The sequence below is a fragment of the Acinetobacter sp. NIPH 284 genome (assembly GCF_000369425.1).
Lineage (GTDB): Bacteria > Pseudomonadota > Gammaproteobacteria > Pseudomonadales > Moraxellaceae > Acinetobacter.
In genome coordinates this window covers 402,768-459,580 of the sequence record NZ_KB850010.1, presented here as the reverse complement: position 1 = coordinate 459,580, position 56,813 = coordinate 402,768, and the positions used below count along the sequence as shown (strand labels likewise).

Annotated in this window: 47 protein-coding genes and 3 pseudogenes; 35 read left to right on the top strand and 15 right to left on the bottom strand. The window is 39.4% G+C overall.

The window, feature by feature from the left end:
* A pseudogene (locus F908_RS05300) lies at nucleotides 1–225 on the top strand (IS4 family transposase); the annotation flags it as partial.
* Nucleotides 226–553: 328 nt separating this feature from the next.
* Nucleotides 554–1,603 (top strand): hypothetical protein, encoded by a 1,050-nt coding sequence (locus F908_RS05295; RefSeq protein WP_005158570.1) that lies wholly within the window; start codon nucleotides 554–556, stop codon nucleotides 1,601–1,603.
* Here the strand turns inward: F908_RS05295 and F908_RS05290 are convergent.
* Together F908_RS05290 and metG are read right to left on the bottom strand one after the other, a co-directional pair.
* The gene (locus F908_RS05290) at nucleotides 1,594–2,562 is read right to left on the bottom strand and encodes an IS30 family transposase (RefSeq protein WP_228761473.1); all 969 of its coding nucleotides are present in this window, start codon (nucleotides 2,560–2,562) and stop codon (nucleotides 1,594–1,596) included. The two genes, F908_RS05295 and F908_RS05290, sit on opposite strands and share 10 nt — an antisense overlap.
* Before the next feature lie 295 nt (nucleotides 2,563–2,857).
* Nucleotides 2,858–4,915 (bottom strand): methionine--tRNA ligase, encoded by a 2,058-nt coding sequence (gene metG / locus F908_RS05285; RefSeq protein ID WP_005158569.1) that lies wholly within the window; start codon nucleotides 4,913–4,915, stop codon nucleotides 2,858–2,860.
* 200 nt (nucleotides 4,916–5,115) lie between these two features.
* Between metG and F908_RS05280 the strand changes: the two genes are divergently transcribed.
* Nucleotides 5,116–5,577, top strand: a complete 462-nt coding sequence (locus F908_RS05280; RefSeq protein WP_005158568.1) for a hypothetical protein — start codon at nucleotides 5,116–5,118, stop codon at nucleotides 5,575–5,577.
* A gap of 26 nt (nucleotides 5,578–5,603) precedes the next feature.
* Here F908_RS05280 and F908_RS05275 read toward each other — a convergent pair whose 3' ends face one another.
* Complete coding sequence (locus F908_RS05275; RefSeq protein WP_034602660.1) at nucleotides 5,604–6,101, bottom strand: hypothetical protein; 498 nt, start codon at nucleotides 6,099–6,101, stop codon at nucleotides 5,604–5,606.
* 107 nt (nucleotides 6,102–6,208) lie between these two features.
* Between F908_RS05275 and F908_RS05270 the strand changes: the two genes are divergently transcribed.
* The 3 genes from F908_RS05270 (at nucleotide 6,209) to apbC (ending at nucleotide 8,865) form a co-directional block, all read left to right on the top strand.
* The gene (locus F908_RS05270; RefSeq protein ID WP_005158561.1) at nucleotides 6,209–6,745 is read left to right on the top strand and encodes a GNAT family N-acetyltransferase; all 537 of its coding nucleotides are present in this window, start codon (nucleotides 6,209–6,211) and stop codon (nucleotides 6,743–6,745) included.
* 193 nt (nucleotides 6,746–6,938) lie between these two features.
* Nucleotides 6,939–7,475, top strand: coding sequence for a hypothetical protein (locus tag F908_RS05265; protein WP_005158556.1), 537 nt, complete (start codon nucleotides 6,939–6,941; stop codon nucleotides 7,473–7,475).
* A gap of 160 nt (nucleotides 7,476–7,635) precedes the next feature.
* Nucleotides 7,636–8,865: an iron-sulfur cluster carrier protein ApbC gene (gene apbC / locus F908_RS05260; protein ID WP_005158554.1), complete on the top strand. Its 1,230-nt coding sequence runs from the start codon at nucleotides 7,636–7,638 to the stop codon at nucleotides 8,863–8,865.
* Between the two features lie 18 nt (nucleotides 8,866–8,883).
* Here apbC and F908_RS05255 read toward each other — a convergent pair whose 3' ends face one another.
* A complete protein-coding gene (locus F908_RS05255) occupies nucleotides 8,884–9,456 on the bottom strand; it encodes a DUF2062 domain-containing protein (RefSeq protein WP_005158550.1) in 573 nt (190 codons plus the stop codon).
* A gap of 312 nt (nucleotides 9,457–9,768) precedes the next feature.
* Between F908_RS05255 and F908_RS05250 the strand changes: the two genes are divergently transcribed.
* The 8 genes from F908_RS05250 (at nucleotide 9,769) to F908_RS05215 (ending at nucleotide 19,904) form a co-directional block, all read left to right on the top strand.
* Complete coding sequence (locus F908_RS05250) at nucleotides 9,769–10,362, top strand: LysE family translocator (protein ID WP_004663686.1); 594 nt, start codon at nucleotides 9,769–9,771, stop codon at nucleotides 10,360–10,362.
* A 114-nt stretch (nucleotides 10,363–10,476) separates the two neighbouring features.
* The gene (gene dcd, locus F908_RS05245) at nucleotides 10,477–11,046 is read left to right on the top strand and encodes a dCTP deaminase (protein WP_003653416.1); all 570 of its coding nucleotides are present in this window, start codon (nucleotides 10,477–10,479) and stop codon (nucleotides 11,044–11,046) included.
* A 347-nt stretch (nucleotides 11,047–11,393) separates the two neighbouring features.
* Nucleotides 11,394–13,760: a hypothetical protein gene (locus F908_RS05240; RefSeq protein WP_005158548.1), complete on the top strand. Its 2,367-nt coding sequence runs from the start codon at nucleotides 11,394–11,396 to the stop codon at nucleotides 13,758–13,760.
* A gap of 10 nt (nucleotides 13,761–13,770) precedes the next feature.
* Nucleotides 13,771–14,457, top strand: coding sequence for a hypothetical protein (locus F908_RS05235; protein WP_005158547.1), 687 nt, complete (start codon nucleotides 13,771–13,773; stop codon nucleotides 14,455–14,457).
* A gap of 23 nt (nucleotides 14,458–14,480) precedes the next feature.
* Nucleotides 14,481–16,838: a DUF6160 family protein gene (locus F908_RS05230; protein WP_005158546.1), complete on the top strand. Its 2,358-nt coding sequence runs from the start codon at nucleotides 14,481–14,483 to the stop codon at nucleotides 16,836–16,838.
* A gap of 20 nt (nucleotides 16,839–16,858) precedes the next feature.
* Nucleotides 16,859–17,971 carry a hypothetical protein gene (locus tag F908_RS05225; RefSeq protein WP_005158545.1) on the top strand — a complete coding sequence of 371 codons (1,113 nt, stop codon included), beginning with the start codon at nucleotides 16,859–16,861 and terminating at the stop codon, nucleotides 17,969–17,971.
* Between the two features lie 206 nt (nucleotides 17,972–18,177).
* A complete protein-coding gene (locus F908_RS05220; protein ID WP_005158544.1) occupies nucleotides 18,178–19,212 on the top strand; it encodes a DUF6160 family protein in 1,035 nt (344 codons plus the stop codon).
* Nucleotides 19,213–19,313: 101 nt separating this feature from the next.
* Nucleotides 19,314–19,904 carry a Uma2 family endonuclease gene (locus F908_RS05215; protein ID WP_005158541.1) on the top strand — a complete coding sequence of 197 codons (591 nt, stop codon included), beginning with the start codon at nucleotides 19,314–19,316 and terminating at the stop codon, nucleotides 19,902–19,904.
* A gap of 14 nt (nucleotides 19,905–19,918) precedes the next feature.
* On the opposite strand, the gene F908_RS05210 is transcribed toward F908_RS05215, so the two are convergent.
* Complete coding sequence (locus F908_RS05210; RefSeq protein WP_005158539.1) at nucleotides 19,919–20,845, bottom strand: tRNA dihydrouridine synthase; 927 nt, start codon at nucleotides 20,843–20,845, stop codon at nucleotides 19,919–19,921.
* A gap of 80 nt (nucleotides 20,846–20,925) precedes the next feature.
* A complete protein-coding gene (locus F908_RS05205) occupies nucleotides 20,926–21,735 on the bottom strand; it encodes a cytochrome C assembly family protein (protein ID WP_005158537.1) in 810 nt (269 codons plus the stop codon).
* Nucleotides 21,736–21,882: 147 nt separating this feature from the next.
* Between F908_RS05205 and ffh the strand changes: the two genes are divergently transcribed.
* On the top strand, nucleotides 21,883–23,289 hold the full coding sequence (ffh, locus tag F908_RS05200) for a signal recognition particle protein (RefSeq protein WP_005158535.1): 1,407 nt from the start codon (nucleotides 21,883–21,885) through the stop codon (nucleotides 23,287–23,289).
* Nucleotides 23,290–23,418: 129 nt separating this feature from the next.
* On the opposite strand, the gene F908_RS05195 is transcribed toward ffh, so the two are convergent.
* Together F908_RS05195 and F908_RS05190 are read right to left on the bottom strand one after the other, a co-directional pair.
* Nucleotides 23,419–24,162 carry a pantothenate kinase gene (locus tag F908_RS05195; RefSeq protein ID WP_005158532.1) on the bottom strand — a complete coding sequence of 248 codons (744 nt, stop codon included), beginning with the start codon at nucleotides 24,160–24,162 and terminating at the stop codon, nucleotides 23,419–23,421.
* 14 nt (nucleotides 24,163–24,176) lie between these two features.
* Entirely contained in the window at nucleotides 24,177–24,929 is a 753-nt protein-coding gene (locus tag F908_RS05190) for a biotin--[acetyl-CoA-carboxylase] ligase (protein WP_005158529.1), read from the bottom strand.
* A gap of 29 nt (nucleotides 24,930–24,958) precedes the next feature.
* Here F908_RS05190 and F908_RS05185 point away from each other — a divergent pair, with 29 nt between their 5' ends.
* The gene (locus F908_RS05185) at nucleotides 24,959–25,759 is read left to right on the top strand and encodes a sulfite exporter TauE/SafE family protein (RefSeq protein WP_034602638.1); all 801 of its coding nucleotides are present in this window, start codon (nucleotides 24,959–24,961) and stop codon (nucleotides 25,757–25,759) included.
* Here F908_RS05185 and F908_RS05180 read toward each other — a convergent pair.
* Entirely contained in the window at nucleotides 25,756–26,298 is a 543-nt protein-coding gene (locus F908_RS05180; protein ID WP_005158504.1) for a GTP-binding protein, read from the bottom strand. The two genes, F908_RS05185 and F908_RS05180, sit on opposite strands and share 4 nt — an antisense overlap.
* Before the next feature lie 14 nt (nucleotides 26,299–26,312).
* A complete protein-coding gene (locus F908_RS05175) occupies nucleotides 26,313–27,278 on the bottom strand; it encodes a hypothetical protein (RefSeq protein WP_005158501.1) in 966 nt (321 codons plus the stop codon).
* Between the two features lie 347 nt (nucleotides 27,279–27,625).
* Here F908_RS05175 and F908_RS05170 point away from each other — a divergent pair, with 347 nt between their 5' ends.
* From F908_RS05170 to ligA, 4 genes are all read left to right on the top strand, one after another.
* A complete protein-coding gene (locus F908_RS05170) occupies nucleotides 27,626–28,321 on the top strand; it encodes a GntR family transcriptional regulator (protein WP_005158499.1) in 696 nt (231 codons plus the stop codon).
* Between the two features lie 10 nt (nucleotides 28,322–28,331).
* Entirely contained in the window at nucleotides 28,332–31,781 is a 3,450-nt protein-coding gene (gene smc / locus F908_RS05165) for a chromosome segregation protein SMC (protein ID WP_005158496.1), read from the top strand.
* 1 nt (nucleotide 31,782) lies between these two features.
* Nucleotides 31,783–32,772 carry a cell division protein ZipA C-terminal FtsZ-binding domain-containing protein gene (locus F908_RS05160; protein ID WP_005158494.1) on the top strand — a complete coding sequence of 330 codons (990 nt, stop codon included), beginning with the start codon at nucleotides 31,783–31,785 and terminating at the stop codon, nucleotides 32,770–32,772.
* A 71-nt stretch (nucleotides 32,773–32,843) separates the two neighbouring features.
* Nucleotides 32,844–34,871, top strand: a complete 2,028-nt coding sequence (gene ligA, locus F908_RS05155) for an NAD-dependent DNA ligase LigA (RefSeq protein ID WP_005158491.1) — start codon at nucleotides 32,844–32,846, stop codon at nucleotides 34,869–34,871.
* Nucleotides 34,872–34,949: 78 nt separating this feature from the next.
* Here the strand turns inward: ligA and F908_RS05150 are convergent, their stop codons facing one another.
* A complete protein-coding gene (locus F908_RS05150; protein WP_005158489.1) occupies nucleotides 34,950–36,005 on the bottom strand; it encodes an SDR family oxidoreductase in 1,056 nt (351 codons plus the stop codon).
* A 351-nt stretch (nucleotides 36,006–36,356) separates the two neighbouring features.
* Here F908_RS05150 and ftn point away from each other — a divergent pair, with 351 nt between their 5' ends.
* Complete coding sequence (gene ftn / locus F908_RS05145; protein WP_005158484.1) at nucleotides 36,357–36,821, top strand: heteropolymeric bacterioferritin subunit Ftn; 465 nt, start codon at nucleotides 36,357–36,359, stop codon at nucleotides 36,819–36,821.
* Nucleotides 36,822–36,872: 51 nt separating this feature from the next.
* On the opposite strand, the gene F908_RS05140 is transcribed toward ftn, so the two are convergent.
* Nucleotides 36,873–37,451, bottom strand: a complete 579-nt coding sequence (locus F908_RS05140; protein ID WP_005158474.1) for a peroxiredoxin — start codon at nucleotides 37,449–37,451, stop codon at nucleotides 36,873–36,875.
* Nucleotides 37,452–37,646: 195 nt separating this feature from the next.
* On the opposite strand from F908_RS05140, the gene F908_RS05135 reads away from it, so the two are divergent.
* From F908_RS05135 to F908_RS05070, 14 genes and pseudogenes are all read left to right on the top strand, one after another.
* Nucleotides 37,647–38,360 carry an alpha/beta hydrolase family protein gene (locus F908_RS05135; protein WP_005158473.1) on the top strand — a complete coding sequence of 238 codons (714 nt, stop codon included), beginning with the start codon at nucleotides 37,647–37,649 and terminating at the stop codon, nucleotides 38,358–38,360.
* Between the two features lie 311 nt (nucleotides 38,361–38,671).
* Nucleotides 38,672–39,967, top strand: a complete 1,296-nt coding sequence (bioA, locus tag F908_RS05130) for an adenosylmethionine--8-amino-7-oxononanoate transaminase (protein ID WP_005158472.1) — start codon at nucleotides 38,672–38,674, stop codon at nucleotides 39,965–39,967.
* Nucleotides 39,954–41,108, top strand: a complete 1,155-nt coding sequence (locus tag F908_RS05125; RefSeq protein ID WP_005158471.1) for an 8-amino-7-oxononanoate synthase — start codon at nucleotides 39,954–39,956, stop codon at nucleotides 41,106–41,108. Before bioA ends, F908_RS05125 begins: the two co-directional genes overlap by 14 nt.
* Nucleotides 41,105–41,857, top strand: coding sequence for a malonyl-ACP O-methyltransferase BioC (gene bioC, locus F908_RS05120; protein WP_005158470.1), 753 nt, complete (start codon nucleotides 41,105–41,107; stop codon nucleotides 41,855–41,857). The genes F908_RS05125 and bioC overlap by 4 nt, the downstream gene beginning before the upstream one ends.
* Complete coding sequence (gene bioD / locus F908_RS05115) at nucleotides 41,854–42,498, top strand: dethiobiotin synthase (protein ID WP_005158468.1); 645 nt, start codon at nucleotides 41,854–41,856, stop codon at nucleotides 42,496–42,498. Before bioC ends, bioD begins: the two co-directional genes overlap by 4 nt.
* A gap of 249 nt (nucleotides 42,499–42,747) precedes the next feature.
* Nucleotides 42,748–43,413 carry a hypothetical protein gene (locus F908_RS05110; RefSeq protein ID WP_005158464.1) on the top strand — a complete coding sequence of 222 codons (666 nt, stop codon included), beginning with the start codon at nucleotides 42,748–42,750 and terminating at the stop codon, nucleotides 43,411–43,413.
* 161 nt (nucleotides 43,414–43,574) lie between these two features.
* Nucleotides 43,575–44,135 (top strand): annotated as a pseudogene (locus tag F908_RS05105) (ABC transporter substrate-binding protein); the annotation flags it as partial.
* A gap of 112 nt (nucleotides 44,136–44,247) precedes the next feature.
* Nucleotides 44,248–45,216, top strand: coding sequence for an IS30 family transposase (locus F908_RS05100; RefSeq protein ID WP_228761473.1), 969 nt, complete (start codon nucleotides 44,248–44,250; stop codon nucleotides 45,214–45,216).
* Nucleotides 45,217–45,219: 3 nt separating this feature from the next.
* A pseudogene (locus tag F908_RS05095) lies at nucleotides 45,220–46,449 on the top strand (ABC transporter substrate-binding protein); the annotation flags it as partial.
* Nucleotides 46,450–46,463: 14 nt separating this feature from the next.
* Nucleotides 46,464–48,278, top strand: coding sequence for an ABC transporter substrate-binding protein (locus F908_RS05090; protein WP_034602637.1), 1,815 nt, complete (start codon nucleotides 46,464–46,466; stop codon nucleotides 48,276–48,278).
* 58 nt (nucleotides 48,279–48,336) lie between these two features.
* Nucleotides 48,337–50,355 (top strand): M3 family metallopeptidase, encoded by a 2,019-nt coding sequence (locus F908_RS05085; protein WP_005158442.1) that lies wholly within the window; start codon nucleotides 48,337–48,339, stop codon nucleotides 50,353–50,355.
* Nucleotides 50,356–50,367: 12 nt separating this feature from the next.
* A complete protein-coding gene (locus F908_RS05080; RefSeq protein ID WP_005158439.1) occupies nucleotides 50,368–51,306 on the top strand; it encodes an ABC transporter permease in 939 nt (312 codons plus the stop codon).
* Nucleotides 51,307–51,316: 10 nt separating this feature from the next.
* Nucleotides 51,317–52,459, top strand: coding sequence for an ABC transporter permease (locus tag F908_RS05075; RefSeq protein WP_005158438.1), 1,143 nt, complete (start codon nucleotides 51,317–51,319; stop codon nucleotides 52,457–52,459).
* A 12-nt stretch (nucleotides 52,460–52,471) separates the two neighbouring features.
* The gene (locus F908_RS05070; RefSeq protein ID WP_005158437.1) at nucleotides 52,472–54,205 is read left to right on the top strand and encodes an ABC transporter ATP-binding protein; all 1,734 of its coding nucleotides are present in this window, start codon (nucleotides 52,472–52,474) and stop codon (nucleotides 54,203–54,205) included.
* 56 nt (nucleotides 54,206–54,261) lie between these two features.
* Here F908_RS05070 and rluB read toward each other — a convergent pair whose 3' ends face one another.
* From rluB to F908_RS05055, 3 genes are read right to left on the bottom strand one after another with little or no spacing between them, the layout of a single operon-like run.
* Entirely contained in the window at nucleotides 54,262–55,197 is a 936-nt protein-coding gene (gene rluB, locus F908_RS05065; RefSeq protein WP_005158435.1) for a 23S rRNA pseudouridine(2605) synthase RluB, read from the bottom strand.
* A gap of 40 nt (nucleotides 55,198–55,237) precedes the next feature.
* Nucleotides 55,238–55,837, bottom strand: coding sequence for an SMC-Scp complex subunit ScpB (gene scpB, locus F908_RS05060; protein ID WP_004663573.1), 600 nt, complete (start codon nucleotides 55,835–55,837; stop codon nucleotides 55,238–55,240).
* Nucleotides 55,834–56,628: a segregation and condensation protein A gene (locus F908_RS05055; RefSeq protein ID WP_005158433.1), complete on the bottom strand. Its 795-nt coding sequence runs from the start codon at nucleotides 56,626–56,628 to the stop codon at nucleotides 55,834–55,836. The genes scpB and F908_RS05055 overlap by 4 nt, the downstream gene beginning before the upstream one ends.
* Nucleotides 56,629–56,813 lie beyond the last annotated feature (185 nt).

The following is a 56,813-nucleotide window of genomic DNA, read 5'->3' as shown; positions in this document are numbered from 1 at the left end:
ATCGGTTTCTGTTGGTGCTATTTAACAGGTGAATGGCAACATGATCGAAAAAAAGCGATAAAAATAAAGAAGCATGGACGACTTTCAGTCAGTTTATTTCGATACGGTTTAGACTATGTTCAGATGGCTATTCTACGTTTGATTGGTTTTGGAAAAAAAGAAGAATTTAAGAAAGTGCTCGCAATTTTAAGAAAGAAAAAGCCTGATAGGACAAGGGCTCTATGAAATTTGTCGTGTACAGAGAAAAAAAGAATTTAGTTGGCTATTAATAGTAAACCCGCACAGAAAACTATTCTTAAATGGAGTTGAAGTACCTATCTTAGAAAACTCTTGCTTTGAAAAAGATGTACAGATCGAGAATATTAATTTTAAAATAAAGGCTATAAGATGGCATGAAAAGTTAAGTCATGATAAATCATGTAACTATTTATTAGATTCTAATCAAAAGATAATTTTTAAAGAATTAAGTAAGGCTAATAATAAGATAGATTTTTTTACAAGTTGTTATGCTTTATCTGAATGGAATGATACCTATAATAAAAATGAATTAGAAATGGATTCTAAGTTTGAGCAACAACAAAAAATATTAAGAAAAATTAATTCAGAAATGAGTTCTTTTCTGAAAGAAATATATGAAGACTATTTAAGAGATTATGTTGATGCCAAAATAGAAAGTTATGATGAAAAAGGATATTTCCCATCTTACCTTGGCTATGAGCACAATTATGCATTATGGCGAAAGAAAAATACAAAAGATGCTGTGAGAAGTATTTATTTAGCTGATCCCAAAGTTTTTACAAATCTTAATACAAAGCCCTTAAAAATTATTATTAGAATGCTAGATAAGCTTTTGGTATCTAAAGAAAATGATGCAATATTTGATGTTTTAGATGATGTCCTAGACTTAAATGATACTCAGGTTAATTTGCTAGCAAAGCAACTTAAATCAACTACGTTAGAAAATATAATTAGTACGATTGAAATTCTACAGAAAAGAGAGTTAGCTGTAGCCAAACTTAAAGAGTTAATGGATAAGCATTATGAATCGGTATTAGAAACGCCAGATTTACAAAAAATTATTGAGGCAAATACATGGCTTTTTGGTTCACAATATGAGCTTTTGGGGGCAGAAGAAGATACGTTTACAAAAATTGCTCAGAAATTAAGAAAAGAAATTAAGGGAGTCAATGAAATAGGGTTAGATGATTTAGATTCTGATGATCATACAGAAGTAGTCATTCAAGGACTTAATAGGCAAGTTGATTTGTTTCTTGCAAGAAAACAATATACATTCGATGCCCTAGGTAAACCTATTTACAAGTGTATTATCGTTGAAATAAAAAAACCAAGTATCTCTTTGAATAAAAAACATTTACAACAATTAAACGACTATGCAGAGATTATTGCTAAATACCCTGGTTTTAATAGTGGAAAATTAGTTTTTGAATTAATCTTGATTGGTAGGAAAATTTCAAAAGATGATTTTTCGATTAAGGCACAACTACAAAGCCATAAAGATAAAGGGGAGCTTGGTTTAGTTCTACAAGCTGAAAAAATAAAATGTTATGTTAAAGATTGGTATACTAGGCGAATTCAAACATGAGGTGCGACAGTTTCAAAAGCCTTATGATAATCAACAAGCTGAGCAAACTTCTCTAATGGTGTAAGCCAATCTAACGCTTTTCTAGGACGAGTATTCAGTGACATGGCAACTTGATTTAAATAATGCTGATCTGCCTGATTTAAATCAATTCCTTTAGGTAAATATTGCCTAATTAAACCATTCATATTTTCGCATGTGCCTTTTTGCCATGGTGAATGTGGGTCACAGAAATATACATCTATGCCTAAATCTTCTTCGAGTATTTTATGTTCTGACATCTCACGTCCACGGTCATAGGTCAACGTTTTACGCAGTTCTGCAGGTAAATATTTCAGAGCTTCAGTTAAAGCCTTGCGCACTGATTCTGCCTTTGCATCAGGTAATGTTGCCAAGATACAGAGCCGTGTATTTCGTTCAATAAGTGTTGCTATCGAACTTTTATTGTCTTTACCTTTAATTAAATCGGCCTCCCAATGACCCGGTATTTTTCTTTCTTGAACTTCGGCTGGGCGCTCATGAATAGTTTTAATATCCTGTAATATAGAATCTTTTTTAGGTTCACCGTTAGCTTTTCGCTTTTTATTTTCATGACGCAGACAGGATAATAAGTCTTTTTTCAACTCACCCTTTGGTAATGCTCGTATAGTTGAGTAAATCGTTGTATGGCTTACATTCATTGTTTGATCCAAATCAGGAAATGTCTTTAAACGCTTCGATATTTGCTGAGGAGACCATAAACAACGGATCGCTTCAACAATAAATCTCCAGAGAATTGAGTCGATTTTGAGTTTTCTGTGACCACGTCTACGTCTAGCGAAGGTGTTATCAGAAGCATATCGAGCTTGATAAACGTCATTGATGCTATTTCTTTTAAGTTCACGATAGATCGTACTAGGATGTCTTTTAATAAGTTCAGCAAATTTTCTGGGTGAAAAGCCTTCTTTTCTTGACTCAAGCATTAATGCAGTACGATCTTCAAAGTTAAGATGATGGTATGACAATTTTATATACTCCATAAACCCTTTAAATTAATTAGGTGGTTTATGTCGCACTTCAAGTTTTACTCTGCCCTATTTTTGACGAATTTAGTCTATCTAATAATTTCTTACTAGAAAATTTAAAGTCTAAATATGATGATTTATCTGATGAAAGTAAAATTTCTCTTGTAAATGATTTGCAAGGACAAAAAGTTAGCTAACAAACAAAAAAGCCCCTACATTAGTAGAGGCTTTCCATCATCTTAAATTTAAAGACTTAAGACACTTTATCACCCGGTTTTGCACCAGATTCAGGTGAAATCACCCAAACACCTTCGCCATTACCTGCTGCAAGTACCATACCGTTAGAAATACCAAAACGCATTTTACGAGGTGCAAGGTTAGCGACCATGACCACCAATTTGCCTTTTAAGTCTTCGGGCTGATAGAACTCACGAATGCCACTAAACACATTGCGTGGTTCAGCTTCACCAACATTTAAAGTGAGTTGAAGTAATTTATCAGAACCTTCTACCGTTGCAGCTTCTAAAACTTCTGCTACACGGAGGTCAACTTTCATAAAGTCTTCAATACCAATGATTTCAGCTTCACCCACTTTAGGTTCAGGCTTCTTCTCGGCTTTCTTCTCTTTTTTCTTTTCCACTTTTGGTGCTTCTGCCGCAGCAGCTAAAGAGTCTTTAGATGCATCAACCATTGCAGCAACTGCTTTAGGATCAACACGCTGCATAAGTGGTTGGAATTGCGCAATTTCATGTGCAAGCAAGATATGCTGACGTGATGCAAAGTCAAAGCTTTCAAGCTGTAAGAAGGCTTGAACTTGTGCAGCAAGCGTTGGAAGCACAGGAGCCAAATAAATAGCAAGTTGACGGAACAAGTTGATACCCACAGAGCAGACATCATGTACTTGTTGTTCCTGACCTTCTTGTTTGGCAAGCGCCCACGGTTTTTTCTCATCGATATATTGATTGGCACGGTCAGCCAACGCCATGATTTCACGGATTGCTGCGGAGAATTCACGTGCTTCATAGGCTTGGGCAATTGAATCACCAGCGTCAATAAAGCTTTGAACTAGTTCAGGTTCAGCGCATGTATTCGACAAAGTATTATTGAAGTTGCTGTTAATAAATTTTGCACAACGGCTGGCAATATTCACCACTTTACCAACAAGGTCAGAATTCACTTTCTGTACGAAGTCATCCAAATTCAAATCCGAATCTTCAACTTTGTCAGAAAGCTTAGAAGCAAAGTAATAGCGTAAATATTCTGGGTTCAAATGCTCTAAATAGGTTTCAGCTTTGATGAATGTGCCGCGAGATTTTGACATCTTCTGACCATTCACCGTCAGGAAACCATTGACGAATAAACCAGATGGCGTGCGGTAGTTAGCACCTTCAAGCATTGCAGGCCAGAACAGTGCATGGAAGTAAACGATGTCTTTACCAATGAAGTGATAGACTTCTTTGTCAGAGTCTTTCTTCCAAAAGTCATCAAAACTTAAATCTGGACGTTTAGTCTTGATGTAGTTTTCAAAACTCGACATATAACCAATCGGAGCGTCTACCCAAACATAGAAATATTTGTTTGGTGCATCTGGAATTTCAAAACCGAAATAAGGCGCATCACGCGAAATATCCCAATCTGATAAACCCGATTCAAACCATTCATCTAGTTTGTTGGCAATAGACAATGGTAAACGACCTTGATCACGTGTCCATTTCTGTAAGTATTCTGAGAAATTCGGTAGTTTAAAGAAATAGTGATCTGATGATTTCTCAACTGGCGTTGCACCACTCAATGTTGAGCGTGGGTTTAATAACTCGGTCGCGTTATAGGTTGTACCGCAGACTTCACATGAGTCGCCGTATTGATCTTCCGCTTTACATTTCGGGCACGTGCCTTTAATGAAACGATCAGACAAGAACATGCCTTTTTCAGGATCAAATAATTGTGTGACAGGGCGAACAGCGATATTGCCTGCTTCACGGTTTTTGATGTAAATCTCAGATGCACGTGCTTTGTTTGCATCGCTATGAGTTGAATCATAATGATCGAAATGCACACCAAAACCATCAAAATCACGAATGTGTTCTTTCTGAACATTGGCAATTTGCGCTTCAGGGCTGATGCCATTCGCTTCAGCACGTAACATGATCGCTGTACCATGAGCATCATCCGCACATACGTAAGTCACGTCATGACCCATTGCACGCATCGCACGAACCCAAATATCTGCTTGGATATAACCGAGTAAGTGACCCATATGGATAGGACCATTGGCATAAGGAAGGGCATTGGTGACTAAAATTTTACGCACGGATATTGTTCTCTCATTCGTATTTACAAGGTGGATGATTTTACATGACTTAAGAGCGACTTGCACAAGGGAATCGGTGAAATCTTTTTAGCCTGAAGGGAATCTTATTTTGAAACTTCATACAAGCTTCACTTTGGCTTCAATCAAAGTTCATCTGTTTGATCGAGAATAATCACAATATCAAAGAGAGGAAAATAAAAATGAGGTCTTGGTCATTAGTTTTTTCATCAGTCTCAGCCAGTTTAGTTTCTGTTTTTAGTTTTGTGATTCCATTTTGTTTGTTCTTAAATTATCGAAAGAATCATCTGCTTCATGTAGTCAGTGATGGCATGGAAGTTATGATGTATTTGACCCCAATACTCATCGTTTTGGCTTTTATCTTTTATTTGATTGTTTTTGCGGTATTGAAATTACCCACTCAGATTTTTGATTTATTGCAATTTTTAAAAATAAGTTTTGTGATCTTAATTGCTTGGGCTTTACTGGTCTTAATGATCCTGTTCGAAGATCAAGTGAACCAAATTGATTTCTCAGCTTTAAAGATCGGTATTTTGATGTATTTTATGATGCTGCCGATTTTGGCTTTGGGTTGTATGGGGGCGAACAGTTGTTACTTTGTGATGAATAAAGTAAATCAAAAGAAGAACATGATCTTATTTTGATTTAAAAAAGTATGTATCCCAAAGGATTACATACTTTGCATCTGCTTAACGGTCACACTTTGCTTAGAGTTCTTTCTTAAAGAGATGATTTTCCCTTTAGATAAGAAATGGATGTGATAGCTTTTTAAACTATTGGTTTTTGGATCAACTGTAATTTCGGCAAAGAGTGGCGTTTGCCAAAGTTCATCACTTCCTAAAGTACCTAACCAAGCCTGAGCTTTAATTACAGCGGTAAATTCATCTTTAACTTGTAGATCGCTGATACTTAATTCACTGCACCAATGAACAGTCTTTGGAAATTCAACTTTTGAAAATTTCCAACAAATTGAAAGTGCCAAACTTGTTGCGATTCCCGCATAATCATTGCTTTCATTATGAATGACAGGAAGTAATTGTTCTGCCAAATCACCTTCAAAAGAATCAATCATGCTTTGGATTCTTCTTTTACTCGAAAGAATATAGTTCAGGCGCTTTTGTTGAGCTTGCAGTTCATTTTGAATTTCTAGAAGTTCATTTTCATTCATATATAAAGCTTTATAAGTCAGGTTAATTTCACGATAGCGCAAAAGTATATCTGATCTTATTCCCTATATTGTGAATAGTTTTTAATACAAATTTAATGGTTCTAAAAATGATCGAAACACCAAGACTGATTTTACGCCAATGGCGAGACACGGATTATTTACCTTTTGCAGAGATGAGTGCTAATCCAGAGGTTATGCGGTATTTTCCAAAAGTTTTAACGCGCGCTGAAAGCGATGTATATATAGATAAATTAAAGGCAATTATTGAAAAACAGGGGTGGGGTTTTTGGGCAGTAGAATTAAAACAGACTCAACAATTGATAGGCTTGGTAGGATTACATGATCAACCCACACAGTTTTCATTTTCACCCTGTGTTGAAATTGGCTGGCGCTTAGATCAACCATTTTGGGGCAAAGGTTATGCAAAAGAAGCAGCAAATGCCGCCTTAGAATTTGCTTTTAATCATTTGCAGCTTGAAACAGTTGTGTCTTTTACCACTTTAGAAAATCTGCGATCAGAAGCGCTTATGCAAAGCTTAGGGATGAGGAAATTAGCAGAATTTCAACATCCTGCTCTAGCTCAAGATCATCCATTAAGTTGGCATGTATTGTATGAGATTCAGCAGTCTGCTCGTATCAAGTAATTTAGTTGTGTTATGCATTTATATGATTTTTATATATGAAAATTCAAATGGTTATTAATCAGCAATAAATTTGAATCATCCTGTATCCCATTTGTTTCAATTTGCAGCAATTCCTCTAAATATCCGCAGAATCTTGTATAACTATAAATGAAAGCAACAGTAATTTATTACGATATAACAAGAGGAACAAGACATGAGTAATGACAAAATTGATCAGTTAAAAGAGTTCGCATCAAAAGATTTGGAGCAAACTAAAACAGATTTACAGCAAGTCAAAGATAAAGTCAGCGAACTTGGAAATGACATCAAGCAAAAAGGTCAAGAAACTGTCGAAGACGTTAAAAACTTTGCAGCTAAAGATCTTGATCAAACGAAAACTGATCTGCAACAAGCAAAAGATAAAGCCAATGAGTTGAAGCAAAAGGGTAAGCAAACTTTAGATGATTTAAAAACAAATGCAACGGATCAGTATGGTGAGGGCAAAGCTGCTTTATCTGCTAAAGCAGATGAGCTGAAAGAAAAATTGGCAGATACTCAGCATGCAGCCAAAGAGAAATTAGATCATTTAAAACAAGAAGCAAGCCATAAGTTAGAAGATGCCAAAGCAAAAGCTGCTGAACTAAAAGATGAAGCTGCTGCTAAGCTTGAAGATCTAAAAGCTCAAGCGAGCCATAAACTGGATGATTTAAAGAAAGCTGCAACAGATACATTAAATAAATTCAAAGGTTAATCTTTTGATGACTATTTAAGATCATGCTTATACTCAGAGAAGAAAACACGTTCATAAAAAATGAGCAATTATCTTCTCTGATATGAGCGTCCAATCTTCAATACTGCTAAACTAGCCAAACTCAGTGATATATTGATCGTCTGTTTTTGGAGTAAACAAAATGTCGTGGCTTTCTTCCTTAAAATCTGTTTTTTCACCAGCACAAGAAGTGAAGGAAGATGAAATTCAAACTGTTTTACAAAATTATGTGCTGCCACATTCTGAAAATGCATTAAAAGATCGTATCAGCCAAGTGAATGTACAAGGTCGAATTTTACAACTCACGATTAATACTTTTCCTCAAGAAAAAGATCACTTACAACAGATTCACGATGAACTCGCTGAAGCTCTGGAAAAATGCGGTATCCAAGAGTTAAATTTACATATTATTCAACAAAAACATGCATCGCATAGTGAAGCAGGTCATAGCTGCTCATCGAAGCCAAAAGCAGAAAATAGCAATTTACCACCTGTAATGGATGCTTCTCCTAAAGCGGAAGTCGATCCCAATAATCCACCGATTCAAAAAGCTGCACCGCAACAACGCGATGTGGCTGCACATCCACGTATTCAAAATGTAATATTGGTATCGTCAGGAAAAGGTGGGGTCGGTAAATCAACCACGACAGTGAATCTGGCGCTTGCATTGCAACAACTCGGTCTAAAAGTCGGTGTCTTGGATGCAGATATCTATGGTCCAAGTATTCCAACCATGTTGGGGAATGCGGGACGTACTCCACAAATTGAAAATGAAAATTTTGTGCCTTTAGATGCGTATGGTATGGCTGTGCTTTCAATCGGACATTTGATTGGTGCACACAATACACCTGTGGCTTGGCGTGGTCCTAAAGCGACTGGTGCATTGATGCAACTTTTTAACCAAACACTTTGGCCAGATTTAGATGTGTTAGTGATTGATATGCCACCTGGTACAGGTGATATTCAATTGACTTTGGCACAACGTATTCCTGTAACAGGCGCGGTGATTGTCACGACTCCTCAAAATGTTGCACTTATGGATGCGGTAAAAGGAATCGAACTTTTTAACAGAGTAAATATCCCTGTACTCGGTGTTATTGAAAATATGTCGACACATATTTGCTCTAATTGCGGACATGAAGAACAGATCTTTGGGATAGGCGGAGGAGATCAATTGTCTGAGCAATATGATATTCCTTTATTAGGACGTTTACCTTTAGACGCAAAAATTCGTGAACATGCAGATAATGGTAAACCAAGTGTGATTGCTCAGGATGCAGCGGCAGAGAGCTACCTCAATATCGCACAAGCTGTATTAAAACAAATGGATAAATTGCCAAAACGTCAGCGTGATGAAAATCGTATTTTCTAAATTTGAAAAGCCTCTAATTTAGAGGCTTTTATTAATTTCATTATTTGATTGCAGTGCTTGTTTTCTTTTTTTCCAAGCATTCACTACGCTCCAACGCCAAAGTAAATGTGTAATTAAATAAAAACTAATCGCAAATAAAATTGCTTCAATCACAAGCCCTGATACGAGAATCTTCGCAAGGCTGAAATCAATATGACCATGACCAAAATTCTTAAGCCAATTCAAAATTTGGTGTAAAACCCCTAAAAGCATATCGCTATTGATCATGTGCACATGATAAATTTTAGTTCCAAACCAAAAACCTAAATACAGAATTGGAACGACAGTGAGCGGATTGGTTAACCAAGCCATACATAGGCCAATAGGCAAGTTCACTTCAAACCATAACACAGTCAAAATAATGAATAGGCTATGAAAAGGGACAGGTAATATTCCCCAAAATGTTCCAATAAACATGGCTTTCGCGATAGAACGACGGTTCACATACCAAAGTAGAGGATTTAAGGTGCGTTCACCAAAAATTCTCATAAATTTTAGACTAGCAACTTTCTCTGATGAAGGCAGCCACTTGTTAAAAAACTTCTTAGGCATAAGCGAGGGAACACATTTAAAGAGAAAAGTGAACGAATGTATATAAAATAACATTATTTACTTATTGAAAACTTAAAATAGCACCAAAGTTTATCTTGTTAAAAAATAAGAATACTTAGAATACGTTATATGTGTTGTATTTTAGCCTGTGTTTTTACTCATGTGACTCTTGAGTAGAGTGTACTTGTAATTAATAAAATATAGATAAAACATTTATTTAAATAGGCTCTCGTCATAAGTGCTTACAGTTAAAATTTTGCTATCAACTGGCAATTATATTAATCTGAATTTATCTTTTAGTGAGGTCATTCAATGATTTCATGGTTTTTTATTGGTTTAGTGATAACCATTTTGCTCACTCCTGGCCCAACCAATACTTTACTTGCATCCTCTGGTATTCAGGTAGGATTGCGTAAATCTCTATTGCTGATTCCTGCGGAGGCAATTGGTTATATTATTGCGATCAGTGCATGGGGAATGTTGATTGGTAAAGTCTCAGCGACATTACCTTTATTACCAACATTTTTAAAACTATTAAGTGCAGGGTATATTATTTTCCTTGCGATTAAATTATGGCGTACAGCAAATCAAGAAGTGATTTTAAATCAACCTACAATTCGACCTAGAGAATTGTTATGTGCGACATTATTAAACCCTAAAGCTTTATTATTTGCTTCTGCAATTTTCCCAACAACAGCATGGCAAACGCAAGAAATCTATGTTGCGCATATGAGTAGCTTTGTCGCACTCATTCTTCCAATTGCACTATTTTGGATTTCAGTTGGTGCTGTGTTGGCAACCAATAAAGTAAAATGGTTATCTCAATCTAAGTTACAGCGTACAGCATCAGTTGTACTGATCAGCTTTGCCATTCCTATTAGCTATTCAGCTCTAATTAATCTCTAATTCTATTTTTCTGCTGCCTTGAACCATCTAGGTAGCAGGGTTCTGTTGTTTTCATTAATGTCGTTTTAAGTTAAAGTACTCTCCAATCATTAACTTAGATTTTGGATAAAAGTCATGGCAATAAAATCTGATCGTTGGATTCGTGAAATGAGCGAAAAACACGGCATGATTGAACCTTATGCAGAGAATCAAGTCCGTTTCGATGAAAACGGAGAAAAATTGATTTCTTATGGGGTGTCTAGCTATGGCTATGACGTCCGTTGCGCACGTGAATTTAAAGTTTTTACCAATGTTCACTCTGCAATTGTTGATCCGAAAAATTTTGATGACAAAAGTTTTATCGATATCGAATCAGATGTTTGTATTATTCCACCGAACTCATTTGCTCTCGCACGTACGATTGAATATTTCCGTATTCCACGAAATGTCCTAACAGTATGTTTAGGTAAATCGACTTATGCTCGTTGCGGTATTATCGTGAATGTAACGCCACTAGAGCCTGAGTGGGAAGGTCACGTTACGCTTGAGTTTTCAAATACAACGAATCTCCCAGCACGTATTTATGCGGGTGAAGGCGTGGCACAAATGCTGTTTTTTGAAAGTGATGAGGTGTGTGAAACATCTTATAAAGACCGTGGTGGTAAATACCAAGGTCAAACAGGTGTAACTTTACCGAAAACATGATTTGTAAATTACATTTTGCAACAATCATAAAGTTTTTTGGTTGTTGCAATATAAACCTTATATTTAAAGAATAAAAATATAATATTCAGACATATATTTAAAAGAAATTATTTAAAAACAATAATTCATTCATCGGAAAATAGAACGTTTACCTAATATATTTTGCATTTGTGTAAATTATCGGCATAATGAGAGGTGAGATTGCATAGGCAGAATTTGCCTGTATTTGAGTGATGCTAGGAAGCACGTCTTTGACTCTAAAATTGAGGGTAGATGAAAGAAATCACTCAAGAGGGACTTAAGAAAAATAACGCTGATGCGGAGCATCGTGTAACAGGAAGGTCAAGATGACTACATTTCATACGGTATCATTTCAGAAAACTGTTTTAGCGAGTTTGATTGGTTTGTGTTTAAGCCAGTCAGTTTTTGCACTTGAAAATCTTGAACCTTTAGACGATTCCGCACTTGCTGACACGACAGGTGAGGGTATTGCGATGTTACCTGAAAACTTTAGAATGGTTTTTCAAGGTGCAAATGATAATACGACACAACAACTGACCGATTATACCAATCGTGCAAAAGATACCGGGTATATACGTTACATTCCTGTTGGACCATTAACTCCTGAAGCAACAGCAGGTGGAGCGCAAAAAGCAGACATTTTCCTATATGGTTTAGCTGTTTCGCGTGCCGATTCCAATATTAATAATCGTTACAATAGTTCTAGTACAGGTCAAATAAAATCATGGGGAAGTGCAGATAACCCTTGGTTATTGAAAGTCCAATCTGCCACGATTCCTGATTTTGCGGGAGTAGATCGCTCGCTTTCTTATCTTAGTTATGAGGCCCCGACTTACGATATTGCTGGGTTTTCTGATGTAAATAAAGATGATTATCACTTAAAGCTTGGTTTATGGGCGGATATCTTTATGCGGAATCCGACCGTAGCTGCGCCAGATAATAATCCAGCGGGTTGGGGTGTTGGGCTATCTAATCGTTTGCGTTTACAGGCAATTTGGAATGATTTTAGTATCAATGGTAGCTCACTTAACCTGTTTCAAACTTTGGGCGGGGCGACCAATGCTGGAGGCTTAAGTACCTCTTATAATAATACATTGGGTTTGTCAGGAACCTTAAGATTTAATAGCGGCAATAGTGATTCATCAACATTAAGAGCGAATGTTACGGCGGATAGCTCTAGCCGAACCTACAATCCTACTACTGGTTGGAATGCGGCCACAACACCAACTGCGCCGAGTGGTGGGTGTGATAACAACTTTAGCTCGCTCGATTGTCAGTATCGCTTTAGAAACAGGACGGTCACCGACACTCAAACCAATGTGCGATGGTCTCTAGATCCTGCGCTTGCAGCGAAAGCCTTGCGCTTTAGTACCAGAGGGGTGACAGGGGAGAATGCAAGTACGCCTGCAATCGATGCTGCTGCTACGGCACCTACTTTTGATGCTACGGAAGGTTTGTTTTTCTATGGTGCTAATTTTAATTTGACGCTAGGTTCTCTTTATCAACCGCTCGTCATTGGCGTTGCTGATGATAATCGAAACCTGACTATGGAAATTACGCGTATACCTAATCAGGCTAATGTTTATCAAAAAATTTATACCGATTATGCTAACCCAACTTCGACTACTTACCTTGGTTCGACCTGTAATGTATACCAATGTGGCCGTACCGTGGATGGGGTGTTCAATCCTGCTACGCACAGTAGTATTAGTGTAGGGTCAACAATTTATGATAATACTGGAAGCAGAAGCCAGCTAAGTGCTTACCAGCAAGCAGATGCGATTGGTATTTCTTTTGGTGCCTTACCTGCAACTTATAATCAAAATGGTACATTTACTAAGTCATATAATGAAGTCCAGTACCAACAACGTGCGGTACAGACAGCCAGTTATGTAGTAACAGATCGCTATCGTTTGTATAGTTTGGGGGGTACACAAAATGATCCATATGGTCTTGGACGCCATGATGCTTCTGGTATCATAGGGGATGCTTCTAGTAACTATGATTTTCGTTGGTACAATATTGCAGCAGCACATAACTATTGGGGGTATGTGACAGGTTATGATGTCAATGGTAAGCCGATTTTTGGAGATACTGCGGGTCGAAACCTGATTGCGGGGACTTATACAGTAAATGGGGTAACCTTGCATGACACATGCACCACAGCTTATACGTGTTTGGGTGGGGTTGCTGTTTCAGGGGCGGGTGGATATAAGGATCAAAATGGCAATTGGGTCGGTGGTGTGCATAGCACGCTCACTCAAGAACGAACAAATGATTGGACGGCAGGTTGGCGTGATTCTGGGGCAATGAATTCTGCTTTGACGGCTTTAGGATTTATTGCTGGTATAGAAGACTGTTGGACGGGACAAAGTGGAACTGATTGTCAAGGTGATGGGGGGCCTACAGAAGGGGTGCGGGGGTTAAGTCGTATAACTGATGGTTATTATAATATGTCACCAACCACGGCAGCGAATGCCAGTTGGACCAATACAAGCCGTACAGCGGGATGGTTTAATGCCAGTAATGACCGAACTGCAACAAGCGTCTATAACAGTATGGGAACGCTAAAAGCAGATTTCGTCCCAACACAGACCACAGCAGTCAATCCATCTCCACTCAATAATTTAGGTTCTGCTGTCATAGATGGTTTATTGATCCAGCATATGAAATTGACCACTAAAGGGTTATAAGGAGCAAATCATGAAAAAAACAATGCTATTTGCTTCGCTTTTGGTTTTGCTATTTCAAACAACTCACGCAGAGCTTAAACCTCTTGAAAATAAAGAGTTGCAAGCTGTGGAGGCACAAAGTGCGGCAACCATTAATTGGTCATTGAGTTTAAACCAAACCAGTCCTGGTGTTTTTGCGAATGCGACAGGACAATACTGTAATGGAACAGACGTAAAGTTTTGTCGTCTTGCAATGTCGTTTAACAATCGCACCACTTCAGATGGCAAAAAACAATGGTTGGTTCTAAAAGGTATTCAAGGCACCATAGGTTTGAATAATGTCGATATTGATGGTGTTGATTTGCTGTACAGCTCAGATAGCAATATGACGGCTGTTCCAGACCAAATTAAGGCTGCATTACAATTGAGTATTAAGGAGACTTCTCCGATTCTTATCCGTAATTTTGGATTTAATGCCATGTCAATTGAAACGGATACAGTGGCAAATGAAAGTTCAGGAAATATTCCAGGTTATTTGGCAATGGGTGCAGGTGGTAGTGGAGTTTCGGCTTATGCCAATGGTGTGTATACCGATACAACCAATCAATTTGACCAAGGTCGTGAAACGGGTTTCACAGGGATGATGATGAATGGCAATTTGGCGTTACAAGGCACATTAAAGGTGTTTAGTTGTGATGCCTCAATGAAACGTTGCTAATTCATTTTTTCATGGAGGAAAGTATGTCGTCAGATAACAAAAAAAATGGACACCGCCCGATGATGCGTATGACTGTGCTGGCAATGAGTTTATGTGCGGTGCACAGTTCGGTTTATGCCATGCAGGCCATGAATGAGCAGGAATTACGTGCAACCAATGCTCAAGATGGAATTATGCTAGACACTTCGTATGACAGTATTAATATCGACCGCCTCTATTGGGAAGATAAAGTCGGTATGGTGAATGGTAGTGATACTGCATTACGTGCTTATGCGGATGGTGTCTCTATTACAGGTAATAATCTAGGCACAACCTACAAAGTAAATGCAGGATCGGATGCTGCTACAGGTAAAGCGGGCGTAGACCTTAGTATTGTGTCACGTTATGGTACCATTAGTGCAAAAGAATTTAAAATTTGTGATGGTGCAGGGAATAACTGTGGTGATAGTCCAGGTGGTTTAACAGTCCAGTCTCATGAAAATGCCACCTTGCATTTTATTACCAAAGATGGTTTGTTCAGCCCGACAAGCCTGTCAAGTGCTGAAATTTCATTGAAACGGGTTAATATTTTTTTAAGCCAGATGGAAGATAGTAATCTACCGCTGAGCACTAAAATTAACCAGCTTATTTTAAAGGACTTCAACTTTAATTTTAAAGGTGAGGGCTATATGTATGTTGATGCTGCCAAAGGGTTAATATTAGAAACGGGTGCCAACGGCTATGTCGATTTAAATCGGGTTTGTATTCTTGATGCGACTGCCTGTGCGGCTTCTGGTTTGGTACTGGATTCTTCCAACTCGAAACCAGGTCTAAATATTGATTTTGTAATTAAAAAAGATACAGGCAATACGTATGATGCAACAACAGGAACAAAGGGGCTGATACGAGTCGGTGCGTCTGGACATCTAAAAAATGCCAGCTTAACTTTTCGTGGAACCGATGGTCGAAGTGGTTCAGGTAACGCTATTTTAGGCAAGGCATTTGCTGCGGGAAATACCACGGCTACAGCCGATACAGGTTCTGCCAATATCATGGGAAGTACAGGCCTGGCAATGCGGATGAAAGCCGATTTTACCAATACAGGTGCGAATCCAACCACACTGGAGCTTGCACATGGTGGCAGCAATGCCTATGGTCTGCAATTTAGCAACTTATCACCACTTATCACCACTTATAACGGTAGTGGTCAGGAAAATACTGGGGCGGGGCATTTCGATTCTGGAAATGTCTATGTCAACCTTGCCAATACCAAACGAATGGCATTACCTCAAAATGCCGTATTAAACGCTGCTCGATTTTTAACCACTAAACTCACAGAGCCAGATGATTACCAACTGTTAGTGAGTAAGGCTGCGACTGACACCACCACGCCAAACCCAAATGCGGTGATTGTGGCAGTACGTGATGCAGAGTTTCAGGCGATTTCCCGTAAAACCAGTTTTATTGCCAGTTCAGATTTGGCCCAACCCAATAATGCTGGAGGGACCTGGGGGGTAGGCTTGCCCATTTATGGGCTGGATGCGAATCTTGCGATTTACGGAACCAAGTTTACAGGTACGCCTTATGGTGGAACAGCAGTGACTAATGCGCAACGTTTGGGTTTTGGTTTTGGTTTGTCCACCAAAGGGATTAACTACGATTATAGCCTAAGCGCGGCAGCGAATGCAGCTTTGGGTAATGATGGTAGCAAAACTACTTCGATTCTATTGATTGATGGTAAAAAGTATCATAAAGACACCAGAGTGGCCTATGTAAGTGGTGCTGAAACGGACTATAACCCAATTAACTATTATGTGGGTTTGCGTAATATCGACATGCTGATGTCTGGTTATGGCAGTATTGGTCTGGAAAATGGTCAACTCAATTTGTACATTCCTGAATTTATGCTTGCTGCCTCTGGACAGTTGGCGGTGGGCTACTTGCCTGGTTCGCAATATAAAACTGCTAACAAGGGATATGCGCCAGTCAATGGTTTAATAAGTAAAGCAGACGTTTTGTTTGGGCTGCGCTTGCGTATGGCGGGTAGTGTTGATATGACGATGGTACCTGGAGGGAATACGGCAGCAACCAATTTTATTAGTTTTGATGGAAATCTGAATCTGACCAGTGGTGCAATACAAATTGTAGAACCCATCGATGATTCAATTGTTGGGCTTGATAATATTACGGGTAAGCTAGGTTTTAGTAATCAAATTAAAATCAATAATGGAAATATTGATTTTAATACAGCATTGACAATTAATCCAAATAAACAAGCTGCAGATGTGTTCCGTATTAAAGATTTGAATTTTTATCCCACAGGTGGTAGTGCGCAACGTTTAGGTGAAATTGCATTGACTGGTGGAATGCTGAACAGTAAGTTTAATATTACACCACATTAAGTTGGCATAGGAGAGAAGAGATGAAAGGATTGAGTTATTTGGCTCTGATTGTGCTAGCGACAATGGGCGGACATGCTTTTGCGATGCAAGAAGAAGGGTTAATCCCATTAACGGATACCGAATTGTCTGCTGAAACAGGGCAAGCACTATTTAATATGTCTTATATTGCGCCAAGTGCTTCGGGTAATCCACAAAATGATATTGGTTTTTATAAAGTAAGCATGGAAGCTCAATTGGATTTAAATGCCAATATTCGCAAATTTCAATTGGGTTGTGGTGGTTTTAAGGGTGTAGGATGTGATATTGATATTGATAATGTCAGTTTCACAGGTATTGTCCCAACGCGTGAAAAGGCCGGTGGTACAGATGCGGGACCAGTTTCCGATTTTACTTTAATTAATCCTTTTTATGATATTGCTATTAAAAATCCAACCAATATGGCAACACGTGAAGTAGTCGGTTTTCGTATTGGAGCAGACTCAGTGTGGGGCATGTTGTCATTAGGTGATCCAGGTTCAGATCCAGACTCAGTTTCAAGCCATACGGGTATTAATTCTATTACGGGGCATCTGCCGACTTATATTGATAATGGTAACATTCCTGTAAAATTGTGTATTTTGGGCGCAAATGCAACCAATACTGCGTGTACTGCAGGAAATGGGATCGATTTGGGCAACGCGACAATTAAACGAAATACTCCGAACCAAGGGGATAACTTTTTTGATTTGACACTTAACCGTGCAAGCCGTGCTTATTTGGAAGGAATTCGAGTTCGAACACAGTTGCTTGGTTTCAATGTAGATTTGACTTCAAACCTTGATCAAAGCCTTAAATTTATTCATAATATTACTGCTGGCTCTGATCCGAATAATAACGGTAAATATGATCCAGGTGAAAGTGTTAAAAACTTTGGTATTTCATTTCAAGGTCAAGATGTAAGATGGAATACGAATGGACAATGGTTGAATGCACAAAAGGGCTGGTGGATGGAATTGCCTGAAGGTAAAATCGGCGATTTTACTACTCGTACAGTCTATGCTGGATTGGATGCACTTACAGGTTTGACATTGAGTGACTTGAACCAAAACCAATATCCTGTAGATAACTGTTTTGGTAATTTAACATTCTGTTAGATTCTATTTCTGATCTTTTTCAAAGCAGCTACACGTGAGCTGCTTTTTTCGTTTAATTTAATATGATCAGCTACCGTTAAAAGATCAATTGTATATAGAATATCATGCTGAATTATTAAAGCCTTTTATCTTTTTAGGGTTGTTATCGATTTCAACTATGCTAGACTACAGATCATATTTTAAACATTTGTCTACGGATTAGGGCAATGGGAAAAAACAAAAAATTAGGATGTTTATCGCTGTTGTTGTTCACTCCTATGGCGATGGCAATGCAACCCCTTGACGATCAAAGTCTTTCTGCTATGACAGGTCAAGACGGTCTGACCGTAAGTGTAAATATTTCTAAGATTGACTTTAAACAAGCTGCAATTATAGATACTGATGGCTTTACCAATAGTTCTGCAACTTTACCCGGAAAAGCTGCTTTGGTGATGGCTACTAGTCCAGGTGGGCCTGCTAATATTGGTGTTGATTTTGTGCAAACATTTAATGCAAATGGTTCCATTCAAAATAGTTCGTCTGAATTATTTAAAGCCGTCATAGACTCTGATGCAGGCACAGGCACAAATGGTGCATTTGCCAATATTGCCTTAAGTTTAGGTGGTAATGTGAATGGAATTCGAATCCGCCCATTTTCAGTTTATTTAGCACCTGATGTTACTGGCGTTATTTCATCTTTGAGTGGGTCTGCTTATACGCGCGGGTCTATTTTTAGTACAGGTACTACACTTAAATCTGCGAATATTAAAGAGTTACTACGTGTGAGTAATAATATTGATATTCTATTTAATGCCAATAAACCAAAAATGAATATACAGCTTGGTAGTGTTCCACAAGGTAAAATGGTGATGTTCAGTGGAGCAATTGACTCCATTTGTGGTTCAGGAAATGGTTGTAATATGATGTTGGTTTCGGATTATCTAACATCTGGAGACGTTTCAACTAGCCCTGTTGGGGTGGGGTTTGACTTTCAATTTACTGGACATAATGGTTCACCGTTCAGTTTAGATGGGTTCTATGCAGGGGTGGAAGGGAAATCTAGTCTTGATAATGGTGGTTTTGTTTTTGGTAATGCTGGTGAGAGTAGTAAGTTTGACTTAAAGCTGAATAATGTCAGTTTAGGAAATACAGGAAGTTCTGCAATAGAAACGTTTAATAGTTTACCAAATGCCTCGATTGGTAATATTGGTGCAATCGGTGCTTCAGTGACCAATTTAAAAGTCAAAGTTAGTGGTATGTAATTTCATTATTTTTCGGTTTTCCAAAGCGGCTTCGGTCGCTTTTTTTTATGGCTGAAAAATGCTATATGCTATTTCATGGTACGGATTCACAGGAAATGAACATGTCACTTGCAAAAAAATATGACTTGATCAGTGAGCAAGAATATTTAAATGGCGAATTGTTATCTGAAATTCGCCATGAATATATTGATGGTGAAGTCTATGCGATGATAGGAGCACATAAATATCACAACCTAATTACAGGTGAAATCTTTCGGATATTTGCGAATCATTTACTGGGAAAACCATGTCAATCCTATGCATCAGACATGAAAGTTAAAATTGATCAGAAATACTTTTATCCAGATGTAATGGTGGATTGTAGTCAGGTCGATGCAGACTACTATATTGAACAACCCAGTATTATTGCAGAAGTGTTGTCTAAATCGACCCGACAACATGACAAAACCGTTAAGCGCTTGGCGTATTTTCAAATTCCTACCTTAAAAGAATACGTATTAATTGAACAGGGTTTTGTTGAAATTGAATTATGGTCACGAGATCAGAATCAACAATGGCAGCAATGGAGTTATTATTTAGGTGATGATATTACCTTTCATTCGATTGGTTTGACTGTTTCAGTTGAAGATATTTACCGTCAGGTTAAAAATGAAGATATGCTAGAATGGTGGGAAAAGAATGCCCAGCAGTAACTTGATCTGCATAATTAGCGAGTTAAATTTTTTAAAATTTCATCTAGTTGTTTCTCTTTCTTTACTTTTGTCCAAAGCTCTTGAGCTTCAGGATAGGCTTTGGTCATCATACCTAACCATTGCTTATAACGTCCGATCATTCCAATTTCAGTTTTGTACTGACCACTTAAAAAACGTTGCTGGAGTTGCACTAACTCTGACCAAGAAAGGATAGCTTGATCACTATTCTCTCGAATACATAAGGTTAAATCTGGTGTTGTAACCGCACCACGTCCAATCATAATATCTTTGCAATCTGATTGCGCTATACAAGCTTTGGCATCTGTATTATTCCAGATTTCACCGTTAGCAATGACATTGATTTTTAGTGCCTCAGTAATTGGCTGAATTTTTTCCCAGTAAGCGGGTGGGGTATAGCCATCTGCTTTGGTACGCGCATGTACGGTAAGCCAATTTGCACCAGCATCTTCTATCGCATGTGCATTATCTAAAGTGTGGTTTTCATCTAGATAGCCCAGACGCATTTTAGCCGAAACGGGTATATGTGCAGGTACAGCGTCACGAACAGCTTTGACCAGTTGATGTACGGTTTCAGGTTCATCCAATAGAACAGAACCACCACGATGACGGTTGACGGTTTTGGCAGGGCAGCCAAAATTGAGATCAATTGCAGGTGCGCCGAGTTCCACAACTTTCGCGGCATTGGCGGCCAACATCTCTGGATTATTCCCAAGAAACTGTACATGCACAGGTGTGCCTGCTGCGGTTTTACCTGAGTTTTTGAGTTCGGGACAAAAACTATAATAAATATGATCTGGAAGAATACTATCGGTAATACGAATAAACTCGGTTACGCACCAATCAAAACTGCCAACATGAGTGAGCACATCACGCATGATCGGATCAGTTAGACCTTCCATTGGAGCGAGCACAAGTTTCACGATTATTATTACCTAATTAAAACAATACAGCGTTATACGCATTTTCAGATAGGCTGTCTAGTTTATTCTGAAGCTAGAAATCAACGTCCCAAAATCATTTCTAAAACAAACTTACTACCGATAAAACCAATTGCAAGTAAGATAAAACCTGTAATGGTAAAGCGAATCGCTTTACGTCCGCGCCAGCCAAATTTGTAATGCCCAATCAAAAGCGCGCCATATAAAAACCATGAAATAATACTAAAAGCGGTTTTATGAGCAAGATGCTGAGCAAAGAAATTATCAATTGTAAAAAAGCCAAAGAGAAGTGCAGCAGTAAGTAAGCCAAAACCTGTGATAATTAAATCAAAGAGTACCGATTCCATCACTTGGAATGGTGGAAGTAAGTTAACCCAAATTCGTCTTTTTTGTTTCTTCTTAAGTTCTCTATCTTGAAACCAAAGCAATACGGAATGAATAGTTGCCATTAGTAAAACAGCATAAGCTGACAAAGAGAGGATGATATGAAGATCTAAACCTAAGCTATGTTGTTCAATGACTTGGTTTGGTTGACTAAAAGCATATCCTAAAATTAAACCAATTACGGCAACAGGAGTGCCGATTAAATTTAATGGCAAGATTGGTCGAATGAAACTTAAAATTAAACTGAGTGCTAACATCAGCCCCGAAGTAAATGACATTAGGTTAAATACATCATAATTCACGCCAATTGGTGTCATCATGTCTTGATAGAGCACCGTACTATGCAGTAGTAGCCCTAGACCAATCATAATCGAATAACACCAAAGATTTGGAGTACGTTTTGACATCAAACGTATAAACAAATACCAAAAAGAACTGGTATAGGCTACAAGTGCCAAAATTGTGTAAACCAAGGGGAGACTGATCATGTCAAACCTTTTTCAGGGGGTTGAATAATATTCACTATATAAGATGTAAATTCGCTTCGAACTACAGTATCCTATAGCATCTTACGCATAAATTTTCTATTTTAAGAAAGATTTTTTTGCAACTAGCCATTTTAAGCGGATTTCGCAATGTTTGATACCTTAACAGAACGACTCACACAGAGTTTAAGAAATGTTACTGGCTCAGGGCAGCTGACCGAAGACAATATTAAAGATACCTTACGTGAAGTACGTATGGCACTTCTTGAAGCCGATGTGGCATTACCTGTAACTCGTGAATTCATCGCGAAGGTTAAGGAAGAAGCTCTCGGTCAAGAAGTCATGACTCAGCTTTCTCCAGGTCAGGCATTTGTAAAAATTGTCTATGATGAACTCACCAAAATGATGGGTGAGGCAAATGAGACTCTAGATTTAAGTGCAAAGCCACCTGTCGTGGTTTTACTTGCAGGTTTGCAAGGTGCGGGTAAAACAACAACTGCCGCAAAATTAGCGCGTTTTCTGAAAGAGCGCCAAAAGAAAAAAGTAATGACTGTTTCTGCTGACGTCTATCGTCCAGCCGCAATCAAGCAGTTAGAAACCGTATCCAGTGAAGTTGGTGTTGGTTTTATTCCATCACAAGCGTCAGAAAAACCAATTGATATTGTCAATCGTGCGATTGAGCAAGCAAAAATTCAATTTGCTGACGTTTTGATTGTCGATACGGCAGGTCGTCTACATGTCGATGAAGACATGATGGATGAGATTAAAGAATTACACGCTGCAGTTAAGCCAACAGAGACTCTGTTTGTTGTCGATGCGATGACAGGTCAGGATGCTGCTAATACAGCAAAAGCATTTAACGATGCTTTGGCTTTGACTGGTGTTATTCTCACTAAAACTGATGGTGATGCACGTGGTGGTGCTGCGCTTTCTGTTCGTGCGATTACAGGTAAACCGATCAAGTTCTTGGGTATCGGTGAAAAACTAGATGCACTTGAGCCATTCCATCCAGATCGTGTTGCACAACGTATCTTAGGTATGGGTGACGTACTTTCTTTAGTCGAAGAAGTTGAACGCAAAATCGACAAAGAAAAAGCCGAAAAAATGGCGAAGAAATTGCAGAAAGGCGGAACCTTCAACTTTGAAGATATGCTGATGCAATTTGAGCAAATGAGCAAGATGGGTGGTATGATGGGCTTCTTGGATAAGTTGCCTGGCATGAGTAACTCTGGTATTCAAGATGCGATTGCACAAGCAAATCCTGAAAAGCAAGTGAAAAAAATGGAAGCGATTATTCAATCGATGACCATTAAAGAGCGCCGTAACCCAGATTTGATGAATCCAAGCCGTAAAAAACGTATTGCTGCGGGTTGTGGTATGGACGTTGCTGAAGTGAATAAATTAATTAAGCAACAAGCTCAAATGGCGAAAATGATGAAGAAATTTGCGAATCCGTCAGGAATGAGCAAAATGTTGAAGTCATTAGGTAATATGCAAAAACAATTTGGTGGCGGTAACATGGGACCTTTATTTGGTAATAATGAACCAAAAAAATAACCTAAAGCTCTCTAGAAAAGGCGCAAATTGCGCCTTTTTACTGAATGCCCAACTGATTGAAGCTGTTCATGCAGGGCATTTTCGCACTGAAGATGGATATACGATGTTTCCTCAGTTGTTCCAGATACTTCAAACATTGGTTAATGCTGACTTAAGTTGAACGTAATTTTTTAGTCCTTTAAGTAAGAGATCAGATTCAATCAAAGGTCGATGGTGTTGCAGAAATTTGGCAAATATCTCAGCATCTCCGCCTGTTAAAATCAGGTGTTTAGGTGACTGTTGCATAATTTGATCAATGGTACTAATTAGACCTAGCAAGATACCGTGATGCACAGCATCAACGGTGTTGTGTCCTGGTTTCAGATTATCGAATGCAGAATCAGGAATTTTAATACCTTTGGTATTTTGAATCAGTGAATCTCGTTGCAAATATAAATTTGGCAGAATATAACCGCCTAAATGTTGTAACCCTTCTACTAAATCAATGGTCAGCGCTGTACCACAGCCAATCACACAAAAGTTTTGATCAGGTTTTGAAATTGCTAAGACCTGTAACCAACGATCAATCCCGAGTTGACTTGGAACATCATAACCACAACGAAGTCCTGCATAATTAGCATGTACCTGAGCGAAGATAATTGGAATTTCCAAAATATCGAGGATCATTTGAATACGTTGATTATTTTCTGTATCTAAAACAGATGAAATTCCAACCTGACTTAAATTTTGATGTCTAAAATGTTGAATTAAACCTAAGAGTAAATCTGCAGGTGACTGTAAGTGTAATTCGGCAGCATGTTCAAGCACTTGATCATTTTCGGTAATCCAATACTTTAAACGGGTATTACCAATATCCAACCATAGACTTTTCATAAAATGATCATTCCTTAAATGGGTGCGAGGCGTAAACGGCCTTGATAGAAGGCTTGAACATGATCGGTTTTAATAAGTACAGCACCATCATTGGAGATGCCTTGAAAGCTTCCTTGAAGCTTACCTTGTGCATGTTCAAACTCAACTTGTTGATTCAGCCATATTGCATGATGGTTAAAGCGTTCAGCTAAATTATAACTGCCATGTTCAAACCATTGCGCTGCCTGCTGGATGGCGGTATACAGTTCGGCAATCAAGCTTAGACGCTCGATTTGATGCAAACCGAGCATGTGCAATGAGGTGATGGGCTGATCCGCATTTTCTACAGGGGGTGTGTTCAAGTTTATGCCTACGCCAACAATCGCTTGATGAGGGGAGAGTGGTTCAACCAGAATACCTCCCCATTTTCCTTGAGGACTATATAAATCATTTGGCCATTTAATTTGTAAACTTAGACCTTGTAAGCTTGGCATTTGTAGGATATTTAAAGCAACTTCCAGTGCAAGACGACCATCTAAAGCTGTTTTGGTTTGAATCAGTGTGCTTAAATAAATGTTCCCTTCAGGAGAGACCCATTGTCGCTGGTGCTGACCACGGCCCTGAGTCTGCTGTGCGCTGCATACCAATCCTGTGCTAATGCCTTTTTGTGCAATTTCACGCATATCATCATTTGTCGATGTTGTCGTCGTTTTGAGCAAGACGATTTCAGGAAATTGATTTTTTGCATTAAGTAATTGCTGAAGCTGGCGAGTTGCTAAATCTTCCATTGTTTTATAAGTAGAGTGGTCATGTGTTTATGGAGTTAATCATATATTTGCTGATTGGCGCAATTGCTGGATTTACTGCAGGTTTGTTTGGTGTTGGCGGTGGATTAATTATTGTACCAATTTTATATATTGTCTTTACTCAAATGCATTATGACCCGAATGTGATCATGCATATAGCTGTGGGGACATCTCTAGCTACAATTATTGTAACATCAATTAGTTCTGTGACTGCTCACCATAAAAAAGGTGCTGTCTTGTGGAATGTATTTCGTAATTTAGCACCAGGTTTGGTTTTGGGGTCTTTCTTCGGTGCAGGTGTGGCGGATTTACTCTCTGGGCAGCATTTACAGTTAATTATTGGTGTATTTGCAGTGTGGATGTCTTACAAAATGTTTAGCGGAGCGCATGTTGTTATTGATCCAAATCGCCACTTACCATCTGCACCATTACAGTTTATTGCTGGTGGTGGAATTGGAGTGGCATCTGCGATATTTGGGATTGGTGGTGGTAGCCTAACGGTACCTTATTTGAACCGTCATGGTGTGGTGATGCAAAAGGCGGTGGCAACTTCAGCGGCGTGTGGATTGCCGATTGCGATTGCTGGTGCAATCGGATTTATGTGGTTTGGTGCAAAAGAGCAAATTAATGTGCCAAATACGATTGGTTATGTTCATATTAATGCTTTTCTTGGTATTAGCGCAATGAGCTTTATTACAGCTAAACTGGGAGCAAAAGTAGCACATCGCTTATCATCTGCGATGTTAAAAAAATCTTTTGCAGGCTTATTAGTTGTTGTTGGCTGCTACTTTATTTATAAAGGTTTAATTTAAGTTATCAGCCCATAATGTACTTCAATATTTGCGATCAGCGTCTCTACCAATAGCAAAACATCATCCTGTTGCCGTGCATCGATGAAAAACAGAGGATAATTAACGCCTTGTGTTGCAAGCCAATCTCGGTACATCGAAAGCGTTCTTTCTGGTTTTTGATCAATATGAGTAATCGCAATCACAATATTATTGCCAAATGGTTTGAACGCTTCTACATACTGAGCTAGATCGAGTAGTGGATTTTCTGTGGCGTGGTCAATCATGACAATAGTACCAATTGCACCTTTGCAAATTACAGCCCAAATAAACTCAAAACGTTCTTGTCCAGGCGTCCCGTATAACCCGACTTTGACGCCATCATCTAAAGTAATCTCACCATAATCGATACCGACAGTGGTGAGCATTTTTTCATGCGATTCAAGATCAGTATTTAAAGCCTCGGTGCTGAGTACATCAATTTCCGAGAGGGCCTTTATCGCACTGGATTTACCTGACCCCATAGTTCCACCAAAGACAATTTTATATTGTTGTATAATCATAGAGTTATCCTAGGTTAGAAGCCTAAACGGTTACGTAATCGACCAAACAATTTTTTCATAAAATTTTGTTCAGTCATATTTTGATTATTTTGCGGATGATAGTTGGCTTGATGATCTTTGATAATTTTGCCGTAATTTGCACCTAAACTTGCTGCAACAAATTGTTTGACACGCTGTTCAGGTAATTTTAATTGGCTGGCTACAACTGAAATTTCAGCCCCTTTAGCAAAACAAGCAGCCATACGTAAAATATCTTGGCGCTCAATTTTATTTATTGGTTGTGGCCAAATCTCTAAATAGAAACTTGATGCAGAGGGGGGGCAAAGTTCATTAAAATCTTTTGATGCCCAAAGTAAATTCCATAACCATTGTTTTAAATCTTGTTGTGGAGTCTCTGTGATCCAAAGTTGGTCATTTTGTGTGGCGTAGGTGTAATTTAAGCTTGGATCTGTATGTAATGTTTGTAGCATCGGATTTTGCCAAACCCATTCGTTACGAGGGTCTGCAATTGCAATTAAACCATTGTGATCAAACAACTGAATTTTGCCATTTTTAGGATTGAGGATTTGTTGTAGAACTTCCCCGATTTGTTTCCGATGAATTGTAGTATTCGTTGCTTGAGGTGGGGATACTTTCTCTATCGCAGCATTTTTAGCTAAGCGCTCATTTAGCCATTGATGTAGTGAGTGAAGATGATTCAATGGTAGATATAGAATGTCATCTTCGATTGAACTATTTTTATCAGCATTATTGGCAATTTGTAGAACATTAATATGGTTATTTTGGATTAAGCTTTTGATATTCGGTGAATCAAAAAAGATATGATTGATCATCAAAATATCGAGATGTGGTTCAGCAATATTGCTCCAATTGACTTGGATATGACTAGGAATAGCAGTTTGTACATGTTCTTTTAATTCATTCAATGTTCTGAGACTGAGCCCAAAAATTGCGATATTAACAGCTTGATGAAGACTCATAATGCTACTCATAATTGCTGAGCAATTCAGTAAAATTAATAAAAACGTGCTTATGTTTGTGGAATATATTGTTTTATGTGATTAATATCAATAAATTTTTGGTAAATAAATTAATTTTCAGATATTCGGTTAGCGCAATTTCGTAAGCTTAACTCATTGATCTTAAACATAAGGAATTTAAATTTTTAACCAAATATTTCCTTAAAATATTGTTTTTATCTTTCAATTGACTTAAAAAGCAATAAAATTGTTAGACAATGATATAGAATTTATGCCGTGAGATCAGTTAAAACAAAAAAGCGCAAATAGCATTGGAATATGCGTATAACAACGATAGCGAGGGGATCATGAATCTCGAAGAGGCTGATAGTCTTTCTGAACAGATTGCAAAATACATTAGTGAACAAATTATTAGCGGCGAGCTGGTTGAAGGCGAACGTATTCAGGAGCTGCGCATTGCGAAAGAATTAGATGTGAGTCGAGGTTCTGTTCGTGAGGCTTTGCTACTACTAGAACGTACTTATTTAATTGAAATTTTCCCAAGACGTGGTGCAATTGTTTCTGAAATGTCAGCTCAACAAGTTAAAGCTTTGTTTGATACCAGTGTGATGGTACTTGGGCATATTGTGCAACGAATTAGTGAGACTTGGAGAGTTAACGAGACTGAACAGCTACAGACCTTATTAGATCAACTGGTTGAATTTGTACGTGCTGGGGACATTGAAAAATTCTACGATTCGATTTTTAAATATTTAGCAGATCAGCATGATATGGTGGCCAATCCCTATTTAATGCAATTTTATAAAGAACTGTTGCCTTCGTTACGTCGTAGCTACTTTTTAACCTTAAATACTTCACGTCGTGAATTACAGGAATCTTTTACCCTGTTTAAGTTAGTGATTGATGCTATTTTGATCCGAAAATCACAACAAGCCGCTTTATTTATGGAAGATTTTTGTCGACACTTACGTAACCTTGTGTTGGAATCTCTGACACGTATGAAACAGATTGAATTGGCTTGGGCTAGACGCTCACGCCGCTAGTTAGGGCAGTATGCGTTTAAGCAGTTTAAAACTTTCAGGCTTTAAATCTTTTGCCGATAGTACTACATTACATTTCAAAGCAAACCGTACTGCGGTGGTTGGACCGAACGGTTGCGGTAAATCAAATGTCATCGATGCTATTCGTTGGGTGATGGGTGAATCCAATGCACGTCAGTTGCGCGGCGGTAGTATGCAGGATGTCATTTTTACTGGGACAGCCAAACGTAAACCTGTCGGGGTTGCCAGTGTCGAACTTCGTTTTGATAATACTTATGGCAAATTAGGCGGTGCTTATAATGCTTATAGCGAGCTTGCCGTCCGTCGCCAAGTCACACGTGAAGGTAAGTCTGAATATTTCTTAAATGGCACGCGTTGTCGTCGTCGTGATATCACCGATATTTTCTTGGGGACAGGCCTAGGGCCACGTTCTTATGCGGTGATCGAACAGGGCATGATTAACCGTTTGGTCGATGCCAAGCCTGAAGAAATGCGAGTGTTTATTGAAGAAGCTGCTGGCGTATCTCGCTATCAAGCACGTCGTCGTGAGACTTTGCAGCATTTAGAACATACTGAGCAAAACTTAGCGCGTTTAGAAGATATAGCGGCTGAATTAAAATCCCAACTTAGAAGTTTAAAGCGCCAGTCTGAAGCCGCAATTCAATATAAGACCTTAGAAGGGCAGATTCGAACTTTAAAAATTGAAATCCTTTCGTTCCAAGCCAATCAGAGTCAGAAATTACAGCAAGAATATACTGTTGAAATGACGGCACTGGGCGAAAACTTTAAACTGGTTCGTTCTGAATCTCAAACCATTGAACATGATCTTGAAGCCACCAGTGCTTTATTCCAGCGTTTAATTCAGCAGTCTTCGCCTCTGCAGCATGAATGGCAACAGGCTGAGAAAAAGCTGTCTGAATTAAAAATGACCTTGGAACAAAAACAGAGTTTATTCCAGCAAAACAGCAGTAGTTTGGTTCAACTTGAACAGCAAAAATTACAAACCAAAGAGCGTTTACAATTATCAGAGTTACAGGTCGAAACTTTAACAACTCAATTTGATGAGCAAAACGAAAGCTTACTTGCTTTAGAACAGCAGACACAAACGGCTGAGCAAAATTTTAGCGATGTTCAAGCACAACATAAGCAAGCACAACAGCAATTTGAACAACTGAAAATCCAAGTCGATCAGCAACAACAAAAAAAATTGCAGATGGCAGCGCAAATTGAGCAGTTGGGTAAGAATGTGCTACGGATTGAGCAGCAAAAGCAGACCTTGCAAACACAAACCACTCAGATTCGTGCTCAGGTTCAGGATGATGAACAGGCGCAGTTAGAACAATTGCAGCAGCAACTGCAACAGGAAATTATTACGTTAGAAACTGCGATTGAACAATTACAGCAGGATGTTCAGACTAAGCAAGATCAACAACAGTTAAGCAAGACTGATGTACAGAGTTTAAAAACAGAGATTCAGGTGTTATTGGCTGAACAAAAAAACCTGAATCAGCTTGTCGCAAAGCAAAGCCCGAAGCAGGATCAACATGCAGTTCGACTGATGCAAAGCCTACGTTTAAGTGCTCAAGCTAAAGCGCATGCAAGCATTATTGAGAAATTCTTGGCTAAGTGGCTGCAAGCGCAGTTGATTGGGAATGAGCAAGCCTTCCAAGAGGGTATCGCACGGCAGTTAAAATCATCACAACAGCAGCCTATTCAAATTGTAGAGCTGACTTGTTTAAGTGAGTGGATCGAGGCACCACAATCTTCTTTATGGACAAATGTCGCCGTTGCAGAAGATTTAGCCGCAGCATTGCGATACCAAGTGCATCTCCAGCAAGCACAATCTATTCTGACGCTTGATGGTTATCATGTCGGCTCAGACTGGGTGATTGCACTGCACTATGATGAAGACAGTCAAACTGCGCAGGGGATGCTCAGTCATCAGGTGCGTTTAGAGGAAATTCAACAGCAACTGGCACAGAAACAACCCCAGTTGCTTGATTTGGAAAACCAGTTTTTCCAACAACAGCAAAGCCTGCAACAGCAACAACAAATCTTGCAGCAACAGCAGCAAAGTGTGAAGCAAAAGCAAAAAGAACTGCAACAGCTGGATGTACAAATTGCCAAACTGCAAAGTACCGCACAGGCTTTTGTGCTGCAACAGCAGCAACTGGCAGAGCAACTGAAACAACTGGATGTGCAGCTTGAAGAAGATGCCATGCAGCGTGATGATCTGGAAATTGACTTACATGCATTGGCACTCAAACTCGAAGCAGTATTGCCAAATTATAAAACCTTGCAGTTTCAGGTGGAAAACTTGAATGAGCAGTTGGATGAGCAACAACAGCAGTTGACTCAACAACAACAGCAACGTGAAGCTTTACGCCGCCAGACCTCGCAAGCCAATCAGCAAATTGAATTGTTAGAGAAAGATATCTCGTTCCTGAAAACACAATACCGTCAAATCATCGAACAAATTGAGCAGGCGAAGAAGTTTGTTGATCCGATTCAGCTTGAGCTGCCGAACTTGGAGTCTGAATTTCACGAGCAATTCCAGCAAACAGAAAAGCTACAGAAAACATGGAATGAATGGCAGCTTGAACTAAATCAAGTACAAGAGAAACAGCAACAACTCACAGAACAACGTCATCAAGCTCAACAGAAAGACGAGCGGGTGCGTGAGCAGTTGGAACAAAAGCGTTTAGCATGGCAGGCAGCAAAATCAGATCGTGAACATTATCTGGAACAGCTGAAAGAATTAAATGCGGAAGCTTTATCTGATCTGTCAATAGAAATGAAAGATCATCAGCAAAAACTGGAAAAAGCGCAGCAGCAATTCGAGAAAATCGGTGCTGTGAATTTAGCGGCTTCAAAAGAATACGAAGAAGTTTCACAGCGTTTTGATGAGCTGAGTCATCAGATGCAGGATCTACAAAATACGGTTGATCAGCTTAAAGACGCGATGAAAAGTATTGATCAGGAAACGCGTAAGTTGTTTATGACCACTTTTGATCAGGTCAATCAAGAGTTACAACTGCTATTTCCAAAGGTATTTGGTGGTGGTGAAGCGACTTTAAGCCTTGAAGATGATTGGCAGTCGGGTGTGAAATTAATGGCACGTCCGCCAGGTAAACGTAACAGTTCTCTGGCATTATTGTCGGGTGGTGAAAAGACCTTAACTGCTCTGGCTTTAGTATTTGCGATCTTTAGGTTAAATCCAGCACCTTTTTGTGTATTAGATGAAGTTGATGCACCACTTGATGATGCCAACGTGCAGCGGTATTGTAATTTGGTAAAAGAGCTTTCTGAACAAGTGCAATTCATTTACATTACACATAACAAATTGGCGATGACAATGGCAACTGATTTACTGGGAGTGACCATGCCAGAGCCAGGCACATCAAAATTAGTGACTGTCGATTTAGAACAGGCAAAAGAATACGGGTTAGTTGCGGAGTCCTAATATGGAAATGAATACAATAATAGGCATTGTTATCGCCGTTGTGATTATGCTCGTTGGTTTGATCATGATTTTAAGAAAACCAAAACCAGTTGAGCCTTCATTAGAAGCAGATCTTCATGTTAACCCTGAAAGTCAGCAACCTGTGATTCCTCGTCATGTGCGAGATCAACTCCTACAAAGCAATGTCGCCGCTACAGTTGAACGCATTGAACCAAGTTTTAACACGGCACCGATTGAAGCAAAAGCGCCAGTTGAAACAACTGCTGCAAAAAATATTGTAAAAGCGAGTGAAACTGATGTTGTGATTGAACCTGAGCCAGTCGTTGAGTTCACTCCGAGTGCAAATAAACAAGAGACAATTCTTGAATCGCAGTCTCAAGACGAAGTTGAAGCGCTTTTAGCAACGCCAGAAAAAGCTGAGGATGAGAAAGCTGAAACAGAGCTTAGCTTAAACCCAAATATTGCAACTGTTGAAATTGAAGAATTTGATGGTGAAAGCAATATTTTGGATGTGCATCTGCATGAGCAGCAACGCTGTGATGATGAAAGTGCATTGGCGACTGCTGAACAGATCATTGCCCTTAATGTTTATCCAAACCCACGCCGTGCTTTGTCTGGTGATAAAGCTCTCAAAGTATTGTTGAAATACGGTCTGCGTTTTGGAGAGATGTCTTGCTTCCATCGTTATGAAAATACCGATGAGCCAAGCCCATTAATGTTCTCTGTATTACGTGTCACAGATAATGGACCTGCTGGTTTTGATTTGGAAACATTGTCTGCGGAACAGGTGCAGGGTCTGGCATTTTTCCTTGCATTGCCAAACAGCAAGGCGGTGACAGGTTATGACATGATGACCAGTATCGCAGGCTTAATTGCGCGTGAGATTGATGGTAAAGTTTACGATGAAAACAATCTTGAATTCACGCCGCAGTTGAAAGAACATTGGCGTCATCATGTGATTGATTATCGTCCAAATCAAGCAACCGTCTAATGAATCTTTTATAATAAATTTAGTAAAAATTATAGGGCGGTTTTTCCGCCCTTTTATATGGTGAAATTTAAATGGAACACAACTCAGTTATTGAGCAAATGCGTCAGTTAATTCAACTGATTGCAAAACATAATCATGCTTATTATGTGATGGATCAACCTTCCATTTCTGATAGTGAATATGACCATTTATTTCATCAACTGAAAGCCTTAGAACAACAATATCCAGAATGTATTCAGGCGGATACTCCGACCAATAAAGTCGGTGGTCAAGCGTTGTCAAAATTTGAAAGTGTGACTCATGCAGTGCCGATGCTGTCTTTAGGTAATGTGTTTAATCAGGAAGACCTGTTTGCTTTTGCTCGTCGTATTGATGAGCGTTTACCTAATCAAAAAGTCCAGTATGACGTTGAACTTAAACTCGATGGCTTAGCGATTTCACTGTGGTATGAAAATGGTGTATTGGTTCGTGGGGTCACTCGTGGTGATGGCGAGACAGGTGAAGACATTACCCAAAATGTCAAAACTATTCGTAACCTGCCCAAAGTATTATCCAGTCAGCATCAAGCGATTCCAGAGTTTCTTGAGGTGCGTGGTGAAGTGCTGATGCCAAAGCAAGGCTTTGAAAAACTCAATGCCGATCAAGAAGCGAAAGGCGAGAAGACTTTTGCGAATCCACGGAATGCCGCAGCAGGAAGTCTAAGGCAGCTTGATCCAAATATCGCAGCCTCACGTCCATTGGCGTTCTATGCTTATGGGATTGCGCAGTGTGTCCCAAATCATGGTTTGGCTACGATGCATGATAGCCTGCATTGGCTGACCAAATTTGGTTTTGAAATTGCTGAACGTCAATTCTTGTGTGCTTCGATTGAAGAAGTTCAACAGCGTTATGAACAAATCCAACAAGAGCGCCCAGATCTTAAAGTCGAAATTGATGGTATGGTGATTAAGGTGGACAGCCTTAAACAACAACAACAACTCGGCTTCCTAAGTCGTGAACCTCGTTGGGCAACAGCTTATAAATTCCCAGCACAGGCTGCGCTCACTAAAGTCGAAAATATTGACTGGCAAGTGGGACGTACTGGAACACTTACCCCAGTTGCGCGTTTAGCCCCTGTATTTGTGGGAGGCGTTACCGTATCCAATGTGACTTTACACAATATTGGTGAAATCCATCGTTTAGATGTACGTGTAGGCGATACTGTCAGCGTCTATCGTACTGGCGATGTGATTCCAAAAGTTGAAAAAGTTTGGGCTGAGTTTCGACCTGCCGATGCAGAGATGGTTCATCTTCCGACCAATTGTCCAGTCTGTGATTCACCTGTAGTGATGCCAGAAGGTGAGGCATTGGCACGTTGTTCAGGTGGCCTGTATTGTGCAGCACAACGGATTGAAGCCATTCGTCACTTTGTATCCCGTAAAGCGCTGGATATCGAGGGCTTGGGCGATCGTTGGGTAGAGTCGTTATTACATCTCGATTTACTCAAAGATGTCGCTGATATTTATCATTTGCATGAACATCGTGACACCTTATTGACCATCGAGAAAATGGGTGAAAAATCCGTTCAAAATCTGATTGATGCAATCGAAGCAAGTAAGAAAACTACCTTGGCACGTTTTATTTATGGCTTAGGTATTCGTGGTGTCGGTGAAACTACAGCACGCATGTTAGCCAATACTTTCCAAACTTTGGATGCTTTGAAAGTAGCCGATGTTGAAGCACTTAAGAAAACGCCAGATGTCGGTGATATTACAGCAGAGTGGATTGCGGACTTTTTCCAAGCACCACATAACATTGAAGTACTCGATCGTTTATTGGCAGCAGGTATTCATTGGGATGCACCGACTGCACCAACACGTCAACCATTGAATGGTGAGAGTTGGGTGGTGACAGGTACACTGGAAACCATGGGACGTGATGAGGCGACACAAAAGTTACAAGCTTTGGGTGCACGTGTCAGTGGCAGTGTTTCTAGTAAAACCAAATGTGTCGTTGCTGGTGAAAAAGCGGGAAGCAAGCTGGATAAAGCACAGAAACTGGACATTCGGGTGATGAATGAACAAGAATTTTTAGACTTTTTGGCGCAGTATGAAAATTAATTTCTTTCTTCTCGAGTTAATTTAAAGTTGATCCTTGAGAAGAAAAAAGGCGGCATGTTGATGCCGCCTTTTAGTGTGTTAAATATATTTTTTCACAATCCCATCATCAAGCAATTGCTGGAAATGTTCACAAACACTTTCACGAATATTGCGATATTGAATCCCTAAATCTTTCACACTACGTTGTGAATTAAAGTAGATAGGATAACCCATATTCAGTTTTACAAATTGACGGGAATGTCCAAATACTGGTGCGATCAAGGAAAAAGCTGCTTTAGGCACGGTAAAATGTGGGAAAGGGTATCTATAACCGAATTTTTGCGTTAAGGCTTTGCCCATGTCGAGCAGACTTAATGTGCCACCACACACGATATAGCGGCCTTTTGCTGCTGGATTGATTGCCGCAGCCACATGTGCATCGGCAACGTCACGAACATCAACAATGCCATTCCACATTGGCGGCACACCAAATAAGGTCGTACCATTCCCGAATTGTTGTAATACTTCGATACTGCCTGATTGACTAGCATCAGTGAGTGATGGCCCCATCACCAGTGCAGGGTTAATACAGACTAGACTCCAACGATTTTGTTGCTCGGCCATTTCCCAAGCTTTACGTTCAGCCGCGACTTTTGAATATGGATAGGGTTGGTGCGTTTCACTACTCGTATTGTTCCAGTGGCTTTCATCAAACTCATTATTCGCAGTATTTTGAATCTCAATCGCATCACCATAGGTTGATGCAATACTTGAAGTGAGAACCACACGTTTGACTGATTCTGTACGATTTACACTATCTAAGACATTTTCTGTGCCTTTCACTGCGGGTTCAATAATGTCTTTGACGGCATCTTTATAGTTAGTGACTACAAAAGGTGATGCAGTATGAATAACAACTTCACAACCTTGCATAGCTTCATCAAAGGAATTTGGTTCGAGTAAATCTGCTTGGTAAAACTGGATTTGTCCTGATGATTTATCTGCTAGATCATACAGGTGCTGAATTTTATTTTTCTTAGATGGATCTCGAACCGTGGCATGAACGCTATAACCCTGATTCAACAGGCGTTCGATAATCCAGCTCGCAATATAACCCGTTGCACCCGTGACCAGAATTGGCTTACTTTTATCCATTTTATTTCCGCATTGTGTTTTTGTGATTGATGTTATTTACCGAATTTTGTGTAAACAAACAACAGCCGAGCAGTCATTTTTTAATCTTTTTTGATCAAAATTGCAGTGGAATAAGAAGCATTGCGAATCGTTACAAAAAATCAAACAAATGATTTTCAATAAGATTATCTATTTTAAAAGGTTAAAATGATATGCAAATGCTTCTTTTATTTAGATAAATTAGGCGAATTAAAACTGTAAATGCGTATGTTTCTCATTTTAATTTTATAAAAATCATAAACTTACACAATTTAATTTTGCAAATATGATTTAAGTTCACCATAATATTATTATTCGATAGGAGTAAATATTATGCGTGGCAATCCAGAAGTCATCGACTATTTAAATATGCTCATTGGCGGTGAATTGGCTGCTCGTGATCAATATTTAATTCATTCAAGAATGTATGAAGATTGGGGCTTAAGTAAAATTTACGAGCGTATTGATCATGAAATGCAAGAAGAAGCTTCACATGCTGATGCAATCATTCGCCGTGTTTTATTTTTGGGTGCTCAACCGAATATGAATCGTGAAGACATCAATGTGGGTACAGATGTCGTAAGTTGTTTAAAAGCTGATTTAGCACTTGAATATCATGTGCGTGAAAAACTAGCGACAGGCATTAAGCTTTGTGAAGATAAAGGTGATTACATTAGTCGTGATATGTTGCGTCAGCAGCTTTCGGACACAGAAGAAGATCATACGTATTGGTTAGAAAAACAATTGCGTTTAATTGAATTAATTGGTTTGCAAAATTATATTCAATCGCAAATTTAAGATTTTCGAATAAATAAAAACTCAGCACCTGCTGAGTTTTTTATTTATGAATTATTTTTTAGTTTGGGCTTCTTTTAAATCTTTTAATACTTGATCAGCATGCGTTTGTGTCTTCACACTTGTGTACTGATACATAATTGCACTTTGAGGATTAATCAAGAAACTCTCACGTTTGGCAATTTTTGTAATCCCGAGGTTTCTGACAATACCAAATTTTCCAGCAAGTTCGCCTTTTTCATCTGCCAAGATTGGGAAAGGTAAACCGAGCTTTTGTGAAAACTTTTGATGTGATGCAACATCATCTAAGCTAACACCCAAAACTACTGCATTCGACTTTAAGAATTGGGGATAAAGTGATTTAAATTGATTCGCTTCTTGAGTACATCCCGCAGTGTCATCTTTAGGGTAGAAATAAAGTACAATCCACTTGCCTTTATATTGGTTTAAAGTGTGCCATTTACCACTTTGATCTTGCAGTTTAAAATCTGGTGCAGACTGTCCAACCCATTCTTTTTGAGCTGTATTTTGCTTAGAAAAAATAGAAGTTTGCGCTGTACTAAGGCTAGGGATACCAAGTAAAAAAAACAAACTGCATAAAATAATAACTTTGGACTTTATCGTATTCATCATGTTGATCTCAAAGTGTAATAGACTCTACTTTAGCAAATTTCGAAATCATATGGGTTAGAAAATTCTTTAAAGAATTTTGATCCGTTTTATGGTGTCTTTTGAGCAAAGCATTATGAAAGGAATTGATTAGGAAAATAATGACTCGTATAAATCGGAGAGTATACTGCATTCAACTTTTTGGAATTGAGCAAGCGCGTGACTTATAGGATTCTACTCATCACAGGATGGGGCGGTGGAGCAGAATTATTAAAGCCATTACATGAGGCTTTAGAACAAAAGGGACATAGTGTTGAGCGGATTAATATTTTTAATGTCTTGAATGATGACGTTTTGCAACAGCATGTCGAACTTGCCGTGAAGTTTGATGTGATTATTGGATGGTCGCTTGGCGGACAACTGGCAACAATCTTGATCAATCAAATACAACAACAATATGCTGAACAGAAAGTTTTAATCACTTTAGCGTCGAATCCATGTTTTGTTGCTCAAGCAGATTGGATGACTGCCATGCCTGTTGAAAGCTTTATGCAATTTAAACAATCATTTGAACAGGATGCCATTACCACGCTAAAACGGTTTGGTTTATTGGTGTGTCAGGGTGCAAGTTCTGCAAAGAAAGATTTCATAGCTATGCAGAAATTGATTCGTCCACAACCGATTGCATTGCTTAGGGGCGGGTTACAGTTGCTAAAGCAATTAAACTTGGTTGAGTTGTATGAAAATTATCAAGGTAGGCAGTTGCATGTCTTTGCCGAGTATGATGCTTTAGTTCCTTACCAAGTTATGCAAAAAACTAAAGATTTAGCTGCAAATAATTTATCTATCGTTTCTGTTGAAGGTGCTTCACATGGCTTTCCATGCTTTATGGTAGAGCAGACTGTGCAAATAATTGAAGATTTTATTCAATAGACGGTTTAATCTTGCTTGAATTGAAAGTTCTCGCAATATATTTTAGGTTTTGACACGTTTAAGATTATGCATACAAATTTTAAATCTGTTAGGGCGGGGCGTGCTGAGTGTTAATTTAATTTCAGGATAAGCTTTCAGCTAGACTTACTTTGGTTTCGCCCAAATGAGAAGCGAAGCTTTGCAAGAAAGGCACTTGTTAAGCTGATGGTACATCCTTGATACCACAGCTTAACAGGCGGCATCCATGCCGCCTCAATTATCGTAGGTACTGCCATGAATTTAATTGGCTTAGGATGAAGAGTAAATAACGGATGACAGACCCATTTGATTTAGAACATATATGGCATCCCTATACTTCGATGTTAAATCCACTGCCAACTTTTAAAGTGAAACGTGCTTATGGCGCAACCATCGAACTAGAAGATGGTCGAACTTTAGTTGATGGTATGTCGTCATGGTGGTGTGCGATTCATGGCTATAACCATCTAGAACTAAACAAGGCAGTTGCTGACCAATTGCAAAACATGGCGCATATCATGTTTGGCGGTCTGACCCATGACCCTGCAATTGAATTAGGTAAATTACTATTAAAAATTACGCCGCCGAGTTTAGATAAAATTTTCTATGCAGATTCAGGTTCAGTTGCTGTAGAAGTGGCCTTAAAAATGGCCGTGCAATATTGGGCTGCGTTGAATCAACCCGCGAAAACAAATTTTATTACCACCCGATCTGGCTATCATGGCGATACATGGAATGCGATGTCTGTCTGTGACCCAGTCACGGGGATGCATCAAATTTTTGGTACAAGTTTACCGAATCGAATTTTTGTACCCGCACCACAAAGTCGTTTTGATGGTGAATGGAATCCACACGATATTCAGCAACTCAAACAACAGATCGAACAGCATCATCACACTATTGCAGCACTGATTATCGAGCCGATTGTACAAGGTGCAGGTGGCATGCGTTTTTATCATCCTGAGTATTTACGCCAAGCCAAGGCTCTGTGTGAGCAACATAATTTATTGTTAATTTTCGATGAGATTGCCACGGGTTTTGGGCGCACAGGCAAAATGTTTGCTTGGGAACATGCCCAAGTTGAACCCGATATTATGTGTATTGGCAAAGGTTTAACGGGCGGTTATATGACGCTGTCTGCAACCTTGACCACCAAGCAAGTGGCTGAAAGCATTAGTCGTGGTGAAGCGGGTGTGTTTATGCACGGCCCAACCTTTATGGCGAATCCGCTGGCCTGTGCAGTAGCATTGAGAAGCACCCAATTATTGGTGGAACAGGATTGGCAAGGCAATATTCAACGGATTGAAAAGATTCTTGCTGAACAATTAACGGATTTAGCTCAGCTCGATCATGTTGCGGATGTACGGGTTTTAGGGGCGATTGGTGTGGTTGAATTAACCAGCAATGTCGATATGAAAACCTTGCAGCAACAGTTTGTTGAACGGGGTATTTGGGTACGACCATTTGGAAAATTGGTCTATGTAATGCCGCCGTATGTGATCACAGATGACGAACTCCATTATTTATTAGCACAGATGAGTGAAGTGGTCAAAAATATGCAAGGAGTAAATGCCAATGTCCTTGCTTGATCATTATGCCGAGCAGCTTGATCAGTTCAAACAGCAAGGTAATTTCCGCCAATTTACTGCAAATCAACAGCAGGGAAAATGGATCACGATTCAAGATCGAACCATGTTGAATCTGGCATCCAATGATTATTTAGGCTTGGCCGCTGACTTAAATTTAAGAGAAGAATTTCTTGATACGCTGAAAATTGAACGAGCGCTCTTTAGTTCATCTTCGTCACGCTTACTGACGGGTAATTTTGCAGAATATGAACAATTTGAAAATAGCCTAAGCATAGCCTTTGGTCATGCAGCTTTACTTTTCAATAGCGGCTACCACATGAATATTGGTATTTTGCCGGCCTTGTGTGATAGCAAAACCGTGATTCTAGCCGATAAATTGGTACATGCCAGTATGATTGATGGTATTCGTCTATCGAATGCTCAATATGTGCGTTATCGCCATAATGATTTGCAGCATCTGGAACAGTTATTGCAAAAGTATCATCAAGATGAACAAGTTGAACGCATTATTGTGGTGACTGAAAGTATTTTTAGTATGGATGGCGACGAAACGGATTTAGCTGCATTGGTGCAGTTAAAGCAGCGCTTTGCCAAAACCATGTTGTATGTCGATGAAGCACATGCGATTGGGGTTAGGGGAGAGCAAGGTCTGGGGTGTGCTGAAAAATATGGCGTATTGGATCAGATTGATTTCTTGGTGGGAACCTTTGGCAAAGCAATTGCCTCAGTGGGCGGTTATATCATTTGTGATTCGATTATCCGTGATTATCTGATCAATAAAATGCGTCCATTGATTTTTAGTACCGCATTGCCACCGATCTCAATGGCATGGTCAGATTTTATTTTTAATAAAGTATTGAGCATGCAGCAACAGCGTCAGCACTTGGCCGAGATCAGTCAGTATTTACAGCAAGCGGTAATTGCAAAAGGTTTTTCAAGCCCATCGAGCAGTCATATCATTCCAGTTATCGTAGGTGAAAGCCAAGCGGCCATTGAAAAAGCACGCTATGTACAACAACAAGGTTTTTATGCTATGCCAGTACGCCCACCAACAGTGCCACAAAATAGTTCACGCCTGCGAATTTCATTAACCTCTTTGGTGCAAAAAAATGAATTGCAACAACTAGTGGAGTGTTTGTGAGTATTAATAAAGCACTGGTTGCCCAACGTTTTGCCAAAGCAGGGCAAAGCTATGTCGAGCATGCTGTGGTACAGAAACAGATTAGTGCACAATTATTTAAATACCTTAAAGTGTATTGTCCGCAGAACTTAGCCTCTGTGCTTGAGATTGGCTGCGGTTCGGGTAATTTAACTCACTTATTTCATTCTTATTTTCAAGTTGATCAACTATTTTTAAATGATCTTTATGAGGATGTAGATCAGCATTTTTCAACGATTGAAAATATAGCTTGGTTGATCGGAGATATTGAGCAACTGCATTTACCGCAGTCCTTAGATGCAGTGATTTCTAGTTCAGCATTACAGTGGATGACTGATCTACCTACGTTATTGCACCGAATTCATGATGCTTTAAAACCCAATGCATATTTCGGTTTTTCCACTTTTGGGTCAGATAATCTCAATGAAATTAAGCAGTTGACAGGGCAAGGCTTAAATTATATTAGCCTAGAGTTTTTAAAACGACAGCTTGAACAGCAAAACTTTGAAGTGCTGTTCATTGAGCAAGAAGTGAAGCAGATTTATTTTGATCATCCAAAATCGGTATTGCAGCATTTAAAAGCGACAGGCGTGACCGCAACAGCGAAATCACATCGCTGGACCAAGCAATCCTTGCAGAAGTTTTATGCAGATTATCAACAGTTTTATGGTGAGCAGGGTTTTAGCCTGACTTATCACCCGATCTATGTGATTGCGCGGAGAATAGCATGAGTGCAGCAATTTATTTTGTCAGCGGTATTGATACTGAAATTGGTAAAACTTATGCCACAGGTTATCTTGCCAAACTTTGGACCGAACAAGGGCAGCGTGTTATCACCCAGAAGTTGGTGCAAACTGGCAATGTCGATGTGTCTGAAGACATTGAAAAACATCGTGAAATTATGGGAAGTGGTTGGTTTCAGGAAGATCATGAAAAATTGACTATGCCTGAAATTTTTACTTATCCAGCTTCGCCACATTTAGCCACGCGTTTGGATGGGCGTGATCTAGATTTTGCCAAGATCGAAGCTGCAACTAAAGAGCTTGCTCAGCGTTTTGATGTGGTGCTATTAGAAGGTGCGGGCGGTTTAATGGTGCCTTTAACCACAGAGTTGTTGACCATTGATTATATTGCTCAACATCAATTTCCTGTGATTTTAGTGACTTCTGGGCGTTTAGGTAGTATTAATCATACCTTATTGAGTTTAGAGGCATTAAAGCAGCGTGATTTGAATTTGCATGCTTTGGTGTATAACTTAAAGGATGAGTCGAAAGATCCACTTATTTCTAAAGATACGGCTGATTATTTAAAAGCTTATTTGACAAAGCATTTTCCAGAAGCAGAATGGATTGAGTTGGAAAAATTTAAATAGCTTTAGATATTTATTGTCTAGTAAATATCTGTAATCGTGATGGGCGGTAAGGATGCCGCCAAGTTAGAGTGCCTTGCGCTGCTTTCAAAGCCTTGTTTTGAAATTGCTCAGGACGTACCGTCAGTCTAACAAAAGATTTTTGTTACTTTTCATCTTTGAAAAGTAAGAAGGTTTCCCTATGATCGGATAAGAGCTGGGGGAGACTCCGTCAAGACCGCTTTCAGATTTAATCACTAAAGAGAAATCATAATGAATAAAAAGAATTTTATTTATATAACCCTCTGCCTGTCAGGTCTAATCTCGACAACTCATGCTGCTGTACCCAAAGATAATACCATCATTAGTTGGATCACTAATTTACAAGATTCAAATGCCAATCCACCTCAAGCCATTCATATCGATTCAACCGAAGCCGTAAAACTGATCTCAGGTGAAGAAGCCTATTTATCGAGTGTGAGTTTTGAAAATGCAGGACGTAATTTTTGGGCTGGTTATGTATTAACCCGTCCAAAATTAAAACAGGCTCGAATCTTAAAAGAGTTTGGTGGCCAATCAAATAGCTTTAAAGTGCATTCAACCGTTTATAAAGGCAAACCGATTCAACTGATCGAAATTGAAAGTGCTGGTTCAGGACAGGGCACAGTCGAGTCGAGTAAAAGCTTAGTTTATTTCACGCAGTGGACAAGCAAACTGATTACAGAAGTGGAGGAATCTTCTTATGACGGTCGCTACGATGAAAAACTGGGTGCAGAAGATTGTCGTACTGGCCGAGACAATTCGGGTTATTTAAATGTCATGCCTTATTCACCTTATGTGATTCGAACGACAGTAACTGGAGATGCATGTAATAACAAACCACAAGGCTATAAGGTGAGCAGTAAACTGATTCCAATTGTGATTAATGAAATAAAATAGATAAACAAGAGTATGTTTTGATTGCTTGTTAAATTTTTTAGAAGAGATAATGATTGGATAAAAATACTGAATTATTAAATAGTTAAAGTAAGTTTATTTATAAAGTTGAATACAATCTAAAAGTCTAGTATTTATTAAAAAACGATAATGTGAGCATTGAATTGAAGTCTAAATTTTTTACGGTCGCTTTGTTCTCAACCGTTATTGTATTTGCTCCTTTGGGAAACGCTAAAACTCCAGCGCAAGCGGATAAGGTGCTTCGAATTGCATTTGAAGCACCTGACGATGGTTTTGATATGGTCAAAACTTTTAATTTTTATAGCGGTAATGTAGCCGATGTTATTTTTGAGAGATTGCTGCAATACGATTATCTAGCTAATCCTGTCAAGTTGGTTCCAGCTACGGCACAAAGCATGCCTGTGATCAAAGAAAATGGGAAAGTTTATATATTTAAAATAAAGCCAGGTATTTATTTTACCGATGATCCTGCATTTAAAGGCAAGCGTAGAGAGCTAGTTGCTGAAGATTATGTCTATTCCATTAAGCGGATATTAGACCCTAAAAATCATGCGCCTTCTTTTTCTTTTATTGATAACAAATTAGTTGGTGCAAATGCACTGGTGGACCAAGCCAAAAAAACGGGCACATTTAACTATGATGCCAAGATTGACGGCGTTAAAGCACTGGATAAATATACGATTCAATTTACCTTGACGCAACCTGGGCAGAGTAAAACTTGAAGTGCGACATAAACCACCTAATTAATTTAAAGGGTTTATGGAGTATATAAAATTGTCATACCATCATCTTAACTTTGAAGATCGTACTGCATTAATGCTTGAGTCAAGAAAAGAAGGCTTTTCACCCAGAAAATTTGCTGAACTTATTAAAAGACATCCTAGTACGATCTATCGTGAACTTAAAAGAAATAGCATCAATGACGTTTATCAAGCTCGATATGCTTCTGATAACACCTTCGCTAGACGTAGACGTGGTCACAGAAAACTCAAAATCGACTCAATTCTCTGGAGATTTATTGTTGAAGCGATCCGTTGTTTATGGTCTCCTCAGCAAATATCGAAGCGTTTAAAGACATTTCCTGATTTGGATCAAACAATGAATGTAAGCCATACAACGATTTACTCAACTATACGAGCATTACCAAAGGGTGAGTTGAAAAAAGACTTATTATCCTGTCTGCGTCATGAAAATAAAAAGCGAAAAGCTAACGGTGAACCTAAAAAAGATTCTATATTACAGGATATTAAAACTATTCATGAGCGCCCAGCCGAAGTTCAAGAAAGAAAAATACCGGGTCATTGGGAGGCCGATTTAATTAAAGGTAAAGACAATAAAAGTTCGATAGCAACACTTATTGAACGAAATACACGGCTCTGTATCTTGGCAACATTACCTGATGCAAAGGCAGAATCAGTGCGCAAGGCTTTAACTGAAGCTCTGAAATATTTACCTGCAGAACTGCGTAAAACGTTGACCTATGACCGTGGACGTGAGATGTCAGAACATAAAATACTCGAAGAAGATTTAGGCATAGATGTATATTTCTGTGACCCACATTCACCATGGCAAAAAGGCACATGCGAAAATATGAATGGTTTAATTAGGCAATATTTACCTAAAGGAATTGATTTAAATCAGGCAGATCAGCATTATTTAAATCAAGTTGCCATGTCACTGAATACTCGTCCTAGAAAAGCGTTAGATTGGCTTACACCATTAGAGAAGTTTGCTCAGCTTGTTGATTATCATAAGGCTTTTGAAACTGTCGCACCTCATGTTTGAATTCGCCCTGATTATAATTTTCCTTATATTCTTGCCTATAGCACATTTGGAGCGACAGCTAGAGAAGTGGTTGAATATTATAAAGATCAATTAGGCATGCATCCTGTGGGAACAGGGCCTTATATGTTGAGTCGATATGTCCCACGTAGCAAGATTGAACTGATTGCCAATCCAGATTATCGCGGCTTTGTTTGGAATTTTAAGTCCACTGGAACAGCTTGGGATAATCAACTCGTCAAGCAAATGAGTGGCAAGCGTATGCCACAAATTGGCAAAGTCAATATCAGCATTATCGAAGAAGAACAATCACGTTGGCTGGCTTTTCAGTCCAAACAACTGGATTTTGATAAGGTCACTTCAAGTGCAATTCCTAAAGTGCTTGATCAAAATAATCAGTTAAAAGCAGAAATGCAAAAGCAGGGTATACGTTTGTATGCCAATAAAGAGGCAGAGATCACCTATTCAATGTTGAATATGCGTGATCCTGTTGTTGGTGGGAATAGCCTAGATAAAATTGCGTTAAGACGTGCCATCGCCATGTCTTTTAATGTCAATGAATATATTCGTATCTTAAGAAAAGGTCAGGCGGTTAAGGCTGAAATGCTGGTACCTGCAGGCATTAATGGTCATAACCCGAATTATCGCAGTAGTATTGGTTATAACCCTGTTTTAGCCAATAAATTACTTGATCATTTTGGCTATAAAAAAGGCCAAGATGGCTATCGTAATTTACCCAATGGCAAGCCTTTAACCTTAAAAATAAATACCGAGAGTGGTACAGCTTCCGTGATGTATTCTGAATTGTGGAAGAAAAATTTAGATGCAATCGGGATTCGGGCAGACTTTAAAGTCAGTAATTTTGCCGATAACTTAAAAGCCGCAACCCAGTGTCAATACATGATGTGGAGTGGAGCATGGCATGCGGATTATCCAGAGGGTGAAAATTTCACGCAATTGCTTTATGGTCCGAATGTCGGTCGTGGTAATCAATCCTGTTATCAGTCAGTTGCTTATGACAATTTATATAAACAGGCGATGCAGCAAGCCCCTGAAAAACGTATGCCATTCTATGAAAAAATGAGTCGCCAAATTGAAGCAGATGGAACGTGGATTTTACAAGATACACGGATTCGGAACTGGTTGATTCAACCTGATGTGCAGGGATTTAAAGCTCATCCAATTATGAATACCAACTGGCAATACTTAGATATTATTTCACCAAATCAAAAATAAGTGATGTGTTTATGATGAAGCAAAATTTTAAACTTTCGATGCAACGGACTAGTCTGGTGCTGTTATTGGGGACAACATTAAGTCTAGGGGTAACGATTACAGAAGCGAAAAGCCCTGCCGATCCAAAAAAAGTGTTACGTTATGCTTTTCCCGTGGCTGAGACTGGATTTGATCCTGTTGCTGTACAAGATTTATATTCAGCACATATTTTGTATTCAGTGTTTGAAACATTATATACCTATGATTATTTAGCTTCACCCGCAAAACTCGTTCCAAATACGGCGGTGGCTTTGCCAGAAGTGAGTACCGATGGTTTGACCTATACCATTCGAATAAAAAAAGGAATTTATTTCACCCCTGATCCTGTATTTAAAGGCAAAGCGAGAGAATTAACTGCAGCAGACTATGCCTATTCTTTTAAACGTTTGCTTGATCCAAATCTACATTCACCCAACAGTTGGTTGTTTGATGGACGTATCTCAGGAATAGATAGTGCTATCCAGCAAGCAGCGAAAAATGGAAAATTTAATTACGATCAGCCGATTGCAGGGCTACAAACACCAGATCGTTATACTTTGGTGATTCGATTAAAAGAGCCAAATTATAATTTTCCAATGCTACTTGCACATCAACCAACGGGGGCAGTCGCGCGTGAAGTGATTGAACATTATCGTGATAAAGCAGGCTATGCGATGGGACATCCTGTAGGGACAGGGCCTTATGTTCTCGTACAATGGACACCAGGCTCGCGTATTATTTTGAAAGCAAATCCTGATTATCGCGGTTATACATGGAATTTTAAAGCGACCCATCCTGAAGATCAGAAAATCGTAAAGCAAATGCAAGGCAAAAAAATGCCGCAGATTGGTGTGGTTGATATTCAAGTGATTGAAGAATCACAGTCAGGATGGTTATCTTTCCAAAAAGATGGGCTAGATATATTTACTTTAGATGGTGAATTACCTGCACAAGCTTTAAAAGATGGTCAGTTAAAGCCAGAGTTGGCAAAAAAAGGGATTCAACTTTCACGTATTGCTGACCCTTCGATTGATTATTTGTATTGGAATATACAAAACCCTGTGGTCGGTGGCGTGAGTAAAGAGAAAATTGCTTTACGCCGTGCAATGGCGATGGCAACCTCTAAAGAGAAATTTATCAACATTTTAGCCAAAGGAAACGCCAAAAATTTAGAATCGCCGATTCCTTATGGTATCGCGGGGCATGATCCCAGTTATAGAAGCAGCATTCCGTATTCCGTCAAAGCAGCAAATTTATTACTAGATCGTTATAACTACAAAGTGGGCAAAGATGGTTGGCGGATGTTGCCGAATGGCAAGCCACTGGTGATTGAGTTTATGCCATCCAGTAGCAGTGCACGCAGTATGCAGATGGCAGAACTGTTAAAGAAAGAATTAGCCAATATCAAAGTCAATATGGTCTCTAAACCTGTGCCTTTTGCAGAAGGTTTAAAGGCTGAAAAACAATGTAAAACCATGTTTAAAGCTTCCGCTTGGATTGCAGACTATCCTGATGCAGACAACTTTGTGCAGTTGTTTTATGGCAATAATATTCATGCCACCAACCATAGTTGTTTTAAATTGCCAGAATATGATCGTTTATATGAACAGTCATTGAAACTTGCTGATGGTCCTGAACGGAATTTGTTATATCGCAAAATGTCACGTCTTTTAGAGTTTTATGCCCCTGTACAATTCATGTCGACCCGTTACCGTACTGTCGTGGCTCAACCTCGAGTGATTGGCTATAAAAAGCATCCGATTCTGCCCGCAGAGTGGATGTACATTGATATGCAAGATAAGCAACCTTAGTCCTATAAAAGGGTTCGCAAGAAACCCAAATGATTGATGAATTAAATTGGAGAGAATAATGGCGAAAAAAATGTTGAAACGATCGACACTATGTCTGTTATCTATGGCGATCACAGGGATGAGTCAAGGCGTGTGGGCAGAAAGCACATCTGCTGTTTTACCTATTTTTAAACTGAATGACAGTGCAGAATGGTGCGATGCGAATTTACACAAGTTACAACAGCGTATTTCTCAATTAGAACAACAATCCATTCAACCGCAATCGACAGCTGCATCTGTTCTAGCTGAATGGGATCAATTGATGGCAAGCTTTGAGGATTTTTCTGGGCCAATTAGCTTATATAGCAATGTGCATCCCGATGCGAAATTTCGTAAGGCTGCTGATGATTGTGAAGTAAAAATCAATCAGTTGCAGACTGAAATTTATCAGAACCCAAAGTTGTATCAACGAATTAAAAATACCAAAACAACAGATCCAATTGATCGTAAATATCGTCAAGATATTCTTGATCAATTTGAAGATACAGGGGTGCAGCTTGCACCTGAAAAACGAGCACGTTTAAAACATATATTGGATGAACTCACCAAACTTTCGCAAGAGTTCTCTCGTAATGTCCGGGATAATCCAGAGAAATTAGAATTCACGCCAGCCGAATTAAAGGGACTACCTGAAAGTTATATTTCAGGCTTAAAGAAAAATGATAAAGGCAATTATTTATTGGGTTTTGAATATCCTGAATATCAACCATTTATGGAACTTTCAGACAGTGATGATGCAAGAAAACGTTATCAAACGGCATTTACACGTCGTGGTACAGAAAAGAATTTAGTCCTGCTTAAACAGATTGTCGACTTACGTTATGAATTAGCACAGCTATTTAGTCAGCCAAGTTATGCAGACTGGGCATTAAAGAAACGCATGGCGAAAACACCAAAAACAGTGAATAACTTCTTAGCAGATGTTCATAAAGTCGTGGCACCTTTAGAGCAAAAAGAGGTGCAGGAGTTACGTGCATTTAAAGCTAAAACCCTAAATATTTCTTTGGAAAAAGCTGAAATTAACCGTTGGAATGTGGGGTATTGGAGCGAAAAACTACGCAAGGACAAATACCAGATTGACCAAGAAAAACTGCGTGATTATTTCCCAACACTCGCCGCACAGAAATGGTTATTTGCAATTTCCGAAAATTTGTATGGTATTCAGTTTAAAGCCGCTAAAGTGGATACGTGGCAACAAGAAGTCGAATATTACGATGTTGTAGACCAAAAAACAGGTGAGATATTGGGTAGCTTATATATGGATAAGTTCCCACGTGAAGGTAAATATGGTCATGCAGCAGTATGGGGCGTATATGGGGGCAGTACGCTGAGTAAACGTAAACCAATTTCAGTATTAGTGACTAATTTTAATCGTAAAGGTTTAAACAGCAATGAGCTTGAAACTTTTGTGCATGAGTTTGGGCATGCTTTACATGGAATTTTGTCAAAAACCCACTATTCAGGTCAGTCAGGAACATCAGTAGAGCGTGATTTTGTTGAAGCACCATCGCAAATGTATGAAGAATGGGCACGCCGTAAAGAAACTTTATCTAAAGTCGCTGACTATTGTGATCCTGCTTGTCCGAGAGTGGATGATGCACTGATTGCACGATTAAAAGCTGTGCATAATTATGGACGTGGATTAGGGTATGCACGCCAAACGCTTTATGCACAATATGATATGGCATTGCATGGCGCTGATGCACTCAAAGTACAGCCGATGGATGTGTGGAAAAAAATGGAATCCGCAACCGCTTTAGGCTATGTGCCGAATACTGAATTTCCTGGGCAGTTTGGACATCTGATGGGCTATCAAGCGGGCTACTATGGTTATATGTGGTCTGAAGTATTGGCTCTGGATATGTTGTCAGCTTTTGGCGATAACTTGAATAATCCAGAAGTGGGTCAGCGTTACCGCCAAACGATTTTATCTCAAGGCAGCCAAAAGAATGCAGCTCAACTGGTCAAAGATTTCTTAGGCAGAGAACCAGATAACAAAGCTTTCTTTAGTGAAATTACAGGTCAACGGGTCAAATAAGGATGTGCCATTATGCTTGCTTATCTCGTGCGTAGACTATGGCAAATGATCCCGACCATGTTGGGCGTCATTCTGCTGATTTTCTTCTTGTTTAACTGGGTGGGGGGAGATCCTGCATATATTTTGGCAGGGAAAATGTCTAGCCCAGAGCAAATCGAAAACATCCGTAAACAATTGGGCGTTGATCAGCCCTATTATGTGCAGCTGTGGATTTTTATTAAACAGATTCTGACTTTCGATTATGGTGCGAGTTGGAGTACGGGAGAGCCTGTATCACAGATTATCCTGACCCGTTTAGGGCCTTCACTGACTTTATTGATTCCACTGACGATTTTACAAACCGTGATTTCAATTATCCTTGCTTTAGCGGTTGCTTCAGTTCGTGGATCACTGACAGATCGTATGGTGATGATGCTGTGTACTATTGGCATGTCGATCAGTATTCTGGTCTATATCATCATTTTCCAGTATGTGTTGGCTTATCAGCTGGGCTGGTTTCCTGTGCAGGGCTGGAGTGACAGCTTTAGCGAAAATCTATTTTATTATTCCTTATTACCCATCCTGATTATGTTGGTGGTGAGCATTGCCCCAACACTACGTTTATATCGAAGCTTCGTCCTAGATGAAATTAACCAAGATTATGTGCGGACTGCGCGTGCCAAAGGTGTGGGGGAGTCTCGGGTACTGAGTGTGCATGTTTTGCGTAATGCATCGATTCCAATTGTCACTGAAGTGATGGCTAGTCTGCCTGCCTTACTGATTGGTGCTTTCCTGATTGAGCGATTCTTTGGTATTCCGGGCATCGGGCGTGAAATTATTATTGCGGTTGAGCGTAGTGATTTCCCTGTAATTAAAGCGATTACCGTATATATCGCTGTTGTGACTATGATTTTTAACTTGATCGCCGATCTGATTTATAAGCTCCTCGATCCTCGTGTACAGTTGAAGTAGGGCAACGATGATGCTAAGTACAATTTTTAAAGGCAAATCTTCCTCAAATGAATCATCGGCTTCAACAGGGCTCTGGCAGTTGGCATTGAATCGATTAAAATCAGATCGAATCGCCGTGGTTTCTTTCTTGGTGGTGCTGTTTTATTTCATCTTGCTCGCGTTATCAATGACAGGCGTGATTGCTTCCAATTGGAATAAAGAAGTCGCCGTCAGCTATGCGCCACCGACATTTTTAGGGGCGGATACTGACTCAGATCAAATGAAAGACAGTAGCCAGAAGATAGAGGCATTACCTGAAAATCCAGTTGATCCATTGAAAGATGTGATTCAACAGCTCAATGCCGAAATTCAGGCTGAACAACAAGGTAGCTCAGTCATTGATAATTATGGTGTGGTTGATCCTTTAGCAGAGGATATGCTGCAAATTGATCAACAGCTTGGTGGGCGTCTACTTGATCAAAAACAAGAGTTAAAAACCACGTTGCCTTTTGGGGCAGATAAGTGGGGGCAAGATGTGCTGCTCAAAACTATTAAAGGTGCTGAAACCTCAATTCTGGTCGGTTTGTTATCTGCTTTATTGGCGGTGGTGATTGGTACTTTTCTTGGCGCGATTGCAGGTTATTTTGGCGGTTGGATTGATGATGCACTGAACTGGTTCTATAACATTTTCACTTCGATTCCTTATCTGCTATTAGTGCTCGCGATCGCTGCGGTACTCCAACAAAAAGGAATTTTGTCAGTTGTTTTGATTTTAGGTCTAACGGGTTGGACTGGGGTATTTCGTTTGGTTCGTGCTGAATATATGAAGCACAAATCGCGTGAATATGTACTTGCCGCCAAAGCCATTGGAGTGAGTCATTTACGCCGTATGTTTGTGCATATTTTCCCGAATGTCAGTCATATCGCGTTGGTTCAAATTTCGATTCTGGTGGTGTCATTCATTAAATCTGAAGTGATTCTGAGCTTCCTTGGTTTTGGCGTCCCTGTGGGGGTGGTGTCATGGGGCAGTATGCTCAATGAAGCACAAAGTGAATTGATCTTGGGTAAATGGTGGCAATTGGCAGCGGCATCGATTGCAATGGCTATTCTGGTCACCGCATTCTCCATGTTTACCGATGCATTGCGTGATGCTTTAGATCCTAAGTTGAAATAGCGGAGAAAAAATATGCAACCTCAAAATGAAACACCGCTATTACACGTAGACGATCTTCGGGTCAGCTTTAAAGGTGAAAATAAACAATGGATCGAAACGGTTAAAGGAATTTCATTTTCAATTCCTAAAAATAAAACCGTGGCTTTGGTCGGTGAGTCGGGCAGTGGTAAATCGGTTACTTCCCTAGCGGTGATGGGTCTATTACCGAAAGGACAAAGTCAAATTGCAGCGCAAAGTCGTATTACTTTTGAGGGTAAGGATTTACTGAATTTATCTGCAAAAGAGATTCGGAAAATCTGTGGTAAGGAAATTGCCATGATTTTCCAAGAGCCGATGTCTTCATTGAACCCTGTATTTACAGTCGGTGACCAGATTGCCGAAGTGCTATGCATTCATTTAGGCATGGGACGCAAGCAGGCCAGAGTACGACTGCTTGAGTTACTTCGAGAAGTCGGTATACCTGCACCTGAAACAAAAATAGATGCGTATCCAAGTCAGCTTTCTGGCGGTCAGCAGCAACGGGTTATGATTGCGATGGCAATCGCCTGTGAACCAAAATTATTGATTGCGGATGAACCAACCACGGCTTTAGATGTCACTATTCAAAAGCAAATCATTGATCTATTGGAATCTTTGAGACAACGCCATCAAATGTCGATGCTATTCATCACCCATGATTTAGCACTGGTTGGTGAAATTGCTGATGAAGTGATCGTCATGCGTCATGGTGAAATCCGCGAATGTGGCACCGTTGAACAAGTACTGGAACAGCCGAAAGATGTGTATACCCGTGCCTTATTGCACTGTAGACCTCAACTTTCAACCCGACCATACCGTTTACCCGTCACCAGCGATTTTATGAAACAGGACGAAAATGGACAACTGGTCGAAGCAACCAATTTGTCCGAATTGAATCTGAAACAGCGTTCGCGAGGACTTACAGGCGAAGAACAAATTATTTTAGAGGTCAAAGACCTGAAAAAATCGTTTTATAGTCGTAAAGGTTTATGGGGACGTGATGAGTTTCAGGCGGTGAAAGGTGTTTCCTTTAAACTGGCTAAGGGCAAAACATTGGGTTTGGTGGGTGAGTCTGGATCTGGGAAAACGACAATTGGTTTGTTACTTATGCGATTGCATGAAGCAACTGGTGGTCAGGCCTTTATAGATGGTAAAGATATTCTTGCAATGTCAGAGAAGGAATTTGCCCTCTATCAACGTAAAATTCAGATCATTTTCCAAAACCCTTACGCATCATTAAATCCTCGTTTTACCATTGGGCAGATTTTACTTGAACCGATGCGTATTCATGGCATTGGTCAAAATGATCAAGAGCGTAAAAAAATTGCATTAGAGCTTTTGGAGCGTGTTAGCCTACCTGTTGAAGCATATGATCGTTATCCACATGAGTTTTCGGGAGGACAGCGTCAACGGATTGCGATTGCACGTTGCTTAACTTTAAAACCTGAGATTTTGATCTGTGATGAATCCGTTTCTGCCTTAGATGTTTCAGTCCAGGCTCAGGTATTAAACTTGCTTCAGGATTTACAGGATGAGTTTGGTTTGAGTTATATTTTTATTTCGCATGATTTATCTGTAGTGAAATATATTTCAGACCAAGTAATGGTGATGAATCATGGTGAGTTGGTTGAAATTGCCAATTCGGATGAGTTGTATTTACATCCACAACATGAATATACCAAGAAACTGCTGAATGCCATTCCGCAGGGTGTAAACCATCATCATTAAAATTCAAGCATAAAAAATGCTCTAATCAGAGCATTTTTTTATTTCAAGGCAAGGGATTAAAACTTCTTAAAGCCTTTGTTAAAACCAATGGTTTTGCGGCCATTGTTATTATTGCCATTGCCTGAACGCTGCTCTTGTTGCTCATCATCACGGCGCTGTTGACGTAAATAACCACCACGACGTGCAGCCAATGGTTTTTCTGCCATTTTTTCAGTACGACGTTTTGCCATACCAAACAAGCCAGTACCTTGACGTGGTTTTAATTCAACTGATTTTGCCAGGTTGTCAATGTCAGTCTTATCCAGTTCCATCCAACGACCTGTACGTAATTCACGTGGCAAAATGACAGTGCCATAACGAGTACGTAACAAGCGACTTACTTTTAAGTTTTGTGATTCAAAGATACGACGTACTTCGCGATTACGGCCTTCTTTCACCACAACTTGATACCAACGGTTGATACCTTCACCGCCAATTTCAGAGAATGATTCGAATTTGGCTGGACCATCTTCAAGCTCAACACCTTTCAGCATGTTATTGCGAATTTGTGGCGTGACTTCACCCATCACACGTACCGCATATTCACGCTCAACTTCATTTGAAGGGTGCATCAAACGATTCGCAAGTTCACCATCATTCGTGAATAACAATAAACCAGTACTGTTAATATCCAGACGCCCTACCATTACCCAGCGATCATTGGCGATTTGTGGCAAATGATCAAATACAGTTGGACGTTTCTCAGGATCATTGCGTGAGCAAATTTCACCCTCTGGTTTATAATAAATGAGAACACGGCGGCGAATTTCATCTTCAACCTGAAACTGAACTTTACGACCATCGATACGGAGTTCATCTGTAGGTTCAATACGTTCACCCACTTGAGCAATTTTTCCATTGATACTGACGCGACCAGCAGCAATGACTTCCTCCATATAGCGACGTGAGCCTAACCCGACTCTCGCTAAAACCTTTTGTAATTTTTCACTCATGACAGCACAACCTTAGACATAATGATCAACAGTTCACCTCTCAAGACTTCGGTGCATGTGCATCGAGTGTCATGAATGCTTCCTTGGCGTTCTGCAGGGGAGGCAATTGACCTAGCGAAGCTAAACCAAATGCATTTAAAAATTGGGGCGTTGTGACTAACAACGCAGGTCTTCCAGGTAAATCTCTAAAACCAGATTCTTTGATCCAGTTCCAGTCAAATAAGTTTCTCAAGATCTGACTATTATTCGATACACCACGAATCTGTTCAATATCAGCACGTGTAACAGGCTGATGGTACGCAATCACGGCGACTGTTTCGAGCAACGAGGGTGACAACTTGGTCGGGCGTTCAGGCCAAACCTGCGCAATAATATTGCGATACTTTGCTCGCACCTGAAAGCGGAACCCTTGAGCCGTCTCAATTAACTCAATTGAACGGCCATGTTGCAACATCGCAAGTTGCTGTAAAAAATGACGTAATTGTTGTTTATTATATTGGTTTTGAAATGCTTCTTTTAGTCGAGCAAGTGAAACTGGTGAGTCACTAGCGAACAAAATTGCTTCAATCTGTAATAAGACATCGTGATGAATATCTTCAAGTGACATTCCTTCATTGGTGTCAAATGGATCTAAACTCATGCTGCAATGCCTTGAACTGTTAAAGGAGCTTCAATACCTGTATGGATGATTTGAATTTTTTGCTGGCGCGTAAGTTCAAGCACTGCCATAAAAGTCACCACCATGCCCATACGACCTTGCATAGGATTTAATAATTCCATAAAACTTAATGCTTGACCTGATGCAAGTTGACCTTCAATAAATGCTATACGTTCTTCGAGCAGCACTGGTTCCTGCGCAACAATATGTGTGATCGGTTCTGGACGATTAAACACACAAAATAGTGCGTCACGTAAGGCATCGACATCATAACCTTCATAAATTGGAGCAATATGTCCAAGACTTACATTGGCACTAAAAGTATCTCTTTCAAAGATTGGCATTTGCCCCAATCTTTCAGTTGCTTGCTTAATACGGAGGTATGTTTCTAAACGATCAATCAATTCTTGTTTAGGATCTTTTTCAAATTGATCAACTAGAGTTGGTTTTGGAAGCAATAATCGTGATTTCAAATCAGCGAGTAATGCTGCCATCACCATATAATCAGCAGTTAATTCGATATTCAAAGACTTCATACTATCCATATAGGATAAATACTGGGTTGCAATTGGTGAAATATCTAACTGTAAAAGATCAAAGCCATTTTTCTGAATCAAATAAATCAGAAAGTCTAATGGCCCTTCAAACTGCTCCAGTAAAATTTCAAATGCCGCAGGTGGAATATACAAATCTTCAGGTATGACTTCTTGCCACTCGTCAAGCACACGAATGGAAGGAATTAATTCCAAGGTCGAAGGAAGAATTTGATTCATTACCGTTTATAAGCCACGCGAATTTTCAAAAGCATGAAAGGATGATTTTTTTGTGTTCAAGAAAGTGACACATGCTACAAGCAAGCCTATTCTAATCGAAATCCTTCATTTAATAAATTACTCACTTACAAAAACCTTAAAGTTCTCAGGGTATTTTCTATACTTATACAAGCGAATATGGATGA

What these genes read in the sequence shown, in the direction of transcription:
- F908_RS05295 (WP_005158570.1), top strand. Translation starts at nt 554, where the DNA reads ATGGATTCTAAGTTTGAGCAACAACAAAAAATATTAAGAAAAATTAAT.
- F908_RS05290 (WP_228761473.1), bottom strand. Translation starts at nt 2,562, where the DNA reads ATGCTTGAGTCAAGAAAAGAAGGCTTTTCACCCAGAAAATTTGCTGAA.
- F908_RS05280 (WP_005158568.1), top strand. Translation starts at nt 5,116, where the DNA reads ATGAGGTCTTGGTCATTAGTTTTTTCATCAGTCTCAGCCAGTTTAGTT.
- F908_RS05275 (WP_034602660.1), bottom strand. Translation starts at nt 6,101, where the DNA reads ATGAATGAAAATGAACTTCTAGAAATTCAAAATGAACTGCAAGCTCAA.
- F908_RS05270 (WP_005158561.1), top strand. Translation starts at nt 6,209, where the DNA reads ATGATCGAAACACCAAGACTGATTTTACGCCAATGGCGAGACACGGAT.
- F908_RS05265 (WP_005158556.1), top strand. Translation starts at nt 6,939, where the DNA reads ATGAGTAATGACAAAATTGATCAGTTAAAAGAGTTCGCATCAAAAGAT.
- apbC (WP_005158554.1), top strand. Translation starts at nt 7,636, where the DNA reads ATGTCGTGGCTTTCTTCCTTAAAATCTGTTTTTTCACCAGCACAAGAA.
- F908_RS05255 (WP_005158550.1), bottom strand. Translation starts at nt 9,456, where the DNA reads ATGCCTAAGAAGTTTTTTAACAAGTGGCTGCCTTCATCAGAGAAAGTT.
- F908_RS05250 (WP_004663686.1), top strand. Translation starts at nt 9,769, where the DNA reads ATGATTTCATGGTTTTTTATTGGTTTAGTGATAACCATTTTGCTCACT.
- dcd (WP_003653416.1), top strand. Translation starts at nt 10,477, where the DNA reads ATGGCAATAAAATCTGATCGTTGGATTCGTGAAATGAGCGAAAAACAC.
- F908_RS05240 (WP_005158548.1), top strand. Translation starts at nt 11,394, where the DNA reads ATGACTACATTTCATACGGTATCATTTCAGAAAACTGTTTTAGCGAGT.
- F908_RS05235 (WP_005158547.1), top strand. Translation starts at nt 13,771, where the DNA reads ATGAAAAAAACAATGCTATTTGCTTCGCTTTTGGTTTTGCTATTTCAA.
- F908_RS05230 (WP_005158546.1), top strand. Translation starts at nt 14,481, where the DNA reads ATGTCGTCAGATAACAAAAAAAATGGACACCGCCCGATGATGCGTATG.
- F908_RS05225 (WP_005158545.1), top strand. Translation starts at nt 16,859, where the DNA reads ATGAAAGGATTGAGTTATTTGGCTCTGATTGTGCTAGCGACAATGGGC.
- F908_RS05220 (WP_005158544.1), top strand. Translation starts at nt 18,178, where the DNA reads ATGGGAAAAAACAAAAAATTAGGATGTTTATCGCTGTTGTTGTTCACT.
- F908_RS05215 (WP_005158541.1), top strand. Translation starts at nt 19,314, where the DNA reads ATGTCACTTGCAAAAAAATATGACTTGATCAGTGAGCAAGAATATTTA.
- F908_RS05205 (WP_005158537.1), bottom strand. Translation starts at nt 21,735, where the DNA reads ATGATCAGTCTCCCCTTGGTTTACACAATTTTGGCACTTGTAGCCTAT.
- ffh (WP_005158535.1), top strand. Translation starts at nt 21,883, where the DNA reads ATGTTTGATACCTTAACAGAACGACTCACACAGAGTTTAAGAAATGTT.
- F908_RS05195 (WP_005158532.1), bottom strand. Translation starts at nt 24,162, where the DNA reads ATGAAAAGTCTATGGTTGGATATTGGTAATACCCGTTTAAAGTATTGG.
- F908_RS05190 (WP_005158529.1), bottom strand. Translation starts at nt 24,929, where the DNA reads ATGGAAGATTTAGCAACTCGCCAGCTTCAGCAATTACTTAATGCAAAA.
- F908_RS05185 (WP_034602638.1), top strand. Translation starts at nt 24,959, where the DNA reads ATGGAGTTAATCATATATTTGCTGATTGGCGCAATTGCTGGATTTACT.
- F908_RS05180 (WP_005158504.1), bottom strand. Translation starts at nt 26,298, where the DNA reads ATGATTATACAACAATATAAAATTGTCTTTGGTGGAACTATGGGGTCA.
- F908_RS05175 (WP_005158501.1), bottom strand. Translation starts at nt 27,278, where the DNA reads ATGAGTCTTCATCAAGCTGTTAATATCGCAATTTTTGGGCTCAGTCTC.
- F908_RS05170 (WP_005158499.1), top strand. Translation starts at nt 27,626, where the DNA reads ATGAATCTCGAAGAGGCTGATAGTCTTTCTGAACAGATTGCAAAATAC.
- smc (WP_005158496.1), top strand. Translation starts at nt 28,332, where the DNA reads ATGCGTTTAAGCAGTTTAAAACTTTCAGGCTTTAAATCTTTTGCCGAT.
- F908_RS05160 (WP_005158494.1), top strand. Translation starts at nt 31,783, where the DNA reads ATGGAAATGAATACAATAATAGGCATTGTTATCGCCGTTGTGATTATG.
- ligA (WP_005158491.1), top strand. Translation starts at nt 32,844, where the DNA reads ATGGAACACAACTCAGTTATTGAGCAAATGCGTCAGTTAATTCAACTG.
- F908_RS05150 (WP_005158489.1), bottom strand. Translation starts at nt 36,005, where the DNA reads ATGGATAAAAGTAAGCCAATTCTGGTCACGGGTGCAACGGGTTATATT.
- ftn (WP_005158484.1), top strand. Translation starts at nt 36,357, where the DNA reads ATGCGTGGCAATCCAGAAGTCATCGACTATTTAAATATGCTCATTGGC.
- F908_RS05140 (WP_005158474.1), bottom strand. Translation starts at nt 37,451, where the DNA reads ATGATGAATACGATAAAGTCCAAAGTTATTATTTTATGCAGTTTGTTT.
- bioA (WP_005158472.1), top strand. Translation starts at nt 38,672, where the DNA reads ATGACAGACCCATTTGATTTAGAACATATATGGCATCCCTATACTTCG.
- F908_RS05125 (WP_005158471.1), top strand. Translation starts at nt 39,954, where the DNA reads ATGTCCTTGCTTGATCATTATGCCGAGCAGCTTGATCAGTTCAAACAG.
- bioD (WP_005158468.1), top strand. Translation starts at nt 41,854, where the DNA reads ATGAGTGCAGCAATTTATTTTGTCAGCGGTATTGATACTGAAATTGGT.
- F908_RS05110 (WP_005158464.1), top strand. Translation starts at nt 42,748, where the DNA reads ATGAATAAAAAGAATTTTATTTATATAACCCTCTGCCTGTCAGGTCTA.
- F908_RS05100 (WP_228761473.1), top strand. Translation starts at nt 44,248, where the DNA reads ATGCTTGAGTCAAGAAAAGAAGGCTTTTCACCCAGAAAATTTGCTGAA.
- F908_RS05090 (WP_034602637.1), top strand. Translation starts at nt 46,464, where the DNA reads ATGAAGCAAAATTTTAAACTTTCGATGCAACGGACTAGTCTGGTGCTG.
- F908_RS05085 (WP_005158442.1), top strand. Translation starts at nt 48,337, where the DNA reads ATGGCGAAAAAAATGTTGAAACGATCGACACTATGTCTGTTATCTATG.
- F908_RS05080 (WP_005158439.1), top strand. Translation starts at nt 50,368, where the DNA reads ATGCTTGCTTATCTCGTGCGTAGACTATGGCAAATGATCCCGACCATG.
- F908_RS05075 (WP_005158438.1), top strand. Translation starts at nt 51,317, where the DNA reads ATGCTAAGTACAATTTTTAAAGGCAAATCTTCCTCAAATGAATCATCG.
- F908_RS05070 (WP_005158437.1), top strand. Translation starts at nt 52,472, where the DNA reads ATGCAACCTCAAAATGAAACACCGCTATTACACGTAGACGATCTTCGG.
- rluB (WP_005158435.1), bottom strand. Translation starts at nt 55,197, where the DNA reads ATGAGTGAAAAATTACAAAAGGTTTTAGCGAGAGTCGGGTTAGGCTCA.
- scpB (WP_004663573.1), bottom strand. Translation starts at nt 55,837, where the DNA reads ATGAGTTTAGATCCATTTGACACCAATGAAGGAATGTCACTTGAAGAT.
- F908_RS05055 (WP_005158433.1), bottom strand. Translation starts at nt 56,628, where the DNA reads ATGAATCAAATTCTTCCTTCGACCTTGGAATTAATTCCTTCCATTCGT.